42 protein-coding genes (1 of these 42 running past the window's edge) are annotated in these 57,671 nt (G+C 68.6%); 25 read left to right on the top strand and 17 right to left on the bottom strand.

From position 1 onward, the window contains the following. Together ACFV9G_RS17360 and ACFV9G_RS17355 are read right to left on the bottom strand one after the other, a co-directional pair. Positions 1-156, bottom strand: the 5' end (the start) of a protein-coding gene (locus tag ACFV9G_RS17360) for an FAD-dependent oxidoreductase (protein WP_378728737.1). Its footprint begins 1,188 nt before the window's first position; 156 of the gene's 1,344 nt are visible here — the first part of the coding sequence; the start codon lies at positions 154-156; the stop codon falls past the left edge of the window. A gap of 580 nt (positions 157-736) precedes the next feature. Beyond that, positions 737-2,011, bottom strand: coding sequence for a DUF222 domain-containing protein (locus ACFV9G_RS17355; protein ID WP_378728736.1), 1,275 nt, complete (start codon positions 2,009-2,011; stop codon positions 737-739). A 524-nt stretch (positions 2,012-2,535) separates the two neighbouring features. On the opposite strand from ACFV9G_RS17355, the gene ACFV9G_RS17350 reads away from it, so the two are divergent. After that, entirely contained in the window at positions 2,536-4,578 is a 2,043-nt protein-coding gene (locus ACFV9G_RS17350; protein ID WP_378728735.1) for an ArnT family glycosyltransferase, read from the top strand. Then, entirely contained in the window at positions 4,575-5,774 is a 1,200-nt protein-coding gene (locus tag ACFV9G_RS17345; protein ID WP_378728734.1) for a glycosyltransferase, read from the top strand. Before ACFV9G_RS17350 ends, ACFV9G_RS17345 begins: the two co-directional genes overlap by 4 nt. Here the strand turns inward: ACFV9G_RS17345 and ACFV9G_RS17340 are convergent. Further along, positions 5,746-6,600, bottom strand: a complete 855-nt coding sequence (locus ACFV9G_RS17340; protein WP_378728733.1) for a helix-turn-helix transcriptional regulator — start codon at positions 6,598-6,600, stop codon at positions 5,746-5,748. The genes ACFV9G_RS17345 and ACFV9G_RS17340 overlap by 29 nt on opposite strands. A 102-nt stretch (positions 6,601-6,702) precedes the next feature. Between ACFV9G_RS17340 and ACFV9G_RS17335 the strand changes: the two genes are divergently transcribed. After that, on the top strand, positions 6,703-7,719 hold the full coding sequence (locus tag ACFV9G_RS17335; RefSeq protein WP_378728732.1) for an aldo/keto reductase: 1,017 nt from the start codon (positions 6,703-6,705) through the stop codon (positions 7,717-7,719). Between the two features lie 7 nt (positions 7,720-7,726). Here ACFV9G_RS17335 and ACFV9G_RS17330 read toward each other — a convergent pair whose 3' ends face one another. Continuing rightward, on the bottom strand, positions 7,727-8,806 hold the full coding sequence (locus tag ACFV9G_RS17330) for a citrate synthase (RefSeq protein WP_378728731.1): 1,080 nt from the start codon (positions 8,804-8,806) through the stop codon (positions 7,727-7,729). Between the two features lie 117 nt (positions 8,807-8,923). Here ACFV9G_RS17330 and ACFV9G_RS17325 point away from each other — a divergent pair, with 117 nt between their 5' ends. The 4 genes from ACFV9G_RS17325 (at position 8,924) to ACFV9G_RS17310 (ending at position 13,905) form a co-directional block, all read left to right on the top strand. Continuing rightward, positions 8,924-9,907, top strand: a complete 984-nt coding sequence (locus tag ACFV9G_RS17325; RefSeq protein ID WP_378728730.1) for a DUF2332 domain-containing protein — start codon at positions 8,924-8,926, stop codon at positions 9,905-9,907. A 339-nt stretch (positions 9,908-10,246) separates the two neighbouring features. After that, positions 10,247-11,776, top strand: a complete 1,530-nt coding sequence (locus ACFV9G_RS17320; protein ID WP_378728729.1) for a Re/Si-specific NAD(P)(+) transhydrogenase subunit alpha — start codon at positions 10,247-10,249, stop codon at positions 11,774-11,776. Between the two features lie 2 nt (positions 11,777-11,778). Then, a complete protein-coding gene (pntB, locus tag ACFV9G_RS17315; RefSeq protein WP_378728728.1) occupies positions 11,779-13,179 on the top strand; it encodes a Re/Si-specific NAD(P)(+) transhydrogenase subunit beta in 1,401 nt (466 codons plus the stop codon). A 111-nt stretch (positions 13,180-13,290) separates the two neighbouring features. After that, positions 13,291-13,905, top strand: a complete 615-nt coding sequence (locus ACFV9G_RS17310) for a nitroreductase family protein (RefSeq protein WP_378728727.1) — start codon at positions 13,291-13,293, stop codon at positions 13,903-13,905. A gap of 2,178 nt (positions 13,906-16,083) precedes the next feature. Here ACFV9G_RS17310 and ppgK read toward each other — a convergent pair. Then, positions 16,084-16,839 (bottom strand): polyphosphate--glucose phosphotransferase, encoded by a 756-nt coding sequence (gene ppgK / locus ACFV9G_RS17305; RefSeq protein ID WP_378728726.1) that lies wholly within the window; start codon positions 16,837-16,839, stop codon positions 16,084-16,086. Positions 16,840-16,916: 77 nt separating this feature from the next. Here ppgK and ACFV9G_RS17300 point away from each other — a divergent pair, with 77 nt between their 5' ends. Further along, on the top strand, positions 16,917-18,335 hold the full coding sequence (locus tag ACFV9G_RS17300; protein WP_378728725.1) for a fatty acid desaturase: 1,419 nt from the start codon (positions 16,917-16,919) through the stop codon (positions 18,333-18,335). A 66-nt stretch (positions 18,336-18,401) separates the two neighbouring features. On the opposite strand, the gene ACFV9G_RS17295 is transcribed toward ACFV9G_RS17300, so the two are convergent. Together ACFV9G_RS17295 and ACFV9G_RS17290 are read right to left on the bottom strand one after the other, a co-directional pair. Continuing rightward, positions 18,402-20,756 (bottom strand): MMPL family transporter, encoded by a 2,355-nt coding sequence (locus ACFV9G_RS17295; protein ID WP_378728723.1) that lies wholly within the window; start codon positions 20,754-20,756, stop codon positions 18,402-18,404. Between the two features lie 21 nt (positions 20,757-20,777). Beyond that, a complete protein-coding gene (locus tag ACFV9G_RS17290; RefSeq protein ID WP_378728722.1) occupies positions 20,778-21,341 on the bottom strand; it encodes a TetR/AcrR family transcriptional regulator in 564 nt (187 codons plus the stop codon). Between the two features lie 112 nt (positions 21,342-21,453). On the opposite strand from ACFV9G_RS17290, the gene ACFV9G_RS17285 reads away from it, so the two are divergent. Together ACFV9G_RS17285 and ACFV9G_RS17280 are read left to right on the top strand one after the other, a co-directional pair. Then, complete coding sequence (locus tag ACFV9G_RS17285; protein WP_378728721.1) at positions 21,454-22,026, top strand: TetR family transcriptional regulator; 573 nt, start codon at positions 21,454-21,456, stop codon at positions 22,024-22,026. 75 nt (positions 22,027-22,101) lie between these two features. Next, positions 22,102-23,304 carry a M15 family metallopeptidase gene (locus tag ACFV9G_RS17280; RefSeq protein WP_378728720.1) on the top strand — a complete coding sequence of 401 codons (1,203 nt, stop codon included), beginning with the start codon at positions 22,102-22,104 and terminating at the stop codon, positions 23,302-23,304. A gap of 108 nt (positions 23,305-23,412) precedes the next feature. Here the strand turns inward: ACFV9G_RS17280 and ACFV9G_RS17275 are convergent, their stop codons facing one another. Then, complete coding sequence (locus tag ACFV9G_RS17275) at positions 23,413-24,345, bottom strand: DUF559 domain-containing protein (RefSeq protein WP_378728719.1); 933 nt, start codon at positions 24,343-24,345, stop codon at positions 23,413-23,415. A gap of 195 nt (positions 24,346-24,540) precedes the next feature. On the opposite strand from ACFV9G_RS17275, the gene ACFV9G_RS17270 reads away from it, so the two are divergent. From ACFV9G_RS17270 to ACFV9G_RS17255, 4 genes are all read left to right on the top strand, one after another. Further along, the gene (locus tag ACFV9G_RS17270; RefSeq protein WP_378728718.1) at positions 24,541-26,493 is read left to right on the top strand and encodes a M13 family metallopeptidase; all 1,953 of its coding nucleotides are present in this window, start codon (positions 24,541-24,543) and stop codon (positions 26,491-26,493) included. Positions 26,494-26,655: 162 nt separating this feature from the next. Next, complete coding sequence (locus tag ACFV9G_RS17265) at positions 26,656-28,326, top strand: M4 family metallopeptidase (RefSeq protein WP_378728717.1); 1,671 nt, start codon at positions 26,656-26,658, stop codon at positions 28,324-28,326. A gap of 403 nt (positions 28,327-28,729) precedes the next feature. Further along, positions 28,730-30,370 carry an ABC-F family ATP-binding cassette domain-containing protein gene (locus ACFV9G_RS17260; protein ID WP_378728716.1) on the top strand — a complete coding sequence of 547 codons (1,641 nt, stop codon included), beginning with the start codon at positions 28,730-28,732 and terminating at the stop codon, positions 30,368-30,370. Positions 30,371-30,383: 13 nt separating this feature from the next. Next, positions 30,384-32,468 carry a DEAD/DEAH box helicase gene (locus ACFV9G_RS17255; protein WP_378728715.1) on the top strand — a complete coding sequence of 695 codons (2,085 nt, stop codon included), beginning with the start codon at positions 30,384-30,386 and terminating at the stop codon, positions 32,466-32,468. Positions 32,469-32,582: 114 nt separating this feature from the next. On the opposite strand, the gene ACFV9G_RS17250 is transcribed toward ACFV9G_RS17255, so the two are convergent. Together ACFV9G_RS17250 and ACFV9G_RS17245 are read right to left on the bottom strand one after the other, a co-directional pair. Beyond that, positions 32,583-33,278 (bottom strand): response regulator, encoded by a 696-nt coding sequence (locus ACFV9G_RS17250; RefSeq protein ID WP_378728714.1) that lies wholly within the window; start codon positions 33,276-33,278, stop codon positions 32,583-32,585. Next, complete coding sequence (locus ACFV9G_RS17245) at positions 33,275-34,477, bottom strand: sensor histidine kinase (RefSeq protein WP_378728713.1); 1,203 nt, start codon at positions 34,475-34,477, stop codon at positions 33,275-33,277. The genes ACFV9G_RS17250 and ACFV9G_RS17245 overlap by 4 nt, the downstream gene beginning before the upstream one ends. A gap of 165 nt (positions 34,478-34,642) precedes the next feature. Between ACFV9G_RS17245 and ACFV9G_RS17240 the strand changes: the two genes are divergently transcribed. From ACFV9G_RS17240 to ACFV9G_RS17230, 3 genes are all read left to right on the top strand, one after another. Further along, the gene (locus tag ACFV9G_RS17240; protein WP_378728712.1) at positions 34,643-34,948 is read left to right on the top strand and encodes a hypothetical protein; all 306 of its coding nucleotides are present in this window, start codon (positions 34,643-34,645) and stop codon (positions 34,946-34,948) included. Continuing rightward, a complete protein-coding gene (locus ACFV9G_RS17235) occupies positions 34,935-36,209 on the top strand; it encodes a cytochrome P450 (protein WP_378728710.1) in 1,275 nt (424 codons plus the stop codon). Before ACFV9G_RS17240 ends, ACFV9G_RS17235 begins: the two co-directional genes overlap by 14 nt. Before the next feature lie 68 nt (positions 36,210-36,277). After that, positions 36,278-36,658 (top strand): hypothetical protein, encoded by a 381-nt coding sequence (locus ACFV9G_RS17230; RefSeq protein ID WP_378728709.1) that lies wholly within the window; start codon positions 36,278-36,280, stop codon positions 36,656-36,658. Between the two features lie 15 nt (positions 36,659-36,673). Here ACFV9G_RS17230 and ACFV9G_RS17225 read toward each other — a convergent pair whose 3' ends face one another. Continuing rightward, positions 36,674-37,282, bottom strand: a complete 609-nt coding sequence (locus tag ACFV9G_RS17225; protein WP_378728708.1) for a hypothetical protein — start codon at positions 37,280-37,282, stop codon at positions 36,674-36,676. 137 nt (positions 37,283-37,419) lie between these two features. Here ACFV9G_RS17225 and ACFV9G_RS17220 point away from each other — a divergent pair, with 137 nt between their 5' ends. Continuing rightward, a complete protein-coding gene (locus tag ACFV9G_RS17220; RefSeq protein ID WP_378728707.1) occupies positions 37,420-38,745 on the top strand; it encodes a hypothetical protein in 1,326 nt (441 codons plus the stop codon). Between the two features lie 62 nt (positions 38,746-38,807). On the opposite strand, the gene ACFV9G_RS17215 is transcribed toward ACFV9G_RS17220, so the two are convergent. After that, positions 38,808-39,107 carry a DUF4333 domain-containing protein gene (locus ACFV9G_RS17215; protein ID WP_378728706.1) on the bottom strand — a complete coding sequence of 100 codons (300 nt, stop codon included), beginning with the start codon at positions 39,105-39,107 and terminating at the stop codon, positions 38,808-38,810. 601 nt (positions 39,108-39,708) lie between these two features. Between ACFV9G_RS17215 and ACFV9G_RS17210 the strand changes: the two genes are divergently transcribed. Next, the gene (locus ACFV9G_RS17210; protein WP_378728704.1) at positions 39,709-41,025 is read left to right on the top strand and encodes a putative T7SS-secreted protein; all 1,317 of its coding nucleotides are present in this window, start codon (positions 39,709-39,711) and stop codon (positions 41,023-41,025) included. After that, positions 41,025-41,546: a hypothetical protein gene (locus ACFV9G_RS17205; protein ID WP_378728703.1), complete on the top strand. Its 522-nt coding sequence runs from the start codon at positions 41,025-41,027 to the stop codon at positions 41,544-41,546. The genes ACFV9G_RS17210 and ACFV9G_RS17205 overlap by 1 nt, the downstream gene beginning before the upstream one ends. On the opposite strand, the gene ACFV9G_RS17200 is transcribed toward ACFV9G_RS17205, so the two are convergent. From ACFV9G_RS17200 to ACFV9G_RS17185, 4 genes are all read right to left on the bottom strand, one after another. Next, positions 41,543-42,082, bottom strand: a complete 540-nt coding sequence (locus ACFV9G_RS17200) for a hypothetical protein (RefSeq protein ID WP_378728702.1) — start codon at positions 42,080-42,082, stop codon at positions 41,543-41,545. The genes ACFV9G_RS17205 and ACFV9G_RS17200 overlap by 4 nt on opposite strands. Positions 42,083-42,223: 141 nt before the next feature. Beyond that, positions 42,224-43,009, bottom strand: a complete 786-nt coding sequence (locus tag ACFV9G_RS17195) for an endo alpha-1,4 polygalactosaminidase (RefSeq protein ID WP_378728701.1) — start codon at positions 43,007-43,009, stop codon at positions 42,224-42,226. A gap of 77 nt (positions 43,010-43,086) precedes the next feature. Beyond that, positions 43,087-44,688, bottom strand: a complete 1,602-nt coding sequence (locus ACFV9G_RS17190) for a DHA2 family efflux MFS transporter permease subunit (protein ID WP_378728700.1) — start codon at positions 44,686-44,688, stop codon at positions 43,087-43,089. Between the two features lie 41 nt (positions 44,689-44,729). After that, the gene (locus ACFV9G_RS17185) at positions 44,730-45,458 is read right to left on the bottom strand and encodes a molybdopterin-dependent oxidoreductase (protein ID WP_378728699.1); all 729 of its coding nucleotides are present in this window, start codon (positions 45,456-45,458) and stop codon (positions 44,730-44,732) included. Positions 45,459-45,567: 109 nt separating this feature from the next. Between ACFV9G_RS17185 and ACFV9G_RS17180 the strand changes: the two genes are divergently transcribed. From ACFV9G_RS17180 to ACFV9G_RS17170, 3 genes are read left to right on the top strand one after another with little or no spacing between them, the layout of a single operon-like run. Next, positions 45,568-48,267: a DEAD/DEAH box helicase gene (locus ACFV9G_RS17180; RefSeq protein WP_378728698.1), complete on the top strand. Its 2,700-nt coding sequence runs from the start codon at positions 45,568-45,570 to the stop codon at positions 48,265-48,267. Further along, on the top strand, positions 48,264-48,929 hold the full coding sequence (locus ACFV9G_RS17175; protein ID WP_378728697.1) for a hypothetical protein: 666 nt from the start codon (positions 48,264-48,266) through the stop codon (positions 48,927-48,929). The genes ACFV9G_RS17180 and ACFV9G_RS17175 overlap by 4 nt, the downstream gene beginning before the upstream one ends. Positions 48,930-48,963: 34 nt before the next feature. Continuing rightward, positions 48,964-49,524 carry a TetR/AcrR family transcriptional regulator gene (locus ACFV9G_RS17170; RefSeq protein WP_378728696.1) on the top strand — a complete coding sequence of 187 codons (561 nt, stop codon included), beginning with the start codon at positions 48,964-48,966 and terminating at the stop codon, positions 49,522-49,524. A gap of 36 nt (positions 49,525-49,560) precedes the next feature. Here the strand turns inward: ACFV9G_RS17170 and ACFV9G_RS17165 are convergent, their stop codons facing one another. Beyond that, entirely contained in the window at positions 49,561-51,903 is a 2,343-nt protein-coding gene (locus tag ACFV9G_RS17165; protein WP_378728695.1) for an arylsulfatase, read from the bottom strand. 197 nt (positions 51,904-52,100) lie between these two features. Between ACFV9G_RS17165 and ACFV9G_RS17160 the strand changes: the two genes are divergently transcribed. Further along, on the top strand, positions 52,101-54,653 hold the full coding sequence (locus tag ACFV9G_RS17160; RefSeq protein WP_378728694.1) for a S8 family serine peptidase: 2,553 nt from the start codon (positions 52,101-52,103) through the stop codon (positions 54,651-54,653). Beyond that, positions 54,653-57,538 carry an FG-GAP repeat domain-containing protein gene (locus ACFV9G_RS17155; RefSeq protein ID WP_378728693.1) on the top strand — a complete coding sequence of 962 codons (2,886 nt, stop codon included), beginning with the start codon at positions 54,653-54,655 and terminating at the stop codon, positions 57,536-57,538. The genes ACFV9G_RS17160 and ACFV9G_RS17155 overlap by 1 nt, the downstream gene beginning before the upstream one ends. Positions 57,539-57,671: the final 133 nt, after the last annotated feature.

Raw genomic sequence — 57,671 nt, 5'->3', positions numbered from 1 at the left:
GTGGTCAGGAGCCACGCCGTAGCGAACCAGGCCGTAGGGAGCAGGCAGGCGCTCGATGACGTCGACGCGCGCACCAGGGTGCTCCTTCGTGAGGATGTCGGCAGCGTAGATGCCGGCCGGGCCGGCACCGACGATCGCAACGCGGATGTCACGCATAAGGGAGTTCAACCTTCCGTGGATGTACTAAGGCAAGCCTAAAGGGGGTCGTGTAACCCTCCGAATCCGTTCCACCAGGTGGTTATGTGGGCGTACGTGGGTTTGACGCTCAATTCTAGAACGTGTTCTTGTTTTGGGTATGTCTGGGAACGTGATCTCGGACACGTACGGCGCGTCGCGCCCCGCTCTGTCGGCTCCGGCGGCCGTGGTTTCGTGTCGGTGTTCGCCGCCGACCCTTGCTTCGATTGTTTCTCGATCACGCACCGCGTCAAGGACGGGCTTCGCCCGCCGCTTCGCGGTGGCCTGCGGCCATCATCTCGACAAGCTCGATACATCGCCTTGACCCGGCACACGATCGAGAAAGATTTCGCCTGTATCGGGTCGGCGGCGAGGGTGTGGCGCAGCGGATTCAGTTGGGCGCGGGCTTGGGGCTGTAGCTGGTGTCCGGGGAAGGTTGAGGTCTCGTCGTGCGGGCGCGACTACAGGCGTGGGGAAGTCTCCGCGCCGGTGGGGAACACCTGCGGAAACGGGCCGGCACGGCGATTGTCCCGGCCGGGATGAATCAGAACCCTGGCGGGTCTCAGGGGCGGCGGGTGAACCGGATGGTGCCATCCGGTAGTCGCTCATGGACGTATGCCGGGGCGTGCGCCAGCCGATGGTGATGGGGACACAACAGGGCCCCGTCCTTGAGGTTGGTCTTGCCGCCTGCTGCCCAGGGGTCGAGGTGGTGGGCGTCGCACCATTCCGGGGGCATGTCACACCCTTCGGCTTGGCAGCACTTCTGCTGTAGCCGGAGCGCCTTGCGCTGGATCGGTTGGAAGAACCGGCTAGCCCTGCCGGCGTCGAGGACCTCACCATCACCGCCCAGCACCCAGGGGATGATGGTCGCGTTGCACGCCAGCTTGCGGGCCTCGGCGGCGCTGATGGTGGCCCCGTTGGTCTCGTCGTAACCCAATGTGGCGACCCCGAGGTCCTTACGCAGCTCCTCGAGGGAGATCACCACGTTGATCGTGGTCGCATCCCCACCGTGGCGGGGCAGCGCGGCGGGGTCGATGGTCTCCAGCAGCCGGGTGAAGCCTTGGCCCATCAACCGCTCCCAGGGCGGCAGCGGGCTGCCTTTGGCGACGAGCTGTTGTTTGCGGGGTTGGGCGTAGGCCTCGACGAGTCGTTTGAACCGCATCCCGATCGAGGTCGGCAGGACGCCGTCGAATCCGACGGTTCCGTCGTGGTTGTCCCAGATCCGCAGGGCGGTCTTCTGCTGGGCGCGTTCTTCTTCGGCGAGGAGGGTCTTGGCTTCGGCGTCTTCGAACCGGGCGGGGTCGACCTCGGTGAGGATCTTCCGGCCGACGATCCGCAGCTCGTTCGCCGTCAATTGGGTCGCGTAACCCACGAGGAGCTTCTCGGCCAGGGCCAGGTCCTCGGCGCTCGCGACAGGGTCGGCATGGACCTTGTCCAACGCCCGGGTGATGACGCGGGCCTTGTCCTGGGACACCACGCCTTCGGCCAGGCCGGCTGCCACCAGGTCGTACTTGGCGACCCTGGTCGCCAGTTTGATCTGCGAGTGCGCCGCCCCCTTGTCGACCAACAACTCTGCCCGCATCCAGGCGGAGGCATCCTTCGCGCCGGTCTCCTCCGCGATATCACCCGCAGCAGCGAGCACCCGCAGTTTCAGTGCGGCCTGCTGGGCCTGGAGCTTCTCCAACCGTTCCAGCAGGTCCTTCTTCTGGCTCGTGCGCCAGTAGGCAGGATCAGTGGACAGGAGTTCTTGGAGGGCGGTCTCGATGGCCTCGAGGGCGGCGTCGATCGCATCGCCGGGGTTGGTTCCCCAGGGGTCGATGTCGCGCCCGAGACTCATCGCCAGTCCTTCCTTCAGAGGTGTGTTGTGATGGTCCTGATTCTACGCCTTGAATGGATACCTAACCACCCATAGGTGCAGGTCAAGCGCCATTTTCTCGGTGAGTGAACAGGCTCGCTTCTGTGGATGGTAAGTGGCCCGAAGGGCCACCCCTCCACCCCCATCAACACCATCTACCGCAGGAGTGAATGCGCTGCGCCACACCCGGGCCGCCGCCCCGATAGCCAGCCAAATCTTTCTCGACGGGCCCCGGTGTCAAGGACCGCGATAGCGGCCGGCGAAGCCGGCGGCCGCAGGCCGTCCTTTACTCCGGGGTCTGTCGAGAAGACCCTCCAAGCAAGGGTCGGCGGCCTACGGTCCCCAGAAGAACCAGCCCCGGAAAGCGACTGTGTTGGTCTCGACACGCTCGCTGGCGCTCGCGGCTCGACCAGCGGGGGCGACCAGCGAGATGTGAAGCGAACCACATAGGACGCTCACAGCCTCGCCGAAAGACTCCCACAGACCCGCGCTCGACCGTGGTCATCATGACCCAACTCTTCGACCCACCCACGGCGAGATCGGCGCCCGAGCAGACACCGCCGGCGGCGAAACCACGATGGCGCCCCGAGCGCGCGTCGCTCATCATTCTGCTGACTCTCACAGCCGTGGCGTACCTGTGGACGCTGTCCGAGTCGGGGTACGCGAACCAGTATTACTCCGCGGCCGCACAGGCCGGCGGTGAGAGCTGGAAGGCGTGGTTCTTCGGGGCGCTCGATGCGAGCAGCTCGATCACGGTCGACAAGCCGCCGGCGTCGCTGTGGGTGATGGGCCTGTCCGTACGCCTCTTCGGGCTGTCCTCGTGGAGCATCCTGGTCCCGCAGGCCCTGATGGGCGTGGCGACGGTCGGCTTGACGTACGGACTGGTGAAGAAGGTCGCGCCGTGGCAGGCGGCGATCGCGGCGGGAGCGTTCACCGCGCTGACCCCGGCGGCGGCACTGATGTTCCGGTTCAACAACCCGGACGCGCTGCTGCTCCTGCTGCTGGTGGGTGCCGGGTTCTCGACGCTCAAGGCGATCGAGACCGGCAAGGGCAGGTGGATGGTGCTGGCCGGTGCGCTGCTCGGCTTCGGGTTCCTGACGAAGATGCTGCAGGCGTTCCTGATCATCCCGGCCATCGCCATCGTCTACCTGATCGCGGGCAAGGGCTCGCTGGGCAGGAGGTTGACCCACGGCATCGCCTGCTTCGCCGCCATGGTCGCGAGCGCCGGCTGGTACATCGCGATCGTCGAGCTCATCCCGGAGTCGTGGCGCCCCTACATCGACGGCTCGACCGGCAACTCGCTCCTCGAGCTGACCCTCGGCTACAACGGCGTCGGCCGGCTCAACGGCGGCGACTACGGCGGCCTCGGCAACGCCGGCTTCTCCAGCGCGGCCGGGATCCTGCGCCTCTTCCAGGGCGTCTCCGGCGGGATGGTCTCCTGGCTGCTCCCCGCGGCGCTGCTCTTCCTCGTCACCGGCCTGATCGCGCTGCGCAAGGCGCCGCGTACGGACCTGACCCGTGCCGCCCTGATGCTCAGCGGTGCCACGATGCTCGTCACCGGCCTGGTCTTCTCCTTCATGGAGGGCATCTACCACGACTACTACGTGGTCGCGCTGGCCCCGTGGATCGCGATCACCGCGGTCGTCGGCGCGGTGATCATGTGGCGCGACCGCGACAACCTCTTCGCCCGGATCACCCTGGCGGTCGCGATGGCCGGCAGCTCCGTGTGGGGCTGGGTGCTCCTCGGGCAGTCGGGTGAGCAGCCGTACGACGCGCTGCGCTGGCCCGTCCTGATCATCGGCCTCGGTGTTGCTGCCGCCTTCGTCTTCGCGGACCGGCTCACCCGCCGGGCTGCGGCGGCGGTTCTCGCGACGGCGGCCGTCACCCTGGGTGTCGGGCCGGCTGCGTACGCGATCCAGACGATCGGCACCGCTCACACCGGCTCGATCGTGACGGCCGGTCCGTACGAGGGCGGCGGGATGGGTGGCATGGGCGGCGGAGGACGCGGCATGCCCGGCGGTGGCGGTGGCCCCGGCGGCCAGACCAACGGCACCCCGCCCAACGGCACCCCGCCCAACGGCGCACCCGGTGGGACCGGAACCCAGCAGATGCCCGGCACCAACGGCGGCGGCATGCCCGGCGGCGGTGGCGGCGGTATGCCCGGTGGCGGCGGGATGATGGGCGGCAGCAACGTCGACGAGGAGCTCGCCGAGGCGGTGAGCACCAACGCCGGCAACTACACCTGGGTGGCCGCGACGATCGGCTCCCAGACCGCGGCCGGCCTCCAGCTCGAGACCGGCGAGGCCGTGATGGCGATCGGCGGCTTCAACGGCACCTCGAACAGCATCACGCTCGAGCAGTTCCAGGAGTACGTCGCCAACGGCGAGATCCACTACTTCATCGCCGGCGGCGGGATGGGCGGCGCGAGAGGCGGCAGCAGTGACGAGACCTCCAGCGCCTCGCTCATCAGCGCCTGGGTCGAGGCGAACTTCACCCAGACCACGATCGGCAGCACCACGGTCTACGACCTGACCGAGGACGCCTCGTGACCGCGGGAACGGCACTCTCCAGCGGGATGTGGGTCGTCGACGAGAAGCGGCTGCTGACGGCGATCGACCTCGTGATCCCGGTCCACAACGAGGAGAAGGGCCTGGAGGAGTCCGTACGCCACCTCGACGGCTACCTGCGCACCCTGCCCTACTCCACGACGATCACGATCGCCGACAACGCCAGCACCGACGCCACGTGGGACATCGCGGAGCGGCTCGCGACCGAGATCACCCGGGTCCGCGCGATCCATCTCGACGAGAAGGGCCGGGGACGAGCACTCAAGGCGGCCTGGTCCACGTCACGGGCGGAGGTGGTCGGCTACATGGACGTCGATCTCTCCACCGACCTGCGGGCCCTGCCGCCACTGCTCGCCCCGCTCCTCTCGGGCCACTCCGACGTCGCGATCGGGTCGCGGCTGGCCCGGGGCAGCCGGATCGAGCGGGGCCCGAAGCGGGACTTCCTGTCCAAGGGCTACAACCTGCTGCTGCGCGGGGTCCTCTCCGCGGAGTTCACCGACGCGCAGTGCGGCTTCAAGGCGATCCGCCGCGACGTGGCCGAGAAGCTGCTGCCACTGGTCGAGGACGACAGCTGGTTCTTCGACACCGAGCTGCTCGTCCTGGCCTCCGAGGCCGGGCTGCGGGTGCACGAGGTGCCGGTGGACTGGGTCGACGACCCGGACTCGCGCGTGGACATCGTCAAGACCGTCAAGGAGGACCTGGCCGGGATCAGGAGACTGCTGTTCGGGCTGGTCAGCGGCCGGATCGACCTCAGCGGCGTACGTCCTCCCGGGCCCGTCCGGAGCCCGAGCCTGGCGGCTCAGGTGATCCGGTTCGGCGCGATCGGGGTGCTGAGCACGTTGGCGTACCTGCTCCTCTACGTCCTCCTCCGCACCGCCGTCGGCGCGCAGGCGGCAAACCTGGTCGCGCTCCTGGTGACCGCGGTCGCCAACACCGCGGCCAACCGCCGGCTGACCTTCGGGATCACCGTGCGACAGGGCGCGGTCAAGCATCACGTCGCCGGGCTGGCCGCCTTCGGGGTCGGTCTGACCCTGACCTCCGGATCGCTCGCGCTCCTCCACCTGGCCGCGCCGACACCTGCGCGGGCGGTCGAGATCGTCGTGCTCGTGGCCGCCAACGCCGCAGCCACGCTGATCCGCTTCATCGCACTCAGGTGGGTGATGAGCCCTCGCTCGTGAGCCGTTGGGTGCCGATGACGCGGAGCAGCTCGAGCTTCTCCGCGGCATCGGTGCCCTCGAGCGGGAAGTAGGCGAGCAGCTTCACGTCGGCCTCCTCGGTGAGCAGGACCTCGCAGCGTACGGAGACCGCGCCGACCTCGGGGTGGACGAACGTCTTCACGTCGGCACGCCGCACTGCCACCTGGTGCCGCTCCCAGAGCTCGCGGAACTCCGCGCTCGCCCCGAGGAGGTCGTGCACGAGCGAGGTGATGTCCGGTTCGCCGGCCCTGCGGGCGTACGTCGCGCGCAGGTCCATCACATGGTTGGCGGAGAGCCGGTCCCAGTCATCCGGCGGCGCCGGCCGCAGCTCGGGCTTCATGAACCAGCGCCAGTAGATGTTGCGGTCGCGGCCGGGCCGATCGGGCAGAGGCGGGGTCAGTGCGGTGGCGAGCTCGTTGCGCCAGGCGATCTCGCCGATGTCGGTGCAGATCATGACGGGGATGTCGGTCAGCCGCCGGGCGAGCGCGATCAGCCCAGGACGCACGTAGCCACCGGCGCGACGAGGAGCCGGTGTCATCCCGGCGAGGTAGAAGAGGTGGTCGCGCTCGTCGAGATCGCACTGCAGCGCTCGCGCGATCGCGGAGAGCACCGACTCCGACGGCGCGGACCCACGCGCCTGCTCCAGCCGCGTGTAGTGGTCGGTCGAGATCCCGGCGAGCGAGGCCACTTCCTCCCGCCGCAACCCCGGAGTACGCCGCCGCAACCCGTCCGGGAGGCCGACGTCGAAGGGCCGGAGCAGCTCCCGGCGACGACGCAGGAAGTCGGCGAGCTCATCGCGGTCGATCACACGCTCCATCATCGGCCGGTCGTGACCGGTTATCCAGGGACAGCCTCTCCCTGGATGTGCCGTGCCTGCCGCGCGTCGGTCGAGCGCCGCACGCTGGATGGCATGACGACTTCCGACAAGACCCAGTTCAGCAGCCGACAGCTCGGCAAGACCGGCCCCACCGTCACCTCGCCCGCGCTGGGCGGCATGAGCCTCTCCGGCGCCTACGGCGCGGTCGACGACGACGAGGGCGTACGCGTCATCCACGCCTACCTCGACGCCGGCGGCACCCTGATCGACACCGGCGACTTCTACGGCGCCGGCCACAACGAGATGATGATCGCCCGGGCGCTGCGCGGGCGCAGCCGCGACGACGCGGTGCTCTCGGTGAAGTTCGGCGCCCTGATCACGCCCGCCGGGATGCCGGCCGGCTTCGACGGCCGCCCCGAGGCGGTCAGGTCCTTCCTGACCTACTCCCTCCAGCGGCTCGGCACCGACCACATCGACATCTACCGCCCCGCCCGCGTCGACCCACAGGTCCCGATCGAGGAGACCGTCGGCGCGGTCCAGGAGCTGGTGGAGGCGGGATACGTACGCCACATCGGACTCAGCGAGGTCAGCGCGGGCACCATCCGGCGGGCCGCCGCGGTGGCCCCGATCAGCGACCTGCAGATCGAGTACTCCCTGCTCAGCCGGGGGATCGAGACCAACGGCATCCTCGAGACCTGCCGCGAGCTGGGCATCGGCATCACCGCGTACAGCGTCCTCGGCCGTGGCCTGATCGGTGGAAGCGGTGCCCTCGGCGGCTCGCTCGCGATGATGCCGCGCTTCCAGGGCGACAACCTCGACCACAACCGCGCGCTGCTCGTCACCCTGGAGGAGATCGCCACGGCCAAGGGCATCACCCTGGCCCAGCTTGCGATCGCCTGGGTCGCCGCCCAGAGCGAGCACATCGTCCCCGTCATCGGCTCCCGCCGGGTCAGCCAGGTCGAGTCGATGGTCGGTGCCAACGCCGTCGGCCTCGACGAGGCCGACCTCGCTCGCATCGACGCCGCCGTGCCCGTCGGCGCCGCCCGCGGCGACCGCTACCCGACCCAGTTCATGGGGCAGCTCGACAGCGAGCGACCGGCCGCCGGGTGACGGGTTGTCAGTCGGCAGGATCCGTCGCGCGCCAGCGCAGCGGATCCTCCTCGGACTCCTCGACGATGTGCGCCGCGAGGCCGACCGTACGACCGACCTGGAAGAACACCTCCGAGGCGGTATCGGGCAGCTCGCAGCTGACGGTGAATGCCGCGAGCGCCCCGTCGATGCTCGGCAGGCGGTCGGTGCGGGAGGCGATCTCGTCCAGACGGGCCAGGACGGGCGCGGAGCCGTCGACGAGCGCGAGACGAGCGAGGATCGCGTCGGCCCGCGGGTCGCCGTCGGGGTGGCGCCAGTGTCCGAAGCCGGTCACCGGGCGGCTCGGGTCGGCCGGTGGGCCGTCCCGCAGCACGGCGAGAGCGGACGGGCCGATGCCACCGTGCAGCTGCCCGGAGAGCGCGGCGTACCCGGCGACCAGGCAGTCGTACGCCGAGGCCCGGGCCGAGGCCGCGACCCTGGCCGCGACCACCGAGGCAGCCAGGCCATGGTCGATGAGTGCGACCAGTGCGGTGCTGAGCGTGGCCACTTCCCGGGGGCTCCCCGGGCGTCCGGCGACGGCGGCGAAGACCGCGTCGGGGGCCGGCCGGCCCGGCTCTGCCGGGCCGCCGAGCGCGACCGCGACCGCGCCGAGCAGCCCCTTGGCGACGCCGGCAGCGGCGGCGGGCTCGACCCGAGCGCCGCGGGACCCCGCCCACTGGGCGAGTGCCGGGAGTCGGCGGTTGAGCGGCAGCGCGGTCAGGTGCTCCGGCACGTCGACCGTGATCTCGGGACCCGGCCCCAGGACGAGATCGACCACCTCGTCCCACGGCTCATCGGCCAGGTCGGCCAACGGTACGCCGCGCAGGAACAGCTCCCCCTCGCGTACCTCGCTCACGCTCGATCGGACCGAACGCATCGGCAGCACACCGAGCGGGGAGCCGGGATGGTGACGGGTGCTGGCCAGCGCGTCGATCTCGGCGCGGTCGAACAGGCTCTCGGCGCCGCTGCGGCGCCGGGTGAGCAGGCGTCGGCTGACATAGGTGTAGAGCGTCGTGCGCTTCACCCCGAGGCGTTGGGCCGCCTCCCGCGTCGTGATCCACTCCGTCACGACGCCACTCTCGCCCATGGACCGGTTCCGGTGCCATGTCGACTCGATCGACATCGCGGCGGCAGGCCTCGCGGAGGCACGGTGAGCTCTCGACCTGCTCGCTACGGAGGAGACGCCATGCTGCCGTTGAACGACCTGACCGACATCCGAGAGAGCTACCGACACCATTCGTCCGAGATGGCCACCTCGCCCTGCTACAGCGCCTGGGCGATGGGCGTCGCGAACGACCCGGAAGTGCTCGGGGTGCTGAGCGACCTGCCGACGCTGAAGCAGCAGGCCAACCTGGTCTTCGCCGCGGCCCGCCGGCACGGGCTGGAGCCGGGGCCGTACGACGACCTGCGGGCCCTGCTCCTCGGACCCGAGTGGCCGGCTGTGCGCCGGACGATCCTTGCGCGGCGTACGCAGACCAACGAGGTCGCCCGGCTGGCGGCGCTGACCCCGGCGCTGGGGCTGCTCGGAGACGGGCCGTTCGCACTCGTGGAGCTCGGCGCCAGCGCCGGCCTGTGCCTCTACCCGGACCGCTACGACTATCTCTGGGACGGTGCGGGCGAGCTCCGCGGTTCGGGTGGGCCGACCCTTCGGATCCCGGCGGTCGGGCCGGTCCCTGCTCCGGCGGCCTTTCCCCGCATCACCGCTCGAGTCGGTGTCGACCTCAACCCGCTCGACGTCACCGACGAGGAGGACATGAGCTGGTTGCTCACGCTGATCTGGCCCGGCCACGACGAGCGCCGCGACCGCCTCGCCGCTGCGATCGAGGTGACCGGGGCCGAGCCACCCCGCCTCATCGCCGGCGACATGCTCGACCGGCTGGAGAGCGCGCTCGAGATCGCCGCCGCCTCGGGCGGCACGCCGGTGGTCCATCACAGCGCCGCCGCGGCGTACCTGGACGAGCACGATCGCATCGAGCTGGAGGATCGGATGCGTACTCTCGTGGCCGCCGGCCGCTGCCACTGGATCAGCCTGGAAGGCCCGCAGGTGATCCGGTCCCTCGCCGCCGACGCGCCCAGCCTGCCCGACTCGGATCATCACTTCTGTCTCGCCGTCGACGGGCGCGCGGTGGGCTGGTTCCAGGCCCACGGCGCGAGTCTCAGCTGGCTGTAGATCCGGGTTCTCACTGGCTTCCAGGCGCTGATTTCGGGGTAGTCCGGTAGCGAACTGCCTATTACTTGCCGGTAAACGGGCAGTTCGCTCCCGGACTACCCCGAAGGCGCCGTATCGGCCGGCTGTGAGGACGTGAGGAAGACCACAGGTCTTGGACCGATACAACCGGACAACCCTGGTGTCCACCTGCTGATCTACCCTACCGTTACCGGCCAGTAACCAGCACGGTGGGGTTCCGGTCGGTGCCGGTCAACCATCGGTCACACGCAGATCGCCTGACCGGAACCCCGCCATGCTGGAGACTGAAGACACCGCGCGTAGCAGACCAAGGAGTCGAGGATGCTCATCGGAGTGACCCGAGAGACGAAGCCTGGGGAGACCCGGGTGGCGGCCACCCCCGCGACCGTCAAACAACTGACCGGTCTGGGCTATGACGTCGTCATCGAGGGTGGAGCCGGCGAGGCGTCCAGCTTCAAGGACGAGGCGTACGCCGAGGCAGGCGCCCGCATCGGCACGGCCTCCGACGCGTGGGGTGCCGACCTGGTCTTCCGGGTCAACGCGCCCTCCGTCGGCGAGGTCGAGCTGCTGAAGAGCGGCGCCACCCTGGTGGCCCCGCTGGCGCCGGCGCAGAGCGCCGAGCTCCTCGACGCCCTGGCCGCCCGCAAGGTCGACGCCTTCGCGATGGACGCGGTGCCGCGCATCTCGCGCGCCCAGTCCATGGACATCCTCTCCAGCCAGGCCAACATCGCGGGCTACCGCGCCGTCGTCGAGGCGGCCCACCGTTTCGGCCGCTTCTTCACCGGCCAGGTGACCGCGGCGGGCAAGGTGCCGCCGGCGAAGGTGCTGGTGGCCGGTGCCGGTGTGGCCGGTCTGGCCGCCATCGGTGCCGCGAGCTCGCTGGGCGCGATCGTGCGGGCGACCGACCCTCGTCCGGAGGTCGCCGACCAGGTCAAGTCGCTCGGTGGTGAATACCTGAAGGTGGAGGTCGAGGTCGAGAAGTCGACCGACGGCTACGCGAAGGCGACCTCGGAGGCCTACGACCAGCGCGCCGCGGAGATCTACTCCGAGCAGGCCGAGGACGTCGACATCATCGTGACGACCGCGCTGATCCCGGGCCGCCCGGCGCCGCGCCTGATCACGGCGGCCGACGTGGCGAGCATGAAGTCCGGCTCGGTCATCGTCGACATGGCGGCCGCGATGGGCGGCAACGTGGAAGGCACCGTCAAGGACGAGGTCGTCACCACGCCCAACGGCGTCACGATCATCGGCTACACCGACCTGCCCGCGCGCCTGCCCGCGCAGTCCAGCCAGCTCTACGGCACCAACCTGGTGAACCTGATGAAGCTGGTGACGCCCGAGAAGGACGGCGTACTCGCCCTCGATCTCGAGGACCAGGTCCAGCGCGGCCTGACCGTCGTGCACGACGGTGGCGTGCTCTGGCCGCCTCCGCCGGTCCAGGTCTCCGCCGCTCCCGCGGTGGCCGCGCCCGCCGAGGTCGCGGTCAAGGAGGAGAAGAAGCCGCTCTCCGCCGGTGCGAAGCTCGCCCTGGTCGGCACCGGTGCGCTCGCGCTCTTCCTGCTCAACGCGGTCGCTCCGGCCGAGATCACCCGGCACTTCACGGTGCTGACGCTGTCGGTGGTGATCGGGTTCTACGTGATCGGCCATGTGCACCACGCGCTGCACACCCCGCTGATGTCGGTGACCAATGCGATCTCCGGCATCGTCGTCGTGGGCGCCCTGCTGCAGCTCACCGTCGCTGACAACGTCGTGCTCGTGCTCGCGGGCATCGCCACGCTGCTGGCCAGCATCAACATCTTCGGTGGCTTCGCCGTGACCCGCCGCATGCTCTCGATGTTCCGGAAGGCCTGATCATGGATATCTTCTCGATCGCCGGTGCGGCCTACCTCGTCGCCGCCCTCCTCTTCATCCTGTCCCTGGCGGGGCTGTCCAAGCACGAGACCGCCTCGCAGGGCTGGCTCTACGGTGTCCTCGGCATGACGCTGGCGCTGGTCGCGACCATCATCCAGGTCGTCGACGGCGGCACCGCCACCGCGGTGATCGTCCTGGTCGTCGCTGTCGCCGTCGGTGCGGTCATCGGCCTGTGGCGTGCCAAGGTCGTCGAGATGACCGGCATGCCCGAGCTGATCGCGCTGCTGCACTCGTTCGTCGGTCTGGCCGCCGTCCTGATCGGCTGGAACGGCCACCTCGAGGCCGCTGCCGGCCACGTTCACGGCGGAGCCATCCACTCGGCCGAGGTCTTCATCGGTGTCTTCATCGGTGCGGTCACCTTCACCGGCTCGATCGTCGCCTTCCTCAAGCTCTCCGCGCGGATCTCCTCGGCGCCGCTGATGCTGCCCGGCAAGAACGTCATCAACATCGGCGCCCTGGTCGTCTTCGTGATCCTGACGGTCGTCTACGTCATCAACCCGACGCTCCCGCTGCTGATCGCGGTCACCGTCGTGGCGCTGGCGCTCGGCTGGCACCTGGTCGCCTCCATCGGTGGCGGTGACATGCCGGTCGTGGTCTCGATGCTCAACAGCTACTCCGGATGGGCCGCGGCCGCCTCGGGCTTCCTCCTGAGCAACGACCTGCTGATCGTCACCGGTGCCCTGGTCGGCTCCTCGGGTGCCTACCTCTCCTACATCATGTGCAAGGCGATGAACCGCTCGTTCATCTCGGTCATCGCCGGCGGGTTCGGCATCGAGGCCGGGCCGTCCGGTGACGTCGACTACGGCGAGCACCGCGAGATCAACGCCGAGGACACCGCCGAGCTCCTCGCCGGCGCATCCTCCGTCGTGATCACCCCGGGCTACGGCATGGCCGTCGCCCAGGCGCAGTACCCGGTCGCCGAGCTCACCCGCATCCTGCGGGACAAGGGCGTGAACGTACGTTTCGGCATCCACCCCGTCGCCGGCCGTCTCCCGGGCCACATGAACGTGCTGCTGGCCGAGGCCAAGGTGCCCTACGACATCGTCCTGGAGATGGACGAGATCAACGACGACCTGGCCGAGACCGACGTCGTCCTGGTCATCGGTGCCAACGACACCGTGAACCCGGCCGCCGCCGAGGACCCGAGCAGCCCGATCGCGGGCATGCCGGTGCTCAAGGTCTGGGAGGCCAAGAACGTGGTCGTCTTCAAGCGGTCGATGGCCGCGGGCTACGCCGGCGTGCAGAACCCGCTCTTCTTCCGGGAGAACACGCAGATGCTCTTCGGTGACGCCAAGACCAAGGTCGACGAGATCGTCTCCGCACTCGCGCGAGTCCCTGCCTGACCGATCGGCGGGCTGGTGACGTACGGGATCCTGTACGTCACCAGCCCGCCGCCGTTGACGCCCTCTGAGACAGTTTGTCGCCCAAGTCTGTAGACATTGCAGAATAGAGGCATGACTGCCGCGAAGCGCGCGCCCCAGCCCGGCGCCGAGGATCTGACCGAGCACCTGCGTGACCGCTGGTCGGTGAGCGTCTTCGACCCGGCCCACGAGCTCGACGACGCCGAGATCAGGCTGCTCCTCGAGGCGGCCCGGTGGGCGCCGAGCGCGGGCAACAGCCAGCCGTGGTCGTTCCTGGTCCTGCCCCGTGGATCGGCCGGCCACGAGACCTTCGTGTCCCACCTCTCCCGCGGCAACTCCGGCTGGGTGCCGAGGGCCTCGGCGATCTTCGTTGCCATCTCCCAGATCGGCGTCGGGCCGGACGGCAACGGCCCGAAGTGGTCCGACTACTCCCACTACGACCTCGGCCAGGCGGCGGCGCACCTGACCGTCCAGGCCGCCTCGCTCGGCCTCTCCTCCCACCAGTTCGCCGGGTTCGACCACGATGCCGTGGCAGCGGCCTTCGGCGTACCGGACTGGTGGAAGGTGATGACCGGGATCGCGGTCGGTCTCCATGGAGACCCGGCTCAGGTCGATCCGCACGATGCCGAGCGGGAGCAGCGCGAGCGTGTCCGGCGGCCGCTCGAGGAGACGGCTTTCGCCGACAAGTGGGGCACGCCCTGGGCGTGATGCCCCGGACGTACGTCCCGGGAACGGGATAAAGAAGACGTACCCGGCGGGGCATCGGACTAAGGTGCCCAGGTGAAGAACGGTCAGGGAGCAGGTCGCCTCCGGCGCGCAGCGGCAGGAATTTTCGTGCTGGGGGTGCTCGGTGCTGGGCTGGTGACGACCGCGCCAGCAGCCGTCGCGGCGCCCGACGACGGTGTCGGCGAGTCCTCGCGCACCCGCTACGTGCTCGACGAGAAGGCCCGCACCGTCAAGGTCAAGGCCGAGGTCACGGTCACCAACCAGCAGCCGAGCACGGCCACGACCTACTACTTCCTGACCGGCCACGCGATCCCGATCCCGGCTGGTGCCGAGAAGGTCAGAGCGACCAGCAACGGCTCGAAGCTCTCGGTGAGCACCGAGAAGGTCAAGGGCACGGGGATCGAGGTCGCCTCGGTGTCGTTCCCCAACCTCTACTACGGCAAGTCCCGCACGGTCACCTACACGTACGAGCTGCCGAGCGCCCCGATCCGGGCGAAGAAGAACCGCATCCGGATCGGTGAGGGCTACGCCGTCTTCCCGGTAATCGGCGTCGGCGATGACGGTCAGGTGACCGTCGAGGTCGTGCTGCCGAAGTCGATGCAGTTCACCACCTCGGTCTCTGGCTTCAAGCAGAAGGTCAAAGGACAGAAGACAACCTGGAAGGTCAGCGGCGATTTCGTCGAGGGCGGCGTTTCCGCGCGCGACCCGAAGGTCTACGACGAGGAGAAGGTGGCCATCGGCGACACGGAGGTGTCGCTGCAGAGCTTCCCCGGTGACAAGGAGTGGCGAGAGTTCGCCAAGAAGCAGGTACGCGCCGGACTCCCCGTCCTCGAGGAGACCATCGGGCAGGAGTGGCCGGGCGGCCTCGACACCATCCGCGAGGACGTCTCCTCCGAGGCGATCGGCTACGCCTGGTTCGACTCGGAGGCCGACGAGATCGTCGTCTCCGAGGATCTCGACGCCGCGGTGCTCTACCACGAGATGACCCACGCCTGGATCAACCCGGACACCGTCAGGGGGCGATGGCTCTCCGAGGGGCTGACGGAGATGATCGCCCAACGGGTCACGGAGAAGACCGGAGCGAAGGGGCAGAGCTATGACCGGGTCAAGCGCCGCAGCAAGGACGCCTTCCCGCTCACGTTCTGGGACTCCCGCGGGGTTGTCGAAGGGTCCGACGTCTACGGATACTCGGCCTCCGTCATCGCAGTCTCCACGATGGTCGGCGATCTCTCGGACAAGCAGCTCACCGCACTGCTGAGTGATGTCTATCGGGGGCGCACTGCCTACACGAACGCATCGGACGGCGACAACCCGCGTCCAGGTGACTGGTCGACCTTCCTCGACCTGGCCGTGAAACACGGTGCCTCGCCGAAGAAGGCCGAGAAGGCGCTGCGCACGTGGGTTCTCAACAAGCCCGATGCAGAGCTGCTCACGAAGCATTCCGAAGCCCGCAAGAAGTACGAAGCGTTGGACCGCGCCAATGGCGACTGGGTTCCTCCGGCAGGGGTGCGTGACCCGATGTCGTTCTGGCAGTTCCACAGCGCGGAGACCGTCATCGAGATGGTCGAGCGAAGCAGCAAGGACGCGGTCGCGGTTCAGGAGGCGGCCGAGGCGGCCGGGATCCCGGTGCCCGCAGCGGCCGAGAAGGCCTACGAGACGGCGAACGTCACCGGCGAATACCAGCAGCTCGCCACGATGCTGCCGAAGGCCGCCGATGCAACCAGAACGGTCGGTGCCGCTGTCAACGCGGTCGACGGCACGCAGAACCCGCTGACCGAGCTCGGTGAGCTCGTGCTGTTCCTCGACCTGGGCGCGGCCAGCGCCCGCGCCGACCTGGACAACGGCCATCTCGAGGACGCCTCGGCCACCGCCGCCGGGGTGAGCGCCCGGGCCGACTGGGCGCTGGCCGCCGGTCTGGTCGCGCTGCTCGTGCTCGCCGGTGCGGCGTACGCAGCGTTCCGGGTGCTGCGCAGCCCGTGGTCACGGCGCCGACGCGAGGCTCGCCGGCTGCGGCGGGCGAACCGCAAGGCGTTCCTCGCCCAGGTCAAGGAGACGAAGAAGGCGGGCGCGCCGTGGGATCGCCCGGCCCCGCCGATGCAGCCGATGCCCCCGATGCCCCCGATGCACCCGGGCCCACCAGGACCACAGCCGCCGCCGGGATCAGTCGGTGGCGAGCTCTTCGGCGTACAACGCGGCCCCTACGGCCCCGGCGGTGTTGAGCAGCTTCGCCGGAATGATCTCGGTGTCCAGGTCGAGCAGCGGCAGGAATTCCGCCGCCTCCTTCGAGACCCCTCCGCCGACCAGGAATAGGTCGGGCGAGAAGAGCATCTCCAGGTGCCGGTAGTACTTCTCCAGCCGCTTGGCCCAGTGCTTCCAGGAGAGCTCCTCGCGCTTGCGGGCGATGTTGGAGGCGCGGGTCTCGGCGTCGTGGCCGTCGAGCTCGAGGTGGCCGAGCTCGGTGTTGGGCACGAGCATGCCGTCGTAGAGGAGTGCCGAGCCGATACCGGTGCCGAGGGTGGTCATGATGACGAGCCCGCGGCGACCCTGCGCGGCGCCGTAGCGGACTTCGGCCAGGCCGGCGGCGTCGGCGTCGTTGACCACGTGCACGTCCCGGCCGGTGGCCGCGGTGAAGATCGCGTCCGCGTCGGCGCCGATCCAGGACTTGTCGATGTTGGCCGCGGAGTGGACGACCCCGTGACGTACGACGCCCGGGACGGTCACACCGACCTTCCCGTCGTAGTCCGGGAACTGGGAGAGCAGGTCCACGAAGATCTCGGCGATGGCGTCGGGGGTGGAGCGTTCGGGTGTCGGGATGCGTACGCGTTCCTCGGCGAACTCGCCGGTCGCGAGATCGATCGGGGCACCCTTGATGCCCGTGCCGCCGAAGTCGATGCCGAAGGGCAGGCTCGTCGTCATGGGCCCATCCTATTTACAACCGGTGACGTGACGTACGACACTTGACAGATCATCCTGATTTGTCAAGGGAGACGCCGATGGAGATCGCCAACAGCACCGTGCCCGACGGCTCGACCGATCGCTGGCGTGACAAGAAGCGCTACCTGTGGCTGCTGGGGCTGGTGGTTCCGATCCTCGGCTTCATCGCGATCGGCGGCTGGCATCTCACCGACATCGGCGCGTTCCTCTGGACCGGGCCGATCATCATCCTCATCGTCGTGCCGGCGATCGACCTGTTCGCGGGGCTCGACCAGTCCAACCCGCCCGACGACATGATCGAGGCGCTGGAGAACGACAGGTACTACCGCTGGATCGTCTACTCCTACCTGCCGCTGCAGTACGCCGTCTTCCTCGGCGGCATGGCGATCGCCGCCCACGGCGCCCTCGACGGCCACACGCTGAGCATGGTCGACCGGGTCGGGCTGGCGATCTCGGTCGGCTGCATCGGCGGCATCGGCATCAACACCGCCCACGAGCTCGGCCACAAGCGCGAGGACGTCGAGCGCTGGCTCTCCAAGGTCGCGCTCGCGCAGAGCTTCTACGGCCACTTCTACATCGAGCACAACCGTGGCCACCACGTCCGCGTGGCGACGCCCGAGGACCCGGCCTCGGCCAAGGTCGGCGAGTCCTTCTACACCTTCTGGCCGCGCACGGTCGCGGGGTCGCTGACGAGCGCGTGGAGGCTGGAGAAGAAGAGGTACGCCCGCCGCGACCAGCACCCGTTCCGGATCGGCAACGACGTACTCAACGCCTGGCTGATGTCGGCCGTGCTCTGGGGTGCGCTGATCGGGTGGCTCGGGCCGGTGGTGATCCCCTTCCTGCTGATCCAGGCGGTCGTCGGGTTCTCGCTGCTCGAGGTGATCAACTACATGGAGCACTACGGGATGCTGCGGCAACGCGTCGGCCGGCGCTACGAGCGCGTCGACCCCAGCCACTCCTGGAACTCCAACAACATCGCCACCAACGTGCTGCTCTACCACCTGCAGCGCCACAGCGACCACCACGCCAACCCGGTACGCCGCTACCAGACCCTGCGTGACTACCGGGAGTCTCCGGTGCTGCCGACCGGCTACGCCGGGATGATCCTGCTCGCGATCGTGCCGCCGGTCTGGCGCCGGGTGATGGACCCCAGGGTGCTGGCGCACTTCGACGGCGACATGTCGCGGGCCAACATCCTGCCGCGCAAGCGTGACCGGATCCTGGCGAAGTACCCGCCGCCGGTCGCGGATCGTGCCGAGGCCGGCGACGAGACCGTCGCGCAGGTCATCGGCCAGGAGGTGCTGGCCGCCCGCTGTCCCGGGTGCGGCCACACCTACCGGGTGGAGGAGGGCAACGAGGCCGAAGGGTTCGCCGCCGGCACCTCGTGGAGGGATGTGCCGGACGACTGGTGCTGCCCGGACTGTGGCGTGCGCGAGAAGGTCGACTTCGTGCCTCTCGCCTCGGGCTCCGTTCCGTAGACTCCTCGGACAGGAGACAGCCCCCGGCCTCGTACGAGATCGGGGGCTGTCTTTCGTCAGGAGACGTCAGCTCTTGGAGAGCTCCGGTTCACGCTGCTCGCCGGCGTAGCGGTCGGTGAGGTAGTGCCGCTCGAGGCTCTCGCCCTCGACGTCGACGTTGGGGAGGATCCGGTCGAGCCACTTCGGCAGCCACCAGGCCTTCTCCTTCATCAGGTACATCAAGGTCGGGATGAGGAGCATCCGGACCACGAAGGCGTCGAAGAGGACCGCCGCCGAGAGCGCGAAGCCCATCGACTTGATGATCGGGTCGTCCATCAGGATGAAGCCGGAGAACACCGCGGTCATGATCAGCGCCGCGGCGGTGACGACGCGTGCCGAGTTGCGGAACCCGTCGACCACCGCCTCGCGGTAGGAGGCGCCGTGGACGTGGGCCTCGCGGATCCGGGTCACCAGGAAGACCTGGTAGTCCATCGCCAGCCCGAAGACCAACCCGATCAGGAAGATCGGGATGAAGCTGACGATCGGCTGGCCCTCGAAGATGCCGAAGGCGCCCTCCTGGAAGATCGCGACCGTGGCCCCGAGCGTGGCCAGGACCGAGAGCAGGAAGCCGAGCGTCGCGGTCAGCGGCACCAGGATCGAGCGGAAGACGAGCATCAGCAGGATGAACGCCAGGCCGATCACGATCGCGAGGTAGGGCAGCAGCGCGTCGTTGAGCTTCTCGGAGATGTCGGACATGATCGCCGAGGTGCCGGTGACCGCGAGATCCGTGCCGGTCGCCTCCTCGATCGCGCCCTCGCCGTCACGCAGGTCGGCGAGCAGATCCTCGGTCGCCTCGTCCTCCGGGGCGGTCTCCGGCTCGATCAGGATGACCGCGCCGTTGTCGTTGCCCGAGGGCGGGACCACCTTGGCGACGCCGTCCAGCGAGGCGGCCCAGTCGGCGACCTCGGCGTACGCCTTCTGCTTCGCGGCCGTGTCGCCGGACATGTCGCGGGCGTCGACCACGAGCATCATCGGGTCGAGGCGGCCTGGGCCGAAGCCCTCCTCGACCAGCTCCACCGCCTGGCGGCGCGAGCTGTCCTCCGGAGCGGTGCCGTCGCCCGGCATGCCCAGGTGCAGGTCCTTGAACGGGATGGCCAGCGAACCGAGGCCGACGACGGCGATCAGCACCCACACGATCGGCGCCTTGCCGATGAACCGGGCCCAACGTACGCCGTTGTTGAGGATGTGGCCGTCGGCCTCACGCTTCGGGTTGTAGCGGCGTACGGTCAGGCCGAAGGCCTTCGACTTGAACAGACCGAGGATCGCGGGCAGCAGGGTGAGCGCGACCAGGACCGCGACCACGACGGTGACGGCGGCGCCGAGGCCCATCGCGGTCAGGAACGGGATGCCGACGACGCTGAGCGCGGCGAGGGCGATGACGACGGTCAGGCCGGCGAAGACGACCGCGGAGCCGGCGGTGCCGACCGCGATGCCGATCGCTTCCTCGCGGTCGTCGGTGTGGTCGAGCTCGCTGCGGTAGCGGGACAGGATGAAGAGGGCGTAGTCGATCCCGACCGCCAGGCCGATCATCGTGGCGAGCATCGGGGTGGTCGACGAGACGTCGGTGAAGGCGGTCAGGGCGGTGATGCCCATCGTGCCGATGCCGACGCCGACGCCCGCGGTGATGATCGGGAGACCGGCGGCCACGAACGAGCCGAAGGTGATCAGCAGGATGAACAGGGCGATGATGATGCCGAACAGCTCCGAGCTGGCGCTGCCGATCTCCATGACCTGCATGCCCTGGCCGCGCACCTCGATCTGCAGGCCGGAGGCCTCGGCGCCAGCCTTGTTCGCAGTCTCGATGACGTCGGTGACCTCCTTCTGCATCTCGGGAGTCACGTCGGTCGCCTCGAGGTCCTCGAACTCGGTCGAGATGAGGCCGATCCGGCCGTTCTCGGACAGTGTCGGCTGGGCCTGGAGCTGACCGAGCAGCATCTGCAGCGCCTGCTGCGTCGTCACCTCCTGACCGCTCTCGGCCGACATGGCCTTCGCGGTCGCCGGGGCAGCGGCCTCGGCCATCTCCGGGGTCCAGATGTAGGAGATCTGGTCGGGTACGTCGTCGAGCGCGGCGAGCTTCGTGACGAGGTCGTTCACCGCCGCCTGGTTCTCGGGAGTCGTGAGGGTCTCGCCCTCGGGAGCGGCGACGACCACCTCGATCGAGGCGGCGTCGAGCACCGAACCGCCTTCGGTGCCCATGATCTCGGGCAGCTCCTCGGCGGCCTCGACCGACTCGAGGCCGGGCATGGTGAAGGTGGTGGACATGGGCTTGGACATCGTGGTCGCCACCGCGCCGATGCCGATGATCACGACCAGCCAGGCGGCGATGAACGCCGGCCATCGCCGGTAGGCGGTCTTTCCGAGTCGATAGAGCAGCTTGGCCATCAGGGGTTCTCCCTAGGTAGGTCAGAAGAGATCGACGAGGTCGTCGAAGATCCGGGTGAAGTGGTCGGCGACGGTGCCGTCCGACGGGTTCTCGAGATAGCGGTCGAGCGCGGCGTCGAAGACGACGATCACGAGCTTGAGGAGGACTCCGGCGAGCTCCGGAGACATGCTGTTGCCCTCGCGCGCGGAGAGGATCTCGGCGAAGTGGTGGGTGCCCTTCTCGAAACGGCCGTGCGCCGCCTCGTGCACCTGGGGGTTGCGGACGAGGACGTGCCGAACGAGCCGGAGCTCCTCGCCGTCGATGTGGTCGGCCTCGAGCAGCGTGCGGACCAGGGCGCAGAGGTCGGCGCGCAGCTCGCCCGTCGGCCCGCCCTCCACGAACGTCGCGACCAGCGCCGGGTCCGGGTCGTGATCGGGGCCGAGGACGGCGTCCATCTTGCTCGGGACGTGGTTGAACAACGTACGCCGCGAGACGCCGACGCGGTCGGCGAGATGGTCCATGGTCCACCCGTCGTACCCGAACTCCTCGGTGAGCTCGAGCGCGGCGCGATGGATCGCCTTGGGGGTCCCCTCGAGCCGCTTCACGACGTTGCACTTTCACTCATAGAGTGCATTCTTGCACCCTGGGGGTATTGGGTGCAAAACAATGTGGGCTGGTTCACGTGGCCGCGCCGGACGGCTACTAGACTTGGCGCCCATGGGGGACGGCAGACCTGGGACGACCACTCGTCAGCGGATCCTCGACGCTGCCGTCGAGATGACCACCGAGACGGGATGGGCGAGCGTGACGATGTCGCGCATCGCTGAGCGGTGCGGGGTCAGCCGGCAGACCGTCTACAACGACATCGGCGCCAAGCCGGCGCTGGCGAAGTCGCTGATCCTGCGTGAGCTCGAGCAGTTCCTCGCCGTCGTGAGCGCGGCCTTCGACCAGGAGGACGACTTCCTCCCGGCGATCCGCCAGGCGACGTACGCCGTCCTCGACCGTGCCCAGGACAACAAGCTGCTGCACGCGGTGGTCTCGGCGACCCATGGCGCCGACACCGAGCTGCTGCCCTATCTGACCAGTCACAGCGAGGGGCTCCTCGGCTACGCGACCGAGATCATCCACGAGCACATCGAGAGGTTCGACCACGGGCTGAGCGACCACCAGGCGGATGTCGCCATCGAGACGGTCGTGAGGGTCGTGCTCAGCCACGTCATGCAGCCCACCAAGTCGCCCGACGAGACCGCCGACGACATCGCCTGGCTGCTGTCGCGCGTCCTCGCCTGAGTTACCCGTGAGTTGGGTGCTCACCAGCCCTCGCCTAACCTTCCTGCGGGGAGGTAAAGGATGCGAAGGGTCTCGTTGAGAGCGACCGCGGCGATCGGCGCGGTCCTCGTGGTGACCCTGGCAGCCTGTGCGGGCGAGCCGTCGAAGCCCGGCTCGGGCTCGCCGAGCAGCAGCCCCAGCGCCAGCGGCGGGCCCGCGAAGGACGAGAGCCCCGTCGCCGACCCGTCGCACGCCGTCGACATCCCCGGCAAGCGCGAGGGCACGCTGCACTCCACCGACCTGCTGATCCTCTCCGAGGACACCCTCTCCTCCGGCGACGTCAAGAAGATCCGGGGACTCGACGGCGTCTCCGGTGTCGAGCAGATCTCGATGGCCCAGGTCAGTGTCGAGGGACGGCTGGTGAAGGTGGTCGCCGTCGACCCGTCGACCTACCGCAACTTCGCCCCGTTCCAGAGCGCCGATTCCGACGAGGTCTGGCAGCGCGTCGCCGGTGGTGAGGTGGCGATCGACCCCGAGCGCCAGGAGGACCTCCCGGCCGACAAGGACGGCTTCGTTCGCCTCGGGTCGAAGAAGGATGCGACCTCGGTCCACGTCGGCGCGTACGCTCCCCAGCCGCCGGGCCTCGCCGCCGCTGTCGTCAACCACAAGTGGGGCGAGGAGATGGGCATGGAGAAGGGCAACGCGCTCATCGTCTCCACCGCCGCCATCGCCCCCAACCGGGTCGTCAAGCCGATCCAGAAGGTCGTCGGCTCGGATGCCTCGGTCCAGCGCCTCGACGTCGTCGCCCGCGCGGGTCTCGACCCCAACGCTCCCCAGAAGGCGTACGTCGTCGGCACCGTCGCCGAAGCCGTCGGCAACTACACCTACCGGGCCAACGGCGACGGCACCATCACCCCCGCCTCGAGCTGGGTGAGCTCCCACATCGTGACCGCCCAGGTGCCGATCCTCGGCTCGGTGACCTGCAACAAGGTGATGATCCCGCAGCTGCGCGCCGCGCTGCAGGAGGTCGTCGACCGCGGCCTGGCCAAGACGATCGACCCCGCGCAGTACGCCGGCTGCTACTACCCCCGCTTCATCGCCAACACCACCCAGCTCTCCAACCACGCCTTCGGCACCGCCGTCGACCTCAACACCGCCGGCAACCAGCGCGGCACCGTCGGGGAGATGGACCGCACCGTCGTCGCCATCTTCGAGCGCTGGGGCTTCACCTGGGGCGGCAACTGGAAGTGGACCGACCCCATGCACTTCGAGATGAACCGCATCGTCAAACCGGGCTGATCCTGTGCGGTGCCGGCAACTTTCCCGCATATGCATGGAAGTTGCAGGGGCTGGGGTGGCACACAGGGTGAGAACCCCGCACATGCGCGATTCTTGCGTGCGCTCTGTTCAGGACCAGCCGGGGAAGTGGGCGCGCCAGGTGTCGGTGAGTGACGTCGGCACACCGGGCTCACCGCGCAGGAGCAAGGCGCGTTGGATCCGCTCCAGGGTCCGGCCGGGCGACCTGTAGATGTCCTTCGCGACGAAGACCATGATGCGCCACTGGTCGTCGTCGATCGCCTCGCGCCGCTCGAGATCGGCCTCCCACTGCTCGACACGCTCGACGTGCTGGCGGCCGTCGTATTCGAGGATCGTCTTCGAGCGACGGTAGGAGAGGTCGTACTTCCGGCGCTCGACCTCGTCGCCGACCAGTAGGTTGACCTCGGGTTCAGGAAGCCCGGCGAGGACGATCAACAGCCGGAGCCGGGTCTCCATCGGAGAGTCCACCCCGTCACGTACGTAGCCGGCGGCTACGCGCGCGAGAACAGCGCCGGGGCCGGAGGAGTCAGCGCAGAACCTCTGCAGCGTCGCGAGGTCGACGAGTCCTTTGCGCACCATGTGGTCACCGACGATCACCAGGTCGACCAGGCTCAGCTGGGTGGCCAGCTCGACGAAGACCTGCTGCGGGGCGGAGACGCGGACGCCCGAGATCACGTTGACCCAGCCCTTCCGGCCGAGGTGGCAGGTCACGTCCTTGCGACCGCGACGCCGGCGGCGGTCGACGACGGTGACGTGCTCGCCGGGCAGGGCCGGGATCGGCAGGTTCAGCACGCGGGCGGCGGTGGCGTGGCTCGCCCATGCCTCCTCCCCGAACGGCAGCAGCGCGGCCTCAGCGATCAAGGTCGGTGTCACCTCGACGGTCGCCAAGACGTAGATGCCGTGCAGCAGACGCCTGTAGGCAGGCGTACGCAGCTCCTTCACGCTCCCGGTCGCGGCCGCAGATGCACGCAGGAACGGCCGCATCGGGTCGAACGGGGCCTCGGAGGCCTGATCAACTGTCATGGAGGCAACGGTCGTCCGCGACGTGCCGCCTGTCGCCCTCAATCCGCAGCCCTGTGGATAACTCCTGTTCCAACCTCGAACAGAACCGTGCACGTGCGGGATTCTCGCGTCGGATCTTCACCAATCCAGCGCAACAACCCCACATATGCGGGGTTGTTGCAGACCTGCTTGGGACCCCGCATCTACGCTGGGGGCGTGACGATCCTCGATGACGCCCGCCCGGGCATGGACGACAGCATTCGGCCGCAGGACGACCTGTTCGGGTTCGTCAACGGCACCTGGCTCCGGGAGGTCGAGATTCCGTCCGACCGGTCCAGCTGGGGGCCGTTCGTGATGCTCGCCGACCAGGCCGAGAAGGACGTGCGCGCGATCATCGAGGAGCTCGCGGCATCCGGCGGCGAGCCGGGCAGCGACGCCCAGAAGATCGGTGACCTCTTCGCGAGCTTCATGGACGAGGAGGGGGTGGCCGCGCGCGGCGTACGTCCTCTTGATGGTCTGAGGGCTGCCGTGGACGGGCTCCGCGACGCGGACGACCTGGCGGCGTTCCTGGGCGAGGTCGAGCGGATCGGCGGTCACGGGCTGTTCGGTTCCTACGTCGACAACGACGACAAGGCCTCCGACCGCTACATCTTCAACCTGCTCCAGGGCGGCCTCGGGCTGCCCGACAAGGACTACTACTTCGACGAGAAGTTCGCCGATGTGCTGGCGAAGTACGCCGACTACCTGACCCGCCTCTACGAGCTCGCCGAGCACCCCGACCCGCGTGCGGCCGCCGAGACGATCATCCGGATCGACACCCGCCTGGCCGAGGGCCACTGGGCGCGCGAGGAGACCCGTGACAAGCAGAAGACCTACAACCTGCTGACCCTCGCCGAGCTGCGCGAGCTGGCCCCCAACTTCAACTGGGATGCGTACGTCCGCAACCTCTCCGGCTCGAAGCTGACCACCGAGGCGGTGCTCGGTGAGGTGGTCGTGCGGCAGCCGTCGTTCTTCGCCCACCTCTCGACCGTGCTCGGCGAGGTCGACATCGACGACTGGAAGTCGTGGCTCTACTTCCACGTGCTGCGCTGGGCGGCGCCCTACCTGACCGACGACTTCGTCGAGACCAACTTCGACTTCTACGGCCGCACCCTCAACGGCACCCCTGAGCTGCGCGAACGCTGGAAGCGCGGGGTCGCGATCGTCGAGGGTGCGATCGGGGAGGCGGTCGGCAAGGAGTACGCCGCGCGCCACTTCCCGCCCGAGGCGAAGGCGCAGATGGACGAGCTGGTCCGCAACCTCCTGGAGGCCTACCGCAAGTCGATCTCCGAGCTCGACTGGATGGGTGAGGAGACCAAGGAGAAGGCCTACGAGAAGCTCGACAAGTTCACGCCGAAGATCGGCTACCCGTCGAGGTGGCGGGACTATTCGGCGCTGCAGATCAGCAAGGACGACCTGATCGGCAACGTCTCCGCGGCGAGCGTCTTCGAGACCGACCGGCAGCTCGGCAAGCTCGGCGGACCGGTGGACCGCGACGAGTGGTTCATGCTGCCGCAGACGGTCAACGCCTACTACAACCCCGGCACCAACGAGATCTGCTTCCCGGCCGGCATCCTGCAGCGTCCCTTCTTCGACAAGGACGCCCACCCGGCGGAGAACTACGGCGGCATCGGTGCGGTCATCGGCCACGAGGTCGGGCACGGCTTCGATGACCAGGGTGCCCAGTTCGACGGCGACGGCAACATGCAGGACTGGTGGTCGCCGGAGGACAAGGCGGCCTTCGAGGTGAAGACGAAGGCGCTCATCGAGCAGTACTCGAAGCTGTCGCCGCGGGACCTGCCGGGCGAGTTCGTCAACGGCGCGCTGACCGTCGGCGAGAACATCGGTGACCTGGGTGGCCTGACGATCGCGCACACCGCCTACATGCTCGCGACCGGCGGTTCCGCGGGCGTCGGCGACCGGCAGCGGCTCTTCCTCAACTGGGCCTACGTGTGGCGTACGGTGCGACGCAAGGAGCAGGCGCAGCAGTACCTCACGATCGACCCGCACAGCCCGCCGGAGTTCCGTGCCAACATCGCGCGGAACCTGGACGAGTTCCACGAGGTTTTCGGCACTGCACAGGGCGACGGACTGTGGCTCGATCCGGAGGACCGGGTGCGCATCTGGTGATATGCCCCCGGGTGCGTTTGGTTAATCTTTGATAACAACGTAAACGAGTTACGCGGGACGACCTGTTCATAAAGCTGCATTGCAGGAAATTGTTCGGTCGGGGACCTGAATCGGGTGGCAGGATCCGGGGCGATCCTGGTCCTTATCTCGAGGAGTACCCCCATGCGTAGATTCGTTCGAGCGGCCGGTGCCACCACCGCCGTCGCCGTTGCAGGAACTGCCTTCATCGCCTCCTTCGGAAGTCCAGCCGGCGCCACCCCTGCCGACTCCGCCTCCACCATCACGCCGGAGACCCTGGCCGCCCAGAAGGTGATCGACGACGAGTCGATCGCGGACAAGGCCATCAACGCCCTGACGAGCAAGCCGTCGACCTGGAAGGTCGGCGCGGGCCAGGAGCTCGAGCCCGTGGTGACCCTGAAGGACACCAACGGAGCCACCCACGTGCGGATGAACCGGACGTACGAGGGCCTCGAGGTCGTCGGCGGCGACCTGGTCGCCCACCAGAGCAGGTCCGGCACCCTGACCTCCGTCTCCCAGGGGCTGACCAAGGTCCTCGACCTCTCGGTGAAGCCGGCCATCACCGAGGCCGCGGCCACGAAGGCCGCGCTGACCCTGGACGCCGTCACCAAGACGATCACGGGCCTCAAGACCGACAAGAAGTACGCTCCCGAGCTGGTCGTCGACGCGGTCGAGGGCTCGCCGACGCTGGCGTGGCGGGTGACCACGAAGGGCAAGCAGGCCGACGGCACGCCGTCCCGCCTCGCGACGTACGTCGACGCGGACAGCGGCAAGGTGCTGCGCCGGGTCGAGGGCATCCACACCATCGACGGCGAGGGCAACACCCTCTACTCCGGCACCGTCCCGCTGCAGGTGAAGCAGAACGGCTCGAAGTACGAGCTGCGCGACGAGACCCGTGGCGGCACCTACACGACCGACATGAACAACGCCGAGGACAGCCTGCTGTGCCAGCTCCTCGGGTTCGGGTGCGCGGCCGGGACGGTGGTCACGAGCCCGACCACGACCTTCGGCAACGGTTCCAACGACGACCGGGCGACCGCGGCGGCCGATGCGCAGTACGGCACCAACGTCACCTGGGACTACTTCAAGAACGTCCACGCCCGCGACGGCATCTTCGGCGACGGCTCGGGCTCCTACAACCGGGTCCACTACGGCAACGACTACGTCAACGCCTTCTGGGACGGCGAGAAGATGACGTACGGCGACGGCGACGGTGTCGGCTACGGGCCGCTCGTCTCGCTGGACGTCGCGGGCCACGAGATGACGCACGGCGTCACCGAGAACACCTCCGGCCTGGAGTACTCCGGTGAGTCCGGTGGGCTCAACGAGTCCACCTCGGACATCTTCGGGACGGCGGTCGAGTTCTACGCGGACAGCGCCGAGGACCAGGGCGACTACCTGATCGGTGAGTCCTTCATCCTCGACGGCGGCGACCCGCTGCGTCGGATGGACAACCCGTCCTTCGACGGCAACTCGGTCAACTGCTGGTCGTCCTCGACCGGTGACCTCGACGTCCACTACTCCAGCGGTGTCGGCAACCACTTCTTCTACCTGCTCTCCGAGGGTTCCGGTTCGAAGACGATCGGTGGGGTCGAGCACTCGAGCACGACCTGTGACGGCTCGACCATCGCCGGGATCGGTCGCGACAAGGCGGAGCAGATCTGGTTCCGTGCCAACTCGACCTACTTCACCTCGACCACCGACTACGCCGGCGCGCGCGACGCGACGGTGCAGGCGGCCTCGGACCTCTACGGTGCCTCCAGCCCCGAGGTCGCGGCCGTCGAGGCGACGTGGACCGCGGTCTCCGTGAGCTGATCTCGCCACACTGACAACAGAGTGGCTCGACGGCGTCGTTTCCTACCGGAGACGGCGCCGTCGACCGCTTTGGGTAACTAAAGTACGAATTCGGGCGTGTGGTTATGCCGGTGCGGCGATAGGACGCATACTGGACACGCCGGGCCGGTTCTGCGGGTCCCCGTGGGGGAGGACCAACAGCACCGGCTCGGTGTTGTCTTGTGCGCTCGGGTGAATAACGGTTCGCGTGGACGGGTGGTCGCTGTCTACCCTGGAGGCATGTACTCCGGTATCGCCTACATGCGCCTGCGTCCCGTCGCCTGACGGCGGCGCTTCGAGGCATACTCCCGCCGCTGTCCGGCCATCTGCCGGGTAGCTGCCATCGCGCTCCCGGCTCCCGTATGCGAGCTGGAAGTTCACTGTCGTGTCTGTACAGACCCACCACACCTCTGCCCACCTGCGCGCCGAGGACATCTCCGTCACCCGGGGCGGTCGCCCCGTCCTGAGCGGCGTCTCCCTGACCGTCTCCGCCGCCCACCGGTCCCGGTTGGCCATCGTCGGCGAGAACGGCCGGGGCAAGACCACGCTGCTCCATGTCCTCGCCGGGCTGCTCGAACCCGACTCCGGGCGCGTTCAGCGGCACGGAAGTCTCGGGATCGCACGGCAAGCCCTGGACGTACGTCCTGGGGACACCGTCGGCACCCTCACCTCCGCCGCACTGGCGGAGTCCCACGACGCGCTCCGGGCGCTCGACGAGGCTGCCGTGGCGCTGTCGTCGGATCCGACGGACTCGGACGGGACGTACGCCGCCGCGCTGGAGCGCGCGACCACGCTGGACGCCTGGGACGCCGAGCGCCGGGTGCAGATTGCTCTCGAAGCGCTGGGCGCGTGCACCGACCCTGAACGCGAGCTGGTGACGTTGTCGGTCGGCCAGCGCTACCGGGTGCGGCTGGCCTGTCTGCTCGGGGCGCACCACGACCTCCTCGTGCTCGACGAGCCGACCAACCATCTCGACGCGTCGGGGCTGGCGTTCCTGACCGAGCAGGTCCGTACCCACGCCGGCGGGGTCGTGCTCGTCTCTCACGACCGCGCGCTGCTGCGCGAGGTCGGCGAGGAGTTCCTCGACCTGGATCCGAGCGAGGACGGCCGGGCACGGACGTACGCCGGGGGATATCAGGGCTGGCAGGAGGGCCGGCGCCGCGACCGGGAACGCTGGGAGCAGGACTACGCGGCTCAGCAGGAGGAGCATCGGCGGCTGCAGGACTCGGTCTCGGCGGCGCGGGACCGGCTGAGCACCGGCTGGCGCCCGCCGAAGGGCACCGGCAAACATCAGCGACAGACCCGGGCACCCGGCGTGGTGCGCTCCTTCAACCGTGACCTCGCGGCACTCGAGGCGTACCGCATCTCTGTGCCGGAGCCGCCGATGTCCCTCGGCTTCCCGACGCTCTCACCGGGGGCCGGCACGCTGCTGCGGTGTGACGAGGTGTCGGAGCCGGATCGTCTGGGAGCACCCGTTTCCCTGGAGATCGCTGCTGGTGACCGGCTGCTGGTCACCGGGCCGAACGGTGCCGGCAAGTCGACGTTGCTGCAGGTACTGGGCGGGTTGCTCGTGCCTGCCGCGGGGTCGGTCCGGACCTCGTCGGGGGTGCGGGTCGCGCTCGTCGGTCAGGAGGAGCCCGAGTGGGCGCCGGGTCTGACGGCGGCGGAGGTCTACGCCGGGCACTGTGGACAGCTGGTCACCGCCGGGATGGTGCCGGAGCGGGCGATCCCCTCGCTCCGGTCGACCGGGCTGGTGGACGCGGAGGCGCGGCGTACGCCTGCTTCGCGGTTGTCCCAGGGGCAGCAGCGGCGGCTCGAGCTGGCGATGCGGCTCGCCTCGCTCCCGCATCTGCTGATCCTGGACGAGCCGACCAACCATCTCTCGGCAGGGCTGGTGGACGAACTGACGGCGGCGCTGCGGGCCACCTCGGCGGCCGTGGTCGTCGCCACTCATGACCGGCAGATGCTCGGTGACCTGGCCGACTGGCCGCGGCTGGAGCTGGGCGGCTCTGTCGGAGGTGACTGATAGACATGTGGTCATGACGGATCCGGCTGGCGACGTACGTTCTCGTGCTGAGGCACATCTGCGTGCCCTGGTGGGCCGCGACGACGCGACGCTGCGCGAGGACCAGTGGTCGGCGATCTCGGCGCTCGCCGTCGAGCGTCGCCGGGCGCTGGTCGTGCAGAAGACCGGGTGGGGGAAGTCGGCGGTCTACTTCGTGGCGACGCTGCTGCTCCGCGAGGCGGGCCTCGGGCCGACGGTGATCGTCTCGCCGCTGCTCGCGCTGATGCGCAACCAGATCGCGGCTGCCCAGCGGGCCGGGATCAGGGCGGTGACGATCAACTCGACCAACCCGGAGGACTGGATCTCGATCGAGGAGGCCATCCATGCCGGTGAGGTGGATGTCCTGCTGGTCTCCCCCGAGCGGCTCAACAACCCGAAGTTCCGCGACGCGGTGCTGCCCCGGTTGGCTGCCGAGTGTGGCCTGCTGGTGGTCGACGAGGCCCACTGCATCTCCGACTGGGGGCACGACTTCCGGCCCGACTACCGCCGGATCCGTACGCTGCTGGCCGATCTTCCCGACGGGATCCCGGTGCTCGCGACGACCGCGACCGCCAACTCTCGGGTGACCGCGGACGTCGCCGAGCAGATGGGTTCGGGGGTTCTGGTGCTGCGTGGATCGCTGGACCGGGAGTCGCTGCGGCTCGGGGTGGTCACGCTGAAGACCCCCGAGCAGCGGCTCGCCTGGCTCTCCGACCACCTTTCCGAGCAGCCCGGCTCGGGCATCGTGTACTGCCTGACCGTGGCCGCGACCGAGGAGATCGCCGACTATCTGCGCTCGCGCGGTCACGACGTGGCCGCCTACTCGGGACGCACGGAGGCGGCCGAGCGGGCCGACCTGGAGGAGTCCCTGGCCGCGGGGAAGGTCAAGGCGCTGGTGGCGACCTCGGCGCTCGGGATGGGCTTCGACGCGACGCTCGGGTTCGTGGTCAACATGGGCGCGCCCTCCTCGCCGGTCTCCTACTACCAGCAGGTCGGGCGTGCCGGGCGTGGCACCTCCGACGCCTCCGTCGTGCTGCTTCCCGGCATCGAGGACCGCGACATCTGGGCCTACTTCGCCTCCCTCGCCTTCCCGCGTGAGGAGCAGGTGCGCCAGACCCTCGGGGTCCTGTCGGAGGCGGGCCGGGCGCTGTCGACACAGGCGTTGGAGACGTACGTCGACCTGTCGCGGTCACGCCTGGAGCAGATGCTCAAGGTGCTCGACGTCGACGGCGCCGCCCGCCGGGTCGGCGGTGGCTGGGAGGCGACCGGTGTCCCGTGGGACTACGACGCGGAGAGGTATGAGCGGGTCGCCGAGGCCAGGCGCCGGGAGCAGGACGCGATGCTCTCCTACATCTCGACCGACCAGTGCCGGATGCGGTTCCTGCGCGAGCAGCTCGACGATCCCGGTGCCGTGGACTGCGGTCGGTGCGACAACTGCGGTGGCTTCGCGGTGACGTCGTCGGTCTCCGAGGGTGCGGTCGAAGAGGCCTCGGCGCGGTTGTCTCGTCCCGGGGTGGTCGTGGAGCCGAAGAAGATGTGGCCCACCGGCCTCGACCGGCTCGGCATCTCACTGAAGGGCAAGATCAAGGACGGCCCGCTCGAGGGGCGCGCGGTCGCGCGGCTGACCGACCTCGGCTACGGCCAGGCGCTGCGCGACCTCTTCCGCGAACCCGCCCAGGACGGCCCGGTTCCGGTGCCGCTCGTGCGGGCGGTGGTCGAGGTCCTGGCTGACTGGCAGCCCCGGGTCGGTGGCATCGTCTACGTCGAGTCCGCCACCCGCCCCACCCTCACCCGCGACTTCGCCGAAGGCCTCTCGCGCTATCTCCGCGTCCCCGTCCTCGGCTCGTGGGCCATCGTCGACCCCGACGTCGGCCCCGGCCAGGGCGCCTCCAACTCCGCCCAGCGCGTCGCCGCCATCGGCCGCCGTTTCTCGCTCCACGCCGACGTCCCGGCCGGTGCCGACGTACTCCTCATCGACGACCGCATCGCGACCGGCTGGACCGTCACCCTCGCCGCCCGGGCCCTCCTCGACGCCGGCGCCGGCTCGGTGAGTCCGTTGGTGCTGGCGACGACGACGTAGGGCGCGTCGGCTTGTTCCTTCGTCAAGGTATGCAGACCAAAGGCCACATCCCTAGCGGACCTCCGCGCGGGATGTGTTCCCCCGGCTGCATACCTTGACGAAGGAACACATCCCTCAGATCGCTGGCCGGACGATGCCGTGGTCGTACGCGAAGACGATGGCGGCGGCGCGGTCGCGGAGGTCGAGCTTGGCGAAGATCCGGCCGATGTGGGACTTGACGGTGAGCTCGGAGATGACCAGACGTTCGGCGATCTCGGAGTTGGTCCAGCCGGAGGCGAGACCGCGGAGGACCTCGAGCTCGCGGTCGGTGAGCTCGGAGACCTCGACGGCGCTCGACGCGACCGGCTCGACGGCGGAGCGGTAGGTGGCCAGGACGCGGCCGGTGATGGCGGGGTCGAGCCAGGCGTCGCCGAGAGCGACCGAGCGTACGGCCATGACCAGCTCCTCGGCGGGCGAGTCCTTGAGCATGAAGCCGGCGGCCCCGGCGCGGAGGGCGCCGGAGACGAGCTCGTCCTCGTCGAACGTGGTCAGCACCAGCACCGGCGGTGCGTCCGGGAGTGCCCGCAGGAGACCGGTCGCGGTGATCCCGTCGACCTGCCGCATCCGCAGGTCCATGACCACGACGTCGGCAGGGTTGGCCTCGAGTGCCGCGACGACCTCGGAGCCGTCGGCGCACTCGGCGACGATCTCCAGCCCGTCGCGCCGTCGCAGGATGCGGCGCAGGCCGCTGCGTACGAGCTCCTGGTCGTCGACCACGATCACCCGGATCGGCGACGCTGTGCTACTGGCGGCGGGGTTGACCGGCGTCATGCCAGGGCCCTGCGTACGAGACAGTGCGGTGGGATCACCAGGTCAACCTTCCACATCGACTCCTCGGCTCCCGCGGACAGCCGACCGCGGAGCTGCTCGGCCCGGGCGGCCATGCCGGCCAGCCCGGACCCCTCGCCGACCCCTCGCCGGCTGCCGACGAGCGGGTTCTGCACGGAGAGGCGTACGCCGTCGGCGACCGCCAACGAGACCGAGACCGGCGCCCCGGGAGCATGCCGGATGGCGTTGGCCAGCGACTCCTGCAGGATCCGGTAGATGCCGAGCCCGACTCCGGCGTCGATGCGGGAGAGATCCCCGGACGACGAGAAGGTGATCGACTGCCCCGCGCTGCGGCCCTCCTCCACGAGCCGGACCACGTCCGCGGCTCCGGGGAGCGGCGCCGTCCCGGCGCCGGAGGTCGACAGCACACCCATCGTGCGACGGATCTCGGCCATCGCCCGGCGCCCGACCGCCTCCGCCTCGGTGAGCGCGGACACGGCCTCGTCGGGGTCGTCGCCCTCGGCGACCGAGCGCCGCGCCGCGGTCAGGTGCAGCAGCGTGATCGAGAGCGAGTGGCCGACCAGGTCGTGGATCTCGCGAGCGATCCGGGTGCGCTCGGCCTCGGTCGCGCGGGCGTGCTCCTGCGACCGGGCGAGCCGCTCGGCGCGCAGCGCGCGCATCTGAGCGAGCATCATCAGCCCGCACACCCAGCCGACGAAGAGCAGCAGGAAGTGGACCCCGACCCCGCTCGGCGTATCCGCGGCGAAGACCCACATCACGACCCCCGACGCGATCCCGTAGATGGTCCCGGTGCGGAGACCTTCGCGGATGACCATCTCGAGGGTGAGCGGGACCAGCACGGCCGGCGCGAAGTCGTGCTGCGGCCAGAACGAGCTCGCCGGCTGCGACATCAGCCACGCGGATCCGGCCAGCGTCGGCACCGCGTCGACGACCCACATGTTGTGCTTGAGCCACTCACCCGAGGTCGGGACGAAGAAGATGCTCAGCGACGGGACCACGATGACCAGGCCGGCCAGGACCATCGGTCCCGAGGCCTCGCGCTGGAGCACCGCCACCGTGACCACTCCGACGAGCGCGGCGGCGGACAGCAGCGGCGCCCACCAGGGGATGTCGAGGTCCTTACTGCGTACGCGACGGTCCAGGAAGTCACGCACATCGCGAGCGAGGCTCTGGACACTCATGCCCTTCAGTCTAGGAAGGCGTGACCCGGGTCGCATCCGACCGTGGCAGGCGGCCGGCCTCCTACCAGGGTAGGAACACAGGTGCCTGCCAGCGTCCGATGCGTCCGGGCGTGGTCGGTCCGTAGCGTCGGTCCCATCCCGACGACAACGGAGACGGTGAGGACGATGACGTGGAGCCAGACCCATGAGCGCTACCGGCTGCTGAACGAGGCGGAGGCGGAGCTGCGCGCCGGGTTCGCCCGCCGGCTGCCCTGGTCACCGGCCTATGCCGAGGCGTTCGGCACTCCCGAGAGGCTGGCCCAGGCCCTGCGCCACCGGTGGCGGATCCGCTTCCAGGCGCAGCTCGACCCGGCGCTCTCGCAGGAGGACTACGAGGCGACCTTCGCCGACCTGCTGGCCGACCTCGTGCCGCTCATGGGCCGGATCGGCACCCACGAGTTCAGCGAGGAGCTGGCCGATGCGTCGGCGTGAGCTGCCGAGGTCGTACGCCCGCTGGGCCCTCTCCCAGGGCATCAATCGCGCGGTGCTGAGCTTCGCGTCGAGGCGCGGCGACCCGCTCGCCGAGCTGATGTGGTCGCAGGAGGTGCCGGACTACCGGCGCCTGCGGGCGCGCGGCCCGATCCACATGAACCCGTTCATGGCCGGCACGGTCTCGTACGCCGCCGCCAACGAGATCCTGCGCAGCAGCGACTTCGGCGTCGGTGACGGTCAGGGCGAGCTGCCCGTGCCGCTGCGCTGGCTGCTCGGCAAGGTGAGCGCGCCCGACGCCCTGGGCCCGGTCGACCCGCCGTCGATGCTCGCCGTCGACCCGCCCCTGCACACCCGCTACCGCAAGCACGTCTCGAAGGCGTTCACCGCCCGCCGGATCAGCTCGATGGCCGAGATGGTCACCGCGGTCGCCGGCGACCTGCTCGACGAGATCGACCCGCGCGAGGGGCGGGTCGACATCATCGAGGAGTACGCCGCGAAGCTCCCGATCGCCGTCATCGCCGAGCTGTTGGGGGTCCCTGCCGCGGATCGTGCCGACATCCTTCGTTGGGGTGACCAGGCCGCCGCCATCCTCGATCCGGGGCTGTCGTGGCGGGACTACTCCCAGGTCGAGTCCGCGATGCGGTCCCTGCACCACTGGTTCGAGGACCACGTACGCCGCCTCCGCTCCGACCCCGGCGACGACCTCCTCAGCGCCCTGGTGATCGCCGGCGACCTCGACGACATCGAGCTCCACGCCCTCGGGCTGTTGTTGCTGGCGGCCGGTTTCGAGACCACCGTCAACCTGCTCGGCAACGCGGTCGCCGCTCTCGACGCGCATCCTGCCCAGCGCGCGCTCCTGCTCGCTGATCCGTCCCTGGTCGACGGTGTCATCGAAGAGACCCTGCGCTGGGACCCGCCCGTCATGGCCACCGTCCGCGAGGCCTACGCGGCGACTCGCGTCGGTGGTGTCGATGTCGCGAGAGGCACTGCTGTAGCCGTGGTCCTCGGCGGCGCCAACCGGGATCCTTCGGTGTTCGAGGACCCCGACACGTACGACATCACGCGGGCCAACGCCGACCAGCACCTCTCCTTCTCCGCCGGCGCCCACTTCTGCCTCGGCGCCAGCCTCGCTCGCCTGGAGACCCGCGTGGGCCTCCGTCTCTTGTTCGAGCGTTATCCCGACCTGCATGTCGAAGGCGAAGCCGTACGCCACCCCACCCGCATCCTCCGCGGCTACGCATCCCTCCCCGTCGCCCTGTGAGGCGTGGTGTACTACTCCTACTGAGGCACCCGCCGGGGGTGCGATCGGAAGCCTCGGGAGGGCGGACCATGGGTGACGGCGACGAGCTCACCGTTGACTACGACAATCTGAACAAGGTCCACCGGGACCTCGAGGAACAGAAGGGTCTGGTTCATAGCCTCGACCTCGGACGTGCCCCGGCAGCGAGCGCGTTCGGTGGTTCAGCCAAGGGCGAGTGGCTCGCCAACGCGGTGATCAAGGGTCACGAGAACATCGGTAAGGCGAAGAAGGAGACCGTTGAGGGCCTGGAGAAGTACGCCAGCGCCGTTGACGATGCTATCCACGACATTGCTGCGACTGACGAGGGCGCAGCGATCGTCGCAAAGAAGATGGCCGAGGCCCTCGCCGTGATGAGCAACCCACTCGTGATCTTCAGCAAGGGTATCGGCGGCAAGATCCCGATGATCTGACGAGCTTAGTCAGGATCAAAGAGCCTTGTACGTCGGCATGACCTCGGCGATCAGAGCCTCGGCGCCCTTGCGGTCGATGTCCGACTTCGTGAATCGCCAGGTGACTGTCACGCTGTGATCGCCGCCGGGAACCACTGTCCCGTAGTGGTCCTCCCACTCGTGTCCGGTGTCGCCTTGGAAGTGATAGAAGGTCGACCCATTGATCGTCTCATTCGGCAGGCGCTTCAGATTCTGAACGTCATCTGCCAGAGCTTTCTCCTCAAGGGCCGCAAGGGCGTCAACAGCCGCTTCGCCGTCTCCTTCGCCCGCATGTACACCGCCCTGGAAGATTGCTGCGCCAGGCGAGATGCCGATGGCGTCCTCCGGCGCACGCATGCTCACCGAAAGATCACCGCTGGACCTGATGTTCCAGTTCGCGGGAACCTGAAGCTGCGCTACCTCTACCGATGCGACCTGCCAATCAGCCGGAACCTCTGGACTGCTAGACCCGGACGGCTCTGCCGTCGCCGATGCCGATACGTCAGTGGTCGGCTCTGTGGTGGGCGTGTCATTTCCACACCCGGCGATACCAGTCGCGGAGACCAGGGTCAGAGCGGCGATCGCGATCGCCCGAGACGTCCTCATGTGACCGCACTCTAGGGCAACTGATGAACGACGGTGACGACCTGGTCGGATGTGTTGTCTAATGGGATCGCGGGGCGATCGGACCCCTTGTCTCGAACGCTCGGGGAGGAAAGCGCGTGTCAACACGAGGCCCATGGATGGAACGTCTTCGGACCTACGTCTCCGGAGCGGACCCGTCCACGATCGACATGCTGATCGATAGTTGGAGAGAGGCGGAGCGCCAGTTCCGCACGTCTGGATCGGTGCTCGTCCAGAGCGGGAAGGCTGCAGAGGACGGCTTCTCGGCGGCGTCGATGTCCGGTCAAGCCGCTCGTCGCAACATGGAGGCTTCGGGCAACAAGACGACCGACAAGAGCGAAGTGATCAAAGCAGCCGTCGAGGCGATGCAGGACGTACGAGCAAAGATCACCACTGCGATGCGCGAGTACGCCAGGCTCGAGGCAACCCTGCCTGCGACCCATGGTGCCGCGCCGAATGCATCCGATCCGAAGTACGCCCAGTCTGGGACAGGAGTAGACGCAGCTCAGGCGACGGAGAACCAGAAGGCCCTCCAGGCTGATCGTGCCGCCCACGCCGCGCGGGAGGCCGCGATCGCCGATGCGGAGCGGGCCGCTTCGCAGCAGGTGCAGGACGTCGACACTTCGGTTGACGATGCTGAGCCGAAGGTCCGGGCTGTCTATGACGATGGCAGCGGTTCTGATCCGGTTCCTGCAGGCAGTTCGGGTACTCCCGGGTCGGCGAGTCAGGTAGCGGCCGCAGAGGCCCGCATGGCGAAGTACAACTCCGGCACCCTCTACTCCGATGGCTGGGGCCACGAACTGATCGCTCAGGAGAAGGCCAACATCGAGGCGCACAAGGCCGAGAACAAGCCAGAGTGGAACGGCACCGAGTGGATCAACGCCGACGGCACCCCTGCTCCCGCGACCTCCTACGCGATGGTCGAGACCGCTGATGGCCTTGCGCCGCTGGCTGGCGGTACAGGTGGAATGTCCGCCCTCGCGATCGCCGGCGGCGGTGCCCTGCTCGGTGCTGGAGTGGCCAAGGCGATCGCCAGCAAGCTCTCCGCTGGTGCGTCTGCGAAGGCAGCAACTGCCGGCGCTGCGTCCAGGTCTGCCGCTGCCCGCTCCGCAGCCGCAAAAGCCGGCACAGCCGGTACCCGCGCGGGAGCAGGTGCTGGAGGTCGCGGTGCAAGTGCCCGTGGCACGGGAGCCGGAGCGCGCGGCACCGGTGCTGGCGGACGTGGCGCCGGCCGGGGCGGTGCTGGTGGCCGCGGCGGAGCCGGTGGAGCGGGTGGCCGCGGTGCCAAGAAGCGGGACCAGAACGGCACCCAGAATCAGGAGTGGGAAGCCGACTACACCGACGACTGGACCGAGACCGCAAGCGACGTCCTGGATCCCAACGCCTCGCGCGGCTGGGTTCCCAATGACTCGCAGGGCGACGGCTCTGGGAAGGGCAAGGCCTGATGGATTTCGTGCCGTTTGGTCCGAGGCGTTACTCGGTGCCTCGGACCCGTCCTTGAGACCGTCTACTGTCCATCGACCTGAATGTCGAACTTGACATCAGTGCCGTCGACCTCTGTCACCTTCACGGTCACGCCGAGCTGGTCCGCTCCTGCCGTGAGTATGCACTTCATCGTCTCGCCGACCTTGCCAGAAAGGTCACCTGGGCATTCGATCTTGTCGGGCCTCTGTCCTACCTGAGCCTCGAGTTGGTCGGAAACAGTCTTCTCGACCTTCTCCTGGGACACCGTGACGTCACCGCAGCCGGAGAGGCCAAGCGCGAGGATCGCTGCGAAGAAACAGGCAGGGGCGGTGCGACGGAACATGACTGGAGTCCTTCAATCCGAGACGGTTGGCTCGCGTCACCTTACAATCGTCTTCGTGGGTTTGTCTCGGTCTGGCTCACTGAGCTGCGTCGTTCTCGAGATTCTCGTGCTTTGAATGTTTGAAGTTCAGAAGTGCGGGTAGAAGACAGGTATCAACCTGATCGGAGGACGCTGTGAGCGGCTACGAAGTTACCGTCGACGACTTGCGACGGACTGCAGGCAAGTACGACACGCTGAAGGGCGACCTCGGGACGTCTCGCGTCCCGGATTCACAGCTCTCGCCGGACGTTCTCGGCCACGTCGAGTTGGCTGGCTGGCTTACCGCTGTGATGGAGCAGGTCGGGAACGCTCACGTCGCCCTCGGCGACGGCCTCGATACGCTAGCCACGTTCTTGAAGGGCAAGGCGGCTGACTATGAGGAGGCCGACGAGCAAAGTGCCCGGCGGATGGCACCCGGGCCGTGGGGGCCAAGTCCTTTCACTCCAGGGCAGAGCTCATCGTTCCCGTACGGCCCAGGGACGAGCCCCTCGTTACCACAACCGTTTCCCAGCTTCCCCGCGCCTGGCCCGAGCGGGCAACTTCCTTCTTCTGAGGAGAACGGATGAGCCTCCCAGACGGCGCAGAGCTTGGTAGCACGACCGACGCGACGGATCTGATCAAGGGCGACAAGTCCGCCATCGCCGAGCGGGCAGCCGTGCTCCACGAGGAGAGGAGGCGGGTGGCCGGGATCCTTCAGAGCATTGAGGGTATGGCGATCCCAACTTGGCAAGGGGGAGATGGCAAGGCGACCTACCTTCAGAACCGATCTGCTGAGGTCAAGAAATGGGACGCGTATAAGGATCTGCTCAAGGCCTCCGGAGACAGTCTGAGTTCATATGCCGACGCGCTTGGTATCGCCCAAGAGCATGCACAGTCTGCGATCGACAAGTGGAACGAGGGCGAGAAGGCGACCAGGGACGCGACCGCCGCATACAACGATCAGGTCGCCTCGTACAACAAATGGGTTGAGCAACAACGATGCAATCCGTCGTCGGTCCCGTCGTTTGGGCCCGCGCAGCCTGGGCCGTTTGTTGACCCCGGGGAGAAGCTTCGGGAGGAGGCCCGCGAGGTACTCAAGGATGCTCGTGAATCACTCGACAAGGCCGGTCTCTCGTGTGTAAATGAGCTCGGGGGCCTACCTGGAGCCAAGACGGAACATGGACAGATGGGCCATGCCGAGTTTGAGGCCAAGGGCCCCAAGATCAAATGGGGAGCTTGGTCCGACACGTTCGGGCAGGGGATGGGCAAGGACGATCTCCTGGGAAGGGATGGCTCGAAGAAGCCACCGTTCGAGATCAGTCTCGGGTCGGTTGAAGGGAAGCTTCGTGCATGGGGCTATGAGGGAAAGGTCGAAGACTACTGGGGTGACGTCAAGGTCAACGCCGAAGGCAAGGTCATCGTCGGTGAGATCGCTGGCAAGGCATCAGCCAAGATCGTTAGTGACGGGATTGAAGCGGAGTTGGGCGCGAAGGCCACCGTAGTCCGGGTCGAAGGAAAATCTGGTGCTGAGTATGGTTACGCGGAGGTCAACGCGGAAGCATCCGCAGAGGTGGCCGCTGAAGCCAAAGGCACGGCCAGCGTTACCCTCTCGGAGGGTGCGCATGTTGGTGGCGAGGCGTTCGCAGGCGCAAGGGCCGATGCAAAGGTAAGCGGAGATGTTGCTGGCGTTGGAGGCACGGCGGGTGTCGAAGGCTGGGCAGGTGTCGGTGCGGCAGCAGACGCAGAGGTTGGCTGGGACGACGGCAAGATCACAATCGGTGGCGAGTTTGGTGTTGGCCTCGGACTCGGTGGCAAGGTTGATCTCGACTTTACGATCGATCCCGGAGAGATGGCCGCTGCTGGTGGAGACTTGGTCGACGCGATCGGAGGGCTCTTCTGATGCTTGAGGCATTCCCCATTCCAATACAATTCAGGATGCCGAACGACGAGTGGGTCCAATCAGATCCATCTGAACTCGGGTTAACGAACGCCGCATTTGCGGCCGTTCGACGCGGTTTCCAGGACGGGTACGCGCCCGTGCTGACCGTCTCGGGTGGATGGCGCACTGATGCCGCGTCGTTCCAGCAGATCGCGGATGAGTCGCTAGAGGTTCTTGAACAGGACGCGACTGATGTAGAACTCGTTAAGCGAACAGAGGTCGGCAGAGCGCACGCTCCCGCTATCGCACAGTCTCTTGCTGGGACGGCGACGTACGAAGGGCGTCGACTCGACCTTCGCCGGTTCCAAGCCATCACCGGGATCGTGGATGTCAACGATCCAATCAAGCGATTTGTCATCATCTATTCCTTAACCTGCCTCTATAGGCAGTCGGAACAGATGAAGGACGAGTTCCAAGAATTTATGAGTACCGTCCAGGTCCTTGCCCCGTCTGGTGATGGCGACGCAGATCGAGAGCCTTAGTGGACCAGCATTACAGCGCCGATGATGATGCCCATCAATACGAGCAGGGCCAGGGTCCCTAGGCCAATAAAGAGACCGACCTTTTCGATCGAGCCCCGAACTTGCCGGTATCCTAGGTTCGTTGCGGCGGAGTCAATCAGTGCGCGGCCCTCTTCGGAATTGAACGTAAAGTCCACGACCTTGCCGAATTCGCCCTGCTCATTGAATGCATACGTTCGATTGAACGATACCTTCTTGATGCGTCCAATCTCTCTGCTGGCCTCGTAGGAGATTCTGGGAGTTCCTGCAATCCATTCAACGGTTCTTGCGTCGTCTGTCACCGAGTATGTGCCGGTCTCTGGAATGGCGACGTGATGAATGAAGGCGTGTTTGAGTCCTGCCTTGTTGAAGAGGCCGAACCAGGTCGCATCAGCGACGTCCAACTCCACGTCGAATCCCTTCGCCGTAGGGACCACCTTGTACGGAGTGTCTGCCGCTGCCTGCTGAACACGCGCGAACAGCTCGTACGCGTTGGGCGGCATGATCTGATCGGTCACAGGGGAAAGCAAACCACATCTGAGCACGCGGTGAGGAAGAGTGGCGCGCCCTAGAATGCGTCCGAGATGGGACGGTTGATCGCCATGCGTCCATGAAACCATGTGTGGCTTGGTTTTCGACGGTTTCGCATTCCTGGCTGTTCAGCAGGCCTCATAGACGTACGCCGGACTGTCCTGTCCGACGAGGTCGCGGTCGCGGAGGATGGTGAGCGGAGCGCGGGCGGGGTCGGCGCAGACGGCTTCGAAGGAGAGGTCGGCTTCGGCGAGGGAGTCGGGGTATTCGATCTGGAGTACGTGCGCTCCGTAGACGTCGGTGTAAGCGGCGCACTCGGTGTAGGCGCCGCACTCCTCGACGACGGCGAAGTCGAAGCCGAGGTCGTCGTGGGCGGGGCGGGCGGCTTCGGCGGCGTTCTTCTGGGCGATCGCGAGGCCGAGGTCGTGGGCGGCGGAGACGTAGGCCGCGGCCAGGGCGAAGGCGCCCTCCTGGGAGATCGCGTCGAAGCGGGTCCAGGTGTCGAGGTTGTCGATCTCGACGGCGTCGAAGCCGGCCTCCGCGCAGTCCGAGATGACCGGGGCGACGACCTCGAGGATCGCTTCGCGAGCCGAGGCGGTGGAGGGGTCGAGGATGAGCTCGTCGGGCCAGTCGGGGTCGCGTACGGGGTCGCCTGAGGCGTCACGCAGCACCGCGGATGGGCGCTCGGACCAGTCGGCGCCGGGCTGGGTCTGGAAGCCGTTGACGTAGCAGACGTTGTAGGCACCGTCGAGGGGCGCGGCGGTGGCGTCGCGGGCGACCACATCGATCCGGGTGCCGTCGGACAGCTCATCGGCGGTGCCGCCGAGCTGGTAGTCGAAGACGCCGTCGGTCGGCGGGAGGTCGGGCGCTGCGTCGTCGGTACGGGGCGAGGCAGACGAACCGCACGCCCCCAACGCGAACAGGCAGATGAGCGTGACGAGGGCCGGGCTGCCAGCGGCAGCCCGGCCCTGCGTACACGCGCGTGAGCGGATCAGTGGAGGACCGTCGGAGCGGCGGCTCCGTGCTCGGCCTTGCTCTTCGGCAGGAACCACGCGGGGATGAGCGTGACCAGCACCAGGATCGCGGCGATCACGAAGGTGGTCGAGAACGCCTCGGCCATCTCGGCCGGGATGGCCTTGAAGAGCTCGGGCAGCTTGGCTGGGTCGAGACCCAGCGAAGCGGCGGCCTCGCCGACCTTCTGCTGGTTGGCCGGGTCGGTCATGAACTTCTCCAGGCCGTCGGAGGGGACCCCGAGCTTGTCGGCGAGGTCACCGGCCGCGGAGATCGAGTCCTTGCTGGACAGCGCGTTGGTGAGCAGCACCGAGAAGAGCGCGGTGCCGGCGGAGGCGGCGACCTGCTGGACGATGTTCACCAGGGTCGTACCTCGGGCGATGGTGTGCTCGCGCAGCGTCGCCTGGGCGGCGGCGAAGGTCGGCATCATCGTCGCGCCCATGCCGAGGCCCATGATGAACAGTGACAGGAGCAGGTACCAGTAGGGCGTGGCCTCGTCGAGCCGCGAGAACATGAACATGCCCACCGCGATCGTGGTGAGACCGCTGAGCACGATCTTGCCCGGCCCGGTGCGGTCGGCGAGCATGCCGGCGATCGGCATCGTGACCATCGCGCCCAGACCCTGCGGTGCCAGCAGCAGACCGGCGTGGAGGGCGTCCTCGCCGCGTACCTGCTGGTAGTAGAGCGGGAAGAGCAGCGAGGCACCGAAGAAGGCCATCGCGAAGATCGACAGGGTGATCACCGCGACGGTGAGCTCCTTGTTGCCGAAGAGGCGTACGTCGATCAGCGGGTGGTCGTTGCGGGACGACAGCGCCCACGGGATGAACGCGGCGATCAGCACCAGGCCCGAGACCATGAAGGAGAGCACCTTGGTGTCCAGGACCGTGCCGGCCTCGGGGATGGAGGAGACGCCGTAGAGGAACAGCGCCAGACCCGGGGACAGCAGCACCATGCCGAGGAAGTCGAAGGACTGCGACGGCTCGACGTGGTCCTTGGGCAGCGCCCGCCAGGCGTAGACCAGGGCGATGACGCCGATCGGGATGTTGATCAGGAAGATCCAGTGCCACGAGGCCGAGTCGATCAGCGCGCCACCGATGATGGGGCCGAGGATCGGGCCGAGGAGCATGGGTACGCCCAGGATCGCCATCACGCGACCAACCCGCTCGGGGCCGGCGGCGCGGGTCAGGATCGTCATGCCGAGCGGCATCAGCATGCCGCCGCCGAGGCCCTGGAGGACGCGGAAGCCGACCAGCATCGGCAGCGTGGTGGCCAGCGCGCACAGCGCCGAGCCGAGCGCGAAGAGCACGATCGCGGTCATGTAGAGGCGTTTGGTGCCGAACCGGTCGGCGGCCCAACCGGTCAGCGGGATCACCGTCGCCAGGGCGAGGGTGTAGCCGGTCATCGTCCAGGCGACCTCGGCAGAGGTGGCGTCGAACTCGCGCTGGAAGGTCTCCAGTGCGACGGAGACGACGGTGATGTCGAGGATCGACATGATCGATCCGAGCACTACGACGCCTGCGACGATCAGCACGCTCTTGTCGAGGTGATCGTCCGGGGCCTTCTTGGCAGAAATGTCTGTCACGGGTTGACAGCCTACGTGTGGGTTGCTACGTCCCCTAGCCATTATTTTGCATTTGATTGGTGACCTGGCTCACCCGCGGCCCTACCGCGGCGAATGGCCGCGGCGAGCATGAAGGTCTTGATCGCTCGGTAGACCGGGCGGATCAGCCAGCCGGGCAGTGTGCCGTGGCGCTCCTCCTCCCAGACCCGCGCCCGCGGGTGTGACTGAAGCAACCGGTCCACCAGGGCCGGTGAGCCCGCCTGAGGCGGGCCGTCGAGCACATCGATGCGGCACACGTGCTTGATGTTGGCGTACCCGTACTGGGCCGGGTTGACCAGTCGCAGCGGGGCGCCGTGATCGCCGTCGAGCGGCCGGCCACCGAGCCGGTCGGCGAGCAGGACGTCGTCGGCCAGGAAATCTTCCAGCTGGGCCGCGAAGCGTTCGCCGTCGAGGCCGCGGACCATCACGTGCGTGACGGTCGTGCCCGGTGGGACGGCCGGTGCGACGTACCTCTGGTAGACGTCGGCGAAGGCGGCACCCTCCCAGTGGAGGCCGGTCACCGACCAGCCGGCGACGCAGTGGAAGTCGGCATCGAGCTCGCGACGATCGGCGTCGACGAGCTCGTCCACGGCGACTTCGAGCGGCGTGGTGAGCGCTCCACCGAAGACCACTGTCGGATGTGCGGGCACGGTCGGTGGGGGCTGGTCGACGCGTCGGCCGAAGCGTGGGAAGAAGTCGATCCGCCGCTGTCCGGGCGGGAGGGCGGTGCCTGGGTGCGTGGTCTCGGTCATGTCAGCCACCGTGGCAGCGACGGTCACGGTGCGCCTCAGTCTTCGGGGGCGGGTGTCTCATCCTCGAGGATGAGAAACCCTGTCGGTAGTGGCGGCTACGGTCGTGTCCATGTCCTTCGTACCCGTGACCGGCCGCGCGGTCTTCCGCCCGGCGCAGCCGCCGCGGGACTCGGCCGTGGAGTTCGTGGACTCGCGGCGGTCGGTTTCGTTGCCGATGCGCGCCGCGCTGCCGGTCCTGAAGAAGGCGTACGCAGCCTCCGACCTGCATCCCTCGGTCGCTCTGGTCGCGTCGGCAGCCCATCTCGGGCTCCGGTTCGTCGCCGCGGGGCAGCTGGAGCCCGCCGATGGTTCGTGGGCGGTCCGCTACACGCCGGAGGACGAGGAGCGGGTGCGGCTGCTGGCCTCCTCGCGCGCCTATGACGACCTGGACGGTGAGGCGGCCGAGCTCCTGGTGCGCGAGGTCGTGGCGGCGGTCGCGGACGCGGTGCCGACCTCGGCGCCGAAGGCATCCGGGTCGAGCGCGTTCCGGGAGTCGTTGCAGACCCGGCTGGCGCGCTACCGGACCGATGAGGGGCCGGTGACGGCCTCGTTGCCGTCGCTGGTGCGGCTCTCGTTCCGGGTCGAAGCGCCGGAGGAGGACCTGCTCGCCGGGTCGCTGACGCTGGTGCCGCAGGTGCACGACGAGGCCGATCCGCTGCACGTGGCCGATGCCGCGCGGCTGTGGGACGAGGCCGACAACCACGGATTCGGCCCGCGGGCGCGTACGCATGCGCAGGTCGCTCTCCGTGGCGCGGCGGAGGCGTGGCCGGTGCTCGACAAGCTGCTCGACCTGCCGGTTCCCGAGTCGTTGACGCTGTCGAGCGACGAGGTCGTCGGGCTGCTCGAGGACGGGGTCGAATGGCTCAAGGAGCGCGGAGTGGACGTGCTCTGGCCGCGCTCGCTGTCGCGCGACCTGACGACGTCGGTGGCGGTGGACCGGGTGCCGTCCTCCTCGTCCGCCGCACGCGAGGATCTGATGCGGGAGTCGCCGCTCGGGGAGAAGGGGCTCTTCGCCTTCCAGTGGCAGCTGGCGCTCGGCGGCGAGCCGCTCGATGCTGCGGAGATGGACGCCCTGGCGGCGGCCGCGGGGCCGGTGCTGCGGCTGCGCGGGGCATGGGCGGTCGTCCATCCATCGGTGCTCCGACGTGCGCGCAAGCGGCTGCTCAAGCGGATCAGCGGTGGGGAGGCGCTGGCCGTCGCGCTGACCGGTCAGGTGCCGACGGAGGTCGCCGAGGCCGCGCCGGGCGAGAAGGTGATCATCGGGGCCTCGATCGGGCGGCTTCGCGACCAGGTGATCGCGGCGACCGAGGGGCCGGCTGTCGACGTGCCCGCCGAGCTGAGCGCCACCTTGCGGGGCTATCAGGTCGAGGGACTGACCTGGCTGGCCGGGATCACGTCGCTCGGGCTCGGTGGCTGCCTGGCCGACGACATGGGGCTCGGGAAGACCCTGATGACGATCGCGTTGCATCTCCATCGCCAGAACGACCATCCCGGGCCGACCCTGGTGGTCTGCCCGGCGAGCCTGCTGGGCAACTGGGAGGCCGAGCTCGCCCGGTTCGCGCCCGAGGTCGAGGTGCGCCGCCATCACGGGTCCGAGCGCGATCTCGACGGCGCGAGCGGGGTGGTGCTGACGACGTACGGGACGATGCGCCGCGACACCGAGCTGCTCACGGCGGTGCCCTGGGGGCTCGTCGTCGCCGACGAGGCGCAGCACGTGAAGAATGCCGCGTCCGCGACCGCGAAGGCGCTCCGCGAGATCCCGTCGCACGCCCGGGTGGCCCTGACCGGCACCCCGGTGGAGAACAACCTGACCGAGCTGTGGGCACTGCTGGACTGGTGCGTGCCGGGTCTGCTGGGCAGTCGCCTTGCCTTCCGCCGCGCCTGGGCGAGCCAGATCGAGGCCGGTGCGGATGTCGGGAAGGCGAAGGAGTTCGCGGCGCTGGTCGGCCCGTTCCTGCTGCGCCGCCGCAAGTCGGACCCCGGGGTCGCTCCCGAGCTCCCGCCCAAGACCGAGACCGACCATCTGCTGTCCCTGACCCGGGAGCAGACCGTGTTGTACGAAGCGTATGTCCGAAACGCTATGGAGAGGATCGAGCGGCTCGACGCCGACGACCCGCAACGTCGAGGGCTGGTTCTGAGCCTGCTCACCGCGCTCAAGCAGATCTGCAACCACCCGGCGCAGTTCTTGAAGCAGGAGGGCGGCCGGATCACCGGGCGGTCGCAGAAGATCGACATCCTCGACGAGCTGGTCTCGACCGTGCTCGCCGAGTCGGGGGCGGTGCTGGTCTTCACCCAGTACGTCGCGATGGCCCGTCTTCTCGAGGCCCACTGGGCCGCCTCCGGTGTCGCCCACCAGTTCCTGCACGGCGGCACCCCGGTCCCGGAGCGCTCGCGCATGGTCGAGCGCTTCCAGGGCGGTGAGGTGCCGGTCTTCCTGCTCTCGCTCAAGGCCGGCGGGGTCGGGCTCAACCTCACCCGCGCCGACCACGTGATCCACATCGACCGGTGGTGGAACCCGGCGGTCGAGGACCAGGCGACCGACCGGGCTCACCGCATCGGCCAGACGCGTACGGTCCAGGTGCATCGGCTCATCACCCAAGGCACCGTCGAGGAGCGCGTCGCGGAGCTGCTGCAGCGCAAGCGGGTCCTCGCGGACGCGGTCCTCGGAGGCGGCGAGGCGGCCTTCACCGAGCTGTCCGACGCCGAGCTTCGCGAGCTGGTCAAGCTCGGCCCCCAGAAGCGCCGAAAACGTCGCCGGATCGCCTCATGAGGAAGGCGCTGACCTTCGCCCGCGAGCCGCATCGGCGTGGGATGGTGCGGGTCGAGTCATGGTGGGGTCGCGCGTTCCTGCGGGCGATCGAGGAGCTGGCGTACGACGACAACCAGCTCTCCGGAGCACGCTCGCTCGCCCGCTCGGGGCGGATCGGAGGGCTCGTCGTCGAGGCCGGAAGGTTCGCGGCCGCGGTCGATGACGAGCGCGGGCTGTGGACGGTGAGCGGCACGGTTCCGGTGCTGGACGGAGACTCCGTCGCCGCCCTCTCAGAGGTCCTCGGTGCCTCCGCCGCGAGGGCCGAGGCGCTCCTGGTCGGCGAGCTGCCGCTGGATGTGGCCGAGCATGCCGAGGAGGCCGGGGTCGAGCTGGTTCCCTACGGCGACGAGCTCGTGGTGACCTGCACGTGCGGGCATTGGCATGCGGTGTGCGGCCACTCGCTCGCGGTGCTCCACCAGCTCTGCTGGACGGTCGACCGCGATGCCTCCGTCCTGCTCCACCTACGTGGCGCGGAGCGTGAGCAACTACTGGGGCGGCTGCGGAGCGACCTGCCTCAGCAGCCGGACGAAGGGCAGACCGGGGAGGCGGCCCGCGACCAGGTCGACGACGTCGAGATCGCGCTCGACGCGGTGCTCCGAGCACGCCATCTGCTCGAGGAGTGAGATGCCTCTGGACCGCACGCGATAACCTCATGGAATGACCTCGGCCCCGACGAAGACCAGGCGCGAGCAGATCCTGGACACCGCGGCCGAGCTCTTCGCGGCCCGCGGCTTCCACGGTGTCTCCGTCTCCGAGCTCGGCGCTGCCTGCGGAATCTCCGGCCCGGCGCTCTACAAGCACTTCCCGAGCAAGGACGCGATGCTCGCCGAGATGCTCGTCTCGATCTCCCAGGAGCTGCTTCGCGAAGGACGCGCCCGGGTGAAGGGCGCGTCGAGCACCGCCGACGCCATCGATGCGCTGATCGACTGGCACGTCGACTTCGCGCTGCGCGACCGGGCCCTGATCGTCGTCCAGGAGCGCGACTGGCAGTCGCTCCCGCACGAGGCGCGCGAGCAGGTGCGCACGCTGCAGCGCAAGTACGTCGACCTCTGGGCCGACCAGCTCCGCGACCGCAACCCGGCGCTGACCCCCGACACCGCCCGGGCCATGGCTCACGGCGTCTTCGGGCTGATCAACTCCACGCCTCACAACCGGGTTCTTCCAGAGGAGGACACGCGCGCCGTGCTCCTGCGGATGGCCCGCGCCGCGCTGGTCTGACCGCGTCGTCAGCTCACCGCGAGCCATCCCCGCCGCTCAGTCGCGTGCCATCGCCGCTGCCAGGTGCGCCTCGACGTCGACGTATGCGTCGTCGGCGACATCGAAGATGACCTTGTGAAGAGTGCCGCCGGTGAACTCGAACCGCGACCCTGCGTACGACTGCGAGACCGCGTCACCGCTGTCGTAGCCGATGCACAGGCCCTCCCCGCAGAGCGAGAAGTGTCCCAGGACGGTGCGGATCCGCTGCTCTGCTACGAGTTCGTCGTCGATGTACAACCGGAGCGGACCGAGCCCCTCGCGGTACGGGCCGAGCTCCTCCTTGACGAACTCGACGCCGATCAGGTGCCGGCCGCCACTGGGGACAGGGGCGGAGATGCGATCCTCGGGCGGGATCCCGAGGAAGTTGTAGGCGTACGTCACCTGGCCGTCCTTGAGGAACAGTGCATGTCCGCCGAACCGTGACCCGTGGGCGAACAGCACCCCCTCGGACCGGTCCGTCAGCTCGACGTCCGCGAGCGCCTTGTAGGACACGCCATGGACGTTCGCCGCCGACCGCTCCGGGATCTCGGAGGTGCCGGGGTAGTAGGTGTACTGCCCGCTCGGGGGCACCGGCACATGGAACTCCATCTTGACGAAGGTCTCGAAGTCCTCGGGGTTGCCCAGGATCTGCAGGTCGTTGAGCGGCAGGACGTTGTTTGCCTTCGCCTCCTCCATCCACAGCGCCTTGAGCTGCTCGAGCCGATCGGGCTCCTGCTCGGCGAGATCGTGTGCCTCGGATCGGTCGACATCGGTGTGGAAGAGCTGCCAGCGGTCGCTGTCGAAGCCGCTGCGGCCGTTGCCGGGCCCGTGCTCGGTGACCGCCTTCCACCCCTGGTGCCACAGGCCACGGCTGCCGAACATCTCGTAGTACTGGGTCTGCTTCGTCGTCGGTGCGGCCGCGTCGTCGAACGAGTAGGCCATCGACACGCCGGAGAGCGGGGTCTGCTCAACGCCCTCGAACACCTCGGGGAACTCCACGCCGCAGGCCTCCAGGATCGTCGGCACGATGTCGGTGCAGTGGTGGTACTGGTTCCGCACCTCGCCCCGCGCCTTGATACCCGCCGGCCACGAGATGACGAGCGGATCGCAGATGCCGCCCTGGTAGGTGTAGCGCTTGAACATCCGGTAGGGCGTCGAGAAGGCCGCTGCCCAGCCGGTCGGGTAGTGACCGTAGGTGTTGGGGCCGCCGAGCTCGTCGACCATCGACAGGTTCTGCTCCAGGTCGTCGGGGTAGCCGCCGAAGACCTTGCCCTCGTTGACCGATCCGTTCGGGCTACCCTCGCCGGACGCCCCGTTGTCGGCGCAGTAGAGGATGAGTGTGTTCTCGAGCTGGCCGGATTCCTCCAGGTAGTCGATGATCCGGCCCACCTGGGCATCGGTGTACTCCGACATGGCGGCATAGACCTCCGCCATGCGGCTGAACATCGCCTTCTCCTTCTCGTTCAGCTCGTCCCAGGGCCGGACGGCATCACTCTCGGTGAAGGTGCCTTCAGGCATGGGGTTGAGCGGCGTCAGCTCGGTGCCCTCCGGCAGGATGCCCCGCTCGATCATGCGCGGCAGCACCCACTCGCGGTACGCCTCGTAGCCGTCGTCGAACATGCCCTTGTACTTCTCGATGTACTCAGCGGGCGCGTGGTGCGGGGCGTGGTTGGCGCCCGGGCAGAACCACAGGTACCAGGGCTTGTCGGGCTCGGTCTGCTTGCTGTCGCGGATCGTTCGTAGCGCCTGGTCGGCCAGGTCCTTGGACAGGTGGTAGCCCTCGTCGGGCGCGTAGGGCTGCTCGATGTACCGATTTCCCTCAGCCAGGGAGGGATACCAGTTGTTCGTTTCGCCGCCGATGAAACCGTAGAACTGGTCGAACCCCTGTCCGAGCGGCCATCGTCGTTTGGAGGCGCCGGTCGTCCACTCGTCGATCGGAACGTTGTGGTTCTTGCCGATCCAGAAGGTGCTCCAGCCGGCTTCGCGCAGCACGCTCGCCATCGTCGCGTTGGTCGGCGGGATGTGGGAGCTGTATCCGGGGAACCCGGTCGACGACTCGGAGATGGACGCGAACCCGTTGAGATGGTGGTTCCGACCGGTCAGGAGCGTCGAGCGCGTCGGCGAGCAGAGCGCCGTGGTGTGCCACTGGGTGTAGGTGAGTCCGTCCGCAGCCAACCGATCCATCGTCGGCATGTTGATCCTGCCGCCGTAGGGCGACCAGGCGGCCTGGCCGGTGTCGTCGTACAGCACGACGAGCACGTTGGGGGCGCCTTGTGGCGCCTTGCTCGCCAGGAAAGCCTCCCAATCGCCCTGGGAGTCCCGGACATCCAGCTCGATCTTGCCGTTGAACTCGCGAGTCATGATTCTCCTCTCGGAAGCGCGATTCGCTCGCGGCCCCGGTTGGTGTCGCCGACGCGACCACGCTGCGCCGCCGTGCCATCGCGAGCCTCACCTGAGTCGGGTGACCCGTGTCGCCGTCGGCCCGGATCGCAGTAATGCGCCGGTAACGGCGGGTTCCTAGCGTCTCGGGTGCCCACATCATCCCGAGGAGCCCCCTGATGCGCTTGATCCCATCCTCCCGCCGGCGGCGGTTCGCGCCCATAGCGTTGGCGAGCACCGCCGCGGTCGCCTTGCTGACAGGGCCGGCTCTCGCCGTCACCGCAGTGGCCGCGCCGTCCGCCGGCGCCAATCCGTCTTCGGTCACGATCGACCCGACCCTGGAGAAGGCGGTGTCCGACGGCGGCGAGGCGACCTTCTTCGTCGTCCTGAAGGCCAAGGCCGACCTGGCCCCGTCCCGCGCCAAGAAGAGCAAGGACGCCAAGGCCACCGCGACCTACGGTGCGCTGCGCGCCGGGGCCAACCGTGCCCAGAAGTCGCTGACCGCTTACCTCGACGCGCACAAGGTCGGTCACGAGGACTTCTGGATCACCAACTCGGTGCTGGTCACCGGTGGCGAGGCACTCGTCGACGAGCTCGCCCAGCGCAACGACGTCGCCGAGCTGGTCAAGGAGAAGCACTACGCCCTGGACACCCCGAAGGGTGACAGTGCTCCGGAGGCCGCCACCGAGGACGAGACGGCCGCGACCCCTGAGTGGGGCATCACCGACGTCAAGGCCGACCAGGTGTGGTCGAAGTACGCCGACCGCGGTGAGGGCGTCGTCATCGCCAACATCGACTCGGGCGTGCAGTTCGACCACCCGGCTCTGGTGGGGTCCTACCGGGGCAACAACGGCGACGGCTCGTTCACGCACGACTACAACTTCTTCGACCCCACCGGGACGTGCACCGACGGCGCTCCGTGCGACAACAACGGGCACGGCACCCACACGATGGGCACGATGGTCGGCGCCGACGGTATCGGCGTCGCGCCCGGCGCCACCTGGATCGCGGCGAAGGGTTGCGAGGCCAGGTCCTGCTCGGACTCGTCGCTCCTCAGGTCAGGCGAGTGGGTCATGGCACCCACGGACCACAACGGCGAGAACCCGCGCCCGGAGCTCGCACCCGACATCGTGAACAACTCCTGGGGCGGCGGCCACACCACCTTCTACCAGGCAACCGTCGAGGCGTGGAACGCCGCCGGCATCTTCGACGCCTTCGCCGCGGGCAACTCCGGCAACGGGGTCACCTGCTCGACCGCCGAGTCGCCCGGCTCCCAGGCGCCCGTCTACGGCGTCGGTGCCTACGACGTCAACGGGGTGATCGCGAAGTTCTCCGGATTCGGTCCGTCACGGGTCGACGGGTCGATGGTGCCGGACATCTCCGCGCCCGGCGTCGACGTCCGCTCCACCTGGCCGGGCTCGTCCTACAACACGATCTCCGGTACGTCGATGGCGACGCCGCACGTCGCCGGTGCAGCTGCGCTGCTCCTGTCCGCCGCGCCGTCCCTGACCGGTGACGTCGCGGGGATCCGCGCCGCCCTGAACGACTCCGCCCGCGACGTCGACGACACCCACTGCGGCGGGACCGCCGACGCCAACAACGTCTGGGGCGAGGGCAAGCTCGACGTGCTCGCCGCGATCGATGCCGCGCCGAAGGACGCCGGCACCGTCACCGGCACCGTCACCGCCGAGGCGACCGGCGCCGCGCTGCCCGACGTCACCGTCGAGATCACCGGCGCCACCACCCGTACGGTGAAGACCGGCTCCGACGGCACCTACACCGTCCACCTGCTGCCCGGCACGTACGACTTCACGCTCAGCGGCTATGGCTACGCGACGCGCACCATCGCCGACGTCCAGCTCACGGACGACCAGAACCTCACCCAGGACGTGTCCCTCACGGCCGTTCCGGCCCACGCAGTGACCGGCACGGTGCTCGACGTCTTGGGTGAGCCCCTCGCCGGCGTCAGGGTCGCGGTGGCGGCGACGCCCATCGCCGCAGTGACCACTGACGCCGGCGGTAGGTTCACGCTGCCGCAGGTCGCCGAGGGCGACTACACGCTGACGGCGACGCCGTCCGAGCCGGTGCGGTGCAACGGCGAGTACGCCGCAGGGCTGACCGTCGACGGCGACGAGAACACCACGCTCGACCTGCCCGCTCGCACCGACCGCTCCGGCCACTCGTGCGCCCCGACCGCCTACGCGTGGGTCGCGGGCAAGGACCGCGTCGCCCTCAGCGGCGACGAGGACGCGAAGACCATTGCGCTGCCCTTCGCAGTGGACTTCTACGGCGTCTCCTACAACCAGGTGGCAGTGACCACCAACGGCCTGCTGAACTTCCTGGCCCCGCGCGTCGGCGACTACGCCAACGACGCGCTGCCGTCGAACGACGTGCCCAACGGGATCGTCGCGGCCTACTGGGACGACCTCGCGCTCGACAAGAAGTCCAAGGTCACCACCGGCACGGTCGGCACGACCGGCGACCGCCGGTTCGCGGTGCTGTGGGACAACGTGCTGGTCGCGGACGGCTCCGGTGACCGGGTCACCTTCGAGGCCGTCTTCGACGAGGCCGACAGCTCCGTGACGCTGCAGTACAAGTCGGTTCCCGCCGAAGGTGCCGGCGCCACCGTCGGCATCGAGAACCAGGCCGGTTCCGACGCCCTCCAGTACTCCGTCGACCAGCCGGTGCTCACCGCCGGCTCGGCGATCCGCTTCGCACAGGGAGACCAGTGATGACCCACCGAACCATGAGGCGGGGTATCCGCCTCGCCACCACGCTCGCGGCCGCGGGCCTCGCCGCAACAGCCGCTCCCCAGGCGGTCGCAGCCGAGACCACTGACGCTGCCGACGGGGCGATGACTCTGACCAGCGCCCAGGCCACCGAGCTCACCGCAAGCGCCCAGGTGGACGTCTACGGTGAGGACTCGCCGCAGGATCCCGCCGAGCGGGACGACGCAGCCGACATGCCTGCGGACGGGGACTCCACCGAGGCGCCGGTCGACCCGAAAACCCCGGTCACCTTCACCAAGGAGTCCACGCTCGAGGCCGTACAGGGAATGGGGGTGACGGCTGCTGCGGACGGCGGCGACTACTTCACGCTGCACAGCCTCGGCAACGTGCAGCGGCACGACGCCGACGGCGCCACCGCCTGGACGCGCACCACCGACTCGCTGTACTCCGAGTGGGGCGTGACCAGTTGGCGGCCGTGGGAGAAGGAGCTCTACCGTCCCCACCTCGTCCTCGGCTACAACGCGGTGAGCCCGTTCACCGCCAGCTCCGACCAGGGCTACGACACCGGCGACCTGTCCGGCGATGGTGTGGACGACGTGGTCTTCTCCACCAGCGTCGGATCGGCACCGCCGGGATGGTCGGCCAAGGTCGGCACCTATGTCACGGTCCTGGACGGGGATACCGGAGAGACCCTGTGGTCGAAGTTCTACAGCTATGCCGCGCACGTCAAGGTCGTCGGCGACACGCTCCTGGTGGCGGACTCGCCGAGCCTCAACGGCCGCAGCACCGGCGGCAGTGCCACGCTCACCGGCATGAGGTTTGCGGCGGCGGACGGCGTGCTGACGCCGGCGTCGACCTGGACCCATGACACCGGGGCCGCCGCCTCCGCGGCCTGGGCCGCGATCACCGACCTCGGCGGCGGCATGGTCGCTGCCGCGTGGGACCTCGACAAGACCGACCAGGCCGCAGGCAGGGGCCGCACGCTCGTGCTCGACGTTGCCGATGGCTCCGTGCGGTGGCAGTCGGACAGCGACCTGTACGTCCGTCAGCTCCACCTCGATGCCGGTCGTGACCGATTGGTCGCTCTCGAGCAGGCCGACCCGACGGACGGGATCAGGTATCAGATCGCGTCCTACGCCCTGGCGAGCGGTGAGCGCACCACCCGCGACACCCGGATCAACGCAGTCCCGACCGCGATGACGGTCGGTGACCTGGGTGGTGGTCGCGGCAACGAGTACGCCGTCAGCGAGTCCACGCTCGCGCCGAACCTGACGATCAACGCGTCGACGGTTCGCGTGCTCGACGGCACCGACCCGGCCGTGACGCGCTGGTCGCACACCACCAAGCGGGCGGCGGGCAACGCCAGCAACGGCCCCAGCGCCTGGGAGCTGTCGATCGTCGACGGCACGCTGATCGCGTCCGCGCAGGACGACACCGACGGCAGCGGGGCGGAGAACCTCAGTGGCCTGCAGTACGGGTCGCTGACCGCCTTCAGCGGCAGCGGCACGGTGCGCTGGCGGCAGGCCGGCATGGCGGCCTCACCGCTGGACCACGAGGTCGTCCGTTCCGGGCGCAGCACGCTGGTGCGTACGATCGATCTGAGGCAGAACATCCACACCTACAGCCTGAGCAAGGGCAAGGAGTCGGCTCTGACCCCGCTGCGCGGCGACCTCGCGTACGCGCAGGACGTCGACGTGGACGGCGACGGCCTCCCGGACGTCGTCGCGGGCGGCACCTCGCACGGTGTCTGGGCCTGGTCCGGAACGTCGCTCGAGGACGGTGAGCCGCGGCAGCTGTGGGAGGCCACGGTGCCCGGCCAGGTGCACCGGATCGAGACCGGTGATGTGGACGGCGACGGCGACCCGGAGATCGTGGTCGCCGCCGACACCGCCATCGCGGTGCTCGATGCCGCCACCGGCAAGGTCGAGGCCACCATCGACGGGGGTGGGCAGTACGTCCGCTCCGTCACCGTCGCCGACATCGCCGGTGACGACGCGGCCGAGATCCTCGTGCCCACCGACGCGCTGCGGGCCTACCGCGGCAACGGCAGGGCGCTGTGGACGTACGCTGCGCCCGCCAGCGCCGGTGACGTCGTCTTCTCCGACACCGTGGTCGCGGAGGGCCGGGTGCACACGCAGTACGGCAGCGTCGACGGTCTCCAGCGTTCGGACGCGAAGCAGCAGGGCGTCGCTCTCGACGGCGCCGGCAAGGCCCTCTGGACGATCACGCCGGATGCTCCCGAGCTCGCCGATGGTGGGCTGATGCACGGTGCGCTGCTCGACCAGGCGGTCTTCGCCTCGAAGGAGATCCCGTACGCCGACGGGCACGCCGTGGTGCACACCTGGCTCATCCAGAGCACGGTCCCGGGCTTCCCCAACACGGCGGTCACGCCGCATGTGGTCATCGAGATCCGCGACGGGCGCACCGGCGAGCTGCTCCATCAGAAGATCGGCGGAAGCCCGTGGTCGCACGGTAACTACTTCACCGTCGACGACGTGTTGTACCAGCTCAGCTTCGGCGCACTCAGCGGATTCGCGGCGGGTGGGGTCGAGACCTACGCCTCGGTGACCTCGCCGCTGCGGCTCGTGGAGCCCGGCACCGGCCCGGGCGGACGCAGGCTGCTGCTCGGTGGTACCGAGTCCGGCGTCGGCGCCTGGGACCCGTCGATCCTGACGTCCGGCTGGTCGTTCCAGTCGAGCGTGGGTGGAGACCTGCAGCTCGGCGGGCGGAACTATCTCGCCGCCGACCTGGACGGTGACGGAGGCGACGAGATGGTCTCGCTGAACTACGACGACTTCGGGGTCAACAGGACCGCGGAGCTGCTCGGCGGCGGCGTGTTCGCCCAGGACCAGGGCATCCATCGGATGGTGACCTACTCCCTCTCCTGACGGGCTCCCGATGGCGTCCCGTCCCGCACGCCGGGTCGGGACGGGACGCCCTCGGGATAGTGACGATAGCCGCCGGACTAAAGTTGCAGCCCCAAGGAAGAGCGGGGCGACCCCCCAGCCCCCCCGCAGCGGC

Source organism: Nocardioides sp. NPDC059952 (assembly GCF_042730435.1).
GTDB lineage: Bacteria > Actinomycetota > Actinomycetes > Propionibacteriales > Nocardioidaceae > Nocardioides.
The sequence above is the reverse complement of the archived record's forward strand: the minus strand, read 5'-3'. Positions and strand labels throughout refer to the sequence as shown.

Bases quoted from the DNA above. Each gene is read 5' to 3' on its own strand.
- ACFV9G_RS17355 (WP_378728736.1), bottom strand. From the start codon at position 2,011: ATGAGTCTCGGGCGCGACATCGACCCCTGGGGAACCAACCCCGGCGAT.
- ACFV9G_RS17350 (WP_378728735.1), top strand. From the start codon at position 2,536: ATGACCCAACTCTTCGACCCACCCACGGCGAGATCGGCGCCCGAGCAG.
- ACFV9G_RS17335 (WP_378728732.1), top strand. From the start codon at position 6,703: ATGACGACTTCCGACAAGACCCAGTTCAGCAGCCGACAGCTCGGCAAG.
- ACFV9G_RS17325 (WP_378728730.1), top strand. From the start codon at position 8,924: ATGCTGCCGTTGAACGACCTGACCGACATCCGAGAGAGCTACCGACAC.
- ACFV9G_RS17320 (WP_378728729.1), top strand. From the start codon at position 10,247: ATGCTCATCGGAGTGACCCGAGAGACGAAGCCTGGGGAGACCCGGGTG.
- pntB (WP_378728728.1), top strand. From the start codon at position 11,779: ATGGATATCTTCTCGATCGCCGGTGCGGCCTACCTCGTCGCCGCCCTC.
- ACFV9G_RS17310 (WP_378728727.1), top strand. From the start codon at position 13,291: ATGACTGCCGCGAAGCGCGCGCCCCAGCCCGGCGCCGAGGATCTGACC.
- ppgK (WP_378728726.1), bottom strand. From the start codon at position 16,839: ATGACGACGAGCCTGCCCTTCGGCATCGACTTCGGCGGCACGGGCATC.
- ACFV9G_RS17300 (WP_378728725.1), top strand. From the start codon at position 16,917: ATGGAGATCGCCAACAGCACCGTGCCCGACGGCTCGACCGATCGCTGG.
- ACFV9G_RS17295 (WP_378728723.1), bottom strand. From the start codon at position 20,756: ATGGCCAAGCTGCTCTATCGACTCGGAAAGACCGCCTACCGGCGATGG.
- ACFV9G_RS17285 (WP_378728721.1), top strand. From the start codon at position 21,454: ATGGGGGACGGCAGACCTGGGACGACCACTCGTCAGCGGATCCTCGAC.
- ACFV9G_RS17275 (WP_378728719.1), bottom strand. From the start codon at position 24,345: ATGACAGTTGATCAGGCCTCCGAGGCCCCGTTCGACCCGATGCGGCCG.
- ACFV9G_RS17265 (WP_378728717.1), top strand. From the start codon at position 26,656: ATGCGTAGATTCGTTCGAGCGGCCGGTGCCACCACCGCCGTCGCCGTT.
- ACFV9G_RS17255 (WP_378728715.1), top strand. From the start codon at position 30,384: ATGACGGATCCGGCTGGCGACGTACGTTCTCGTGCTGAGGCACATCTG.
- ACFV9G_RS17250 (WP_378728714.1), bottom strand. From the start codon at position 33,278: ATGACGCCGGTCAACCCCGCCGCCAGTAGCACAGCGTCGCCGATCCGG.
- ACFV9G_RS17245 (WP_378728713.1), bottom strand. From the start codon at position 34,477: ATGAGTGTCCAGAGCCTCGCTCGCGATGTGCGTGACTTCCTGGACCGT.
- ACFV9G_RS17240 (WP_378728712.1), top strand. From the start codon at position 34,643: ATGACGTGGAGCCAGACCCATGAGCGCTACCGGCTGCTGAACGAGGCG.
- ACFV9G_RS17235 (WP_378728710.1), top strand. From the start codon at position 34,935: ATGCGTCGGCGTGAGCTGCCGAGGTCGTACGCCCGCTGGGCCCTCTCC.
- ACFV9G_RS17230 (WP_378728709.1), top strand. From the start codon at position 36,278: ATGGGTGACGGCGACGAGCTCACCGTTGACTACGACAATCTGAACAAG.
- ACFV9G_RS17225 (WP_378728708.1), bottom strand. From the start codon at position 37,282: ATGAGGACGTCTCGGGCGATCGCGATCGCCGCTCTGACCCTGGTCTCC.
- ACFV9G_RS17220 (WP_378728707.1), top strand. From the start codon at position 37,420: ATGGAACGTCTTCGGACCTACGTCTCCGGAGCGGACCCGTCCACGATC.
- ACFV9G_RS17215 (WP_378728706.1), bottom strand. From the start codon at position 39,107: ATGTTCCGTCGCACCGCCCCTGCCTGTTTCTTCGCAGCGATCCTCGCG.
- ACFV9G_RS17210 (WP_378728704.1), top strand. From the start codon at position 39,709: ATGAGCCTCCCAGACGGCGCAGAGCTTGGTAGCACGACCGACGCGACG.
- ACFV9G_RS17205 (WP_378728703.1), top strand. From the start codon at position 41,025: ATGCTTGAGGCATTCCCCATTCCAATACAATTCAGGATGCCGAACGAC.
- ACFV9G_RS17185 (WP_378728699.1), bottom strand. From the start codon at position 45,458: ATGACCGAGACCACGCACCCAGGCACCGCCCTCCCGCCCGGACAGCGG.
- ACFV9G_RS17180 (WP_378728698.1), top strand. From the start codon at position 45,568: ATGTCCTTCGTACCCGTGACCGGCCGCGCGGTCTTCCGCCCGGCGCAG.
- ACFV9G_RS17175 (WP_378728697.1), top strand. From the start codon at position 48,264: ATGAGGAAGGCGCTGACCTTCGCCCGCGAGCCGCATCGGCGTGGGATG.
- ACFV9G_RS17170 (WP_378728696.1), top strand. From the start codon at position 48,964: ATGACCTCGGCCCCGACGAAGACCAGGCGCGAGCAGATCCTGGACACC.
- ACFV9G_RS17165 (WP_378728695.1), bottom strand. From the start codon at position 51,903: ATGACTCGCGAGTTCAACGGCAAGATCGAGCTGGATGTCCGGGACTCC.
- ACFV9G_RS17160 (WP_378728694.1), top strand. From the start codon at position 52,101: ATGCGCTTGATCCCATCCTCCCGCCGGCGGCGGTTCGCGCCCATAGCG.
- ACFV9G_RS17155 (WP_378728693.1), top strand. From the start codon at position 54,653: ATGACCCACCGAACCATGAGGCGGGGTATCCGCCTCGCCACCACGCTC.